47 protein-coding genes (2 of these 47 cut by a window edge) are annotated in these 57,671 nt (G+C 72.4%); 25 read left to right on the forward strand and 22 right to left on the reverse strand.

Going from position 1 to position 57,671, the window contains the following annotated elements; translation table 11 throughout:
* A protein-coding gene (locus tag ACSHXN_RS23260) for an O-antigen ligase family protein (protein ID WP_355131920.1) crosses the window boundary here: on the reverse strand, nt 1-802 show its 5' portion. It extends 596 nt beyond the left edge of the window; 802 of the gene's 1,398 nt are visible here — the first part of the coding sequence; it begins with the start codon at nt 800-802; its stop codon lies beyond the left edge, outside the window.
* A 213-nt stretch (nt 803-1,015) separates the two neighbouring features.
* On the opposite strand from ACSHXN_RS23260, the gene ACSHXN_RS23265 reads away from it, so the two are divergent.
* Entirely contained in the window at nt 1,016-1,258 is a 243-nt protein-coding gene (locus ACSHXN_RS23265) for a type II toxin-antitoxin system Phd/YefM family antitoxin (protein WP_356108416.1), read from the forward strand.
* A complete protein-coding gene (locus ACSHXN_RS23270; RefSeq protein ID WP_355131918.1) occupies nt 1,258-1,632 on the forward strand; it encodes a type II toxin-antitoxin system VapC family toxin in 375 nt (124 codons plus the stop codon). The genes ACSHXN_RS23265 and ACSHXN_RS23270 overlap by 1 nt, the downstream gene beginning before the upstream one ends.
* 312 nt (nt 1,633-1,944) lie before the next feature.
* Here ACSHXN_RS23270 and ACSHXN_RS23275 read toward each other — a convergent pair whose 3' ends face one another.
* On the reverse strand, nt 1,945-2,145 hold the full coding sequence (locus ACSHXN_RS23275; RefSeq protein WP_355131917.1) for a hypothetical protein: 201 nt from the start codon (nt 2,143-2,145) through the stop codon (nt 1,945-1,947).
* 218 nt (nt 2,146-2,363) lie between these two features.
* The gene (locus ACSHXN_RS23280; protein ID WP_438303635.1) at nt 2,364-5,309 is read right to left on the reverse strand and encodes a BTAD domain-containing putative transcriptional regulator; all 2,946 of its coding nucleotides are present in this window, start codon (nt 5,307-5,309) and stop codon (nt 2,364-2,366) included.
* A gap of 208 nt (nt 5,310-5,517) precedes the next feature.
* Here ACSHXN_RS23280 and ACSHXN_RS23285 point away from each other — a divergent pair, with 208 nt between their 5' ends.
* The 6 genes from ACSHXN_RS23285 to ACSHXN_RS23310 all read left to right on the forward strand — a co-directional run bounded on the left by ACSHXN_RS23285 (nt 5,518) and on the right by ACSHXN_RS23310 (nt 13,481).
* A complete protein-coding gene (locus ACSHXN_RS23285) occupies nt 5,518-6,783 on the forward strand; it encodes an amidohydrolase family protein (protein ID WP_438303636.1) in 1,266 nt (421 codons plus the stop codon).
* A gap of 559 nt (nt 6,784-7,342) precedes the next feature.
* A complete protein-coding gene (locus ACSHXN_RS23290) occupies nt 7,343-8,284 on the forward strand; it encodes an LLM class F420-dependent oxidoreductase (protein WP_355131914.1) in 942 nt (313 codons plus the stop codon).
* A 9-nt stretch (nt 8,285-8,293) separates the two neighbouring features.
* Nucleotides 8,294-9,070: an SDR family NAD(P)-dependent oxidoreductase gene (locus ACSHXN_RS23295; protein WP_356108401.1), complete on the forward strand. Its 777-nt coding sequence runs from the start codon at nt 8,294-8,296 to the stop codon at nt 9,068-9,070.
* A gap of 101 nt (nt 9,071-9,171) precedes the next feature.
* A complete protein-coding gene (locus ACSHXN_RS23300; protein WP_355797508.1) occupies nt 9,172-10,290 on the forward strand; it encodes an LLM class flavin-dependent oxidoreductase in 1,119 nt (372 codons plus the stop codon).
* Between the two features lie 12 nt (nt 10,291-10,302).
* On the forward strand, nt 10,303-12,033 hold the full coding sequence (locus ACSHXN_RS23305; RefSeq protein WP_355131911.1) for an N-acyl-D-amino-acid deacylase family protein: 1,731 nt from the start codon (nt 10,303-10,305) through the stop codon (nt 12,031-12,033).
* Nucleotides 12,030-13,481 (forward strand): aldehyde dehydrogenase family protein, encoded by a 1,452-nt coding sequence (locus ACSHXN_RS23310; RefSeq protein ID WP_356291343.1) that lies wholly within the window; start codon nt 12,030-12,032, stop codon nt 13,479-13,481. The genes ACSHXN_RS23305 and ACSHXN_RS23310 overlap by 4 nt, the downstream gene beginning before the upstream one ends.
* Nucleotides 13,482-13,488: 7 nt before the next feature.
* Here ACSHXN_RS23310 and ACSHXN_RS23315 read toward each other — a convergent pair whose 3' ends face one another.
* Nucleotides 13,489-13,884, reverse strand: a complete 396-nt coding sequence (locus ACSHXN_RS23315) for a nitroreductase family deazaflavin-dependent oxidoreductase (protein ID WP_355131909.1) — start codon at nt 13,882-13,884, stop codon at nt 13,489-13,491.
* 101 nt (nt 13,885-13,985) lie between these two features.
* The gene (locus tag ACSHXN_RS23320; protein ID WP_355131908.1) at nt 13,986-15,506 is read right to left on the reverse strand and encodes a CehA/McbA family metallohydrolase; all 1,521 of its coding nucleotides are present in this window, start codon (nt 15,504-15,506) and stop codon (nt 13,986-13,988) included.
* 215 nt (nt 15,507-15,721) lie between these two features.
* On the opposite strand from ACSHXN_RS23320, the gene ACSHXN_RS23325 reads away from it, so the two are divergent.
* Complete coding sequence (locus tag ACSHXN_RS23325) at nt 15,722-18,307, forward strand: bifunctional FO biosynthesis protein CofGH (RefSeq protein WP_438303640.1); 2,586 nt, start codon at nt 15,722-15,724, stop codon at nt 18,305-18,307.
* A 584-nt stretch (nt 18,308-18,891) separates the two neighbouring features.
* Nucleotides 18,892-20,007: an ADP-ribosylglycohydrolase family protein gene (locus ACSHXN_RS23330; protein WP_438303641.1), complete on the forward strand. Its 1,116-nt coding sequence runs from the start codon at nt 18,892-18,894 to the stop codon at nt 20,005-20,007.
* 13 nt (nt 20,008-20,020) lie between these two features.
* Here the strand turns inward: ACSHXN_RS23330 and ACSHXN_RS23335 are convergent, their stop codons facing one another.
* A complete protein-coding gene (locus tag ACSHXN_RS23335; RefSeq protein ID WP_356291349.1) occupies nt 20,021-21,592 on the reverse strand; it encodes a sodium:solute symporter family protein in 1,572 nt (523 codons plus the stop codon).
* Between the two features lie 388 nt (nt 21,593-21,980).
* Entirely contained in the window at nt 21,981-22,766 is a 786-nt protein-coding gene (locus ACSHXN_RS23340) for an SDR family oxidoreductase (RefSeq protein ID WP_438303643.1), read from the reverse strand.
* A gap of 100 nt (nt 22,767-22,866) precedes the next feature.
* Here ACSHXN_RS23340 and ACSHXN_RS23345 point away from each other — a divergent pair, with 100 nt between their 5' ends.
* Nucleotides 22,867-23,706, forward strand: coding sequence for a hypothetical protein (locus tag ACSHXN_RS23345; RefSeq protein ID WP_438303644.1), 840 nt, complete (start codon nt 22,867-22,869; stop codon nt 23,704-23,706).
* Nucleotides 23,707-23,861: 155 nt separating this feature from the next.
* Here the strand turns inward: ACSHXN_RS23345 and ACSHXN_RS23350 are convergent, their stop codons facing one another.
* The 3 genes from ACSHXN_RS23350 to ACSHXN_RS23360 all read right to left on the reverse strand — a co-directional run bounded on the left by ACSHXN_RS23350 (nt 23,862) and on the right by ACSHXN_RS23360 (nt 26,293).
* Nucleotides 23,862-24,050 carry a DUF397 domain-containing protein gene (locus ACSHXN_RS23350; protein ID WP_355140452.1) on the reverse strand — a complete coding sequence of 63 codons (189 nt, stop codon included), beginning with the start codon at nt 24,048-24,050 and terminating at the stop codon, nt 23,862-23,864.
* 228 nt (nt 24,051-24,278) lie between these two features.
* Nucleotides 24,279-25,136 (reverse strand): helix-turn-helix domain-containing protein, encoded by an 858-nt coding sequence (locus ACSHXN_RS23355; RefSeq protein WP_355140453.1) that lies wholly within the window; start codon nt 25,134-25,136, stop codon nt 24,279-24,281.
* Between the two features lie 416 nt (nt 25,137-25,552).
* Nucleotides 25,553-26,293 carry a GOLPH3/VPS74 family protein gene (locus ACSHXN_RS23360; RefSeq protein ID WP_355140454.1) on the reverse strand — a complete coding sequence of 247 codons (741 nt, stop codon included), beginning with the start codon at nt 26,291-26,293 and terminating at the stop codon, nt 25,553-25,555.
* Nucleotides 26,294-26,521: 228 nt separating this feature from the next.
* Between ACSHXN_RS23360 and ACSHXN_RS23365 the strand changes: the two genes are divergently transcribed.
* Nucleotides 26,522-29,278 (forward strand): serine hydrolase, encoded by a 2,757-nt coding sequence (locus ACSHXN_RS23365; RefSeq protein WP_438303646.1) that lies wholly within the window; start codon nt 26,522-26,524, stop codon nt 29,276-29,278.
* A 252-nt stretch (nt 29,279-29,530) separates the two neighbouring features.
* Nucleotides 29,531-31,480 carry an MFS transporter gene (locus tag ACSHXN_RS23370; protein ID WP_355140456.1) on the forward strand — a complete coding sequence of 650 codons (1,950 nt, stop codon included), beginning with the start codon at nt 29,531-29,533 and terminating at the stop codon, nt 31,478-31,480.
* A gap of 44 nt (nt 31,481-31,524) precedes the next feature.
* Here the strand turns inward: ACSHXN_RS23370 and ACSHXN_RS23375 are convergent, their stop codons facing one another.
* The 3 genes from ACSHXN_RS23375 to ACSHXN_RS23385 form a co-directional block, all read right to left on the reverse strand.
* The gene (locus tag ACSHXN_RS23375) at nt 31,525-32,397 is read right to left on the reverse strand and encodes a MerR family transcriptional regulator (protein WP_403841397.1); all 873 of its coding nucleotides are present in this window, start codon (nt 32,395-32,397) and stop codon (nt 31,525-31,527) included.
* 92 nt (nt 32,398-32,489) lie between these two features.
* Nucleotides 32,490-33,005 (reverse strand): glutathione peroxidase, encoded by a 516-nt coding sequence (locus ACSHXN_RS23380; protein WP_355140458.1) that lies wholly within the window; start codon nt 33,003-33,005, stop codon nt 32,490-32,492.
* Between the two features lie 35 nt (nt 33,006-33,040).
* Entirely contained in the window at nt 33,041-34,006 is a 966-nt protein-coding gene (locus ACSHXN_RS23385) for an ArsR/SmtB family transcription factor (RefSeq protein WP_355140459.1), read from the reverse strand.
* Between the two features lie 78 nt (nt 34,007-34,084).
* Between ACSHXN_RS23385 and ACSHXN_RS23390 the strand changes: the two genes are divergently transcribed.
* Nucleotides 34,085-35,290, forward strand: a complete 1,206-nt coding sequence (locus ACSHXN_RS23390) for an MFS transporter (RefSeq protein ID WP_355140460.1) — start codon at nt 34,085-34,087, stop codon at nt 35,288-35,290.
* 93 nt (nt 35,291-35,383) lie between these two features.
* On the opposite strand, the gene ACSHXN_RS23395 is transcribed toward ACSHXN_RS23390, so the two are convergent.
* Entirely contained in the window at nt 35,384-36,286 is a 903-nt protein-coding gene (locus tag ACSHXN_RS23395) for a slipin family protein (RefSeq protein ID WP_355140461.1), read from the reverse strand.
* A gap of 233 nt (nt 36,287-36,519) precedes the next feature.
* On the opposite strand from ACSHXN_RS23395, the gene ACSHXN_RS23400 reads away from it, so the two are divergent.
* From ACSHXN_RS23400 to ACSHXN_RS23410, 3 genes are all read left to right on the forward strand, one after another.
* The gene (locus ACSHXN_RS23400; RefSeq protein WP_355140462.1) at nt 36,520-36,891 is read left to right on the forward strand and encodes a hypothetical protein; all 372 of its coding nucleotides are present in this window, start codon (nt 36,520-36,522) and stop codon (nt 36,889-36,891) included.
* 275 nt (nt 36,892-37,166) lie between these two features.
* Nucleotides 37,167-38,084 carry a LysR family transcriptional regulator gene (locus tag ACSHXN_RS23405; protein WP_355140463.1) on the forward strand — a complete coding sequence of 306 codons (918 nt, stop codon included), beginning with the start codon at nt 37,167-37,169 and terminating at the stop codon, nt 38,082-38,084.
* A gap of 229 nt (nt 38,085-38,313) precedes the next feature.
* Nucleotides 38,314-39,945 carry a DUF1416 domain-containing protein gene (locus ACSHXN_RS23410; RefSeq protein WP_356108373.1) on the forward strand — a complete coding sequence of 544 codons (1,632 nt, stop codon included), beginning with the start codon at nt 38,314-38,316 and terminating at the stop codon, nt 39,943-39,945.
* 53 nt (nt 39,946-39,998) lie between these two features.
* On the opposite strand, the gene ACSHXN_RS23415 is transcribed toward ACSHXN_RS23410, so the two are convergent.
* Together ACSHXN_RS23415 and ACSHXN_RS23420 are read right to left on the reverse strand one after the other, a co-directional pair.
* Entirely contained in the window at nt 39,999-40,151 is a 153-nt protein-coding gene (locus ACSHXN_RS23415; RefSeq protein WP_356108370.1) for a hypothetical protein, read from the reverse strand.
* A 130-nt stretch (nt 40,152-40,281) separates the two neighbouring features.
* Nucleotides 40,282-41,388, reverse strand: coding sequence for a Gfo/Idh/MocA family protein (locus tag ACSHXN_RS23420; protein ID WP_356108368.1), 1,107 nt, complete (start codon nt 41,386-41,388; stop codon nt 40,282-40,284).
* Between the two features lie 184 nt (nt 41,389-41,572).
* Here ACSHXN_RS23420 and ACSHXN_RS23425 point away from each other — a divergent pair, with 184 nt between their 5' ends.
* Nucleotides 41,573-41,980 (forward strand): winged helix-turn-helix transcriptional regulator, encoded by a 408-nt coding sequence (locus ACSHXN_RS23425; protein WP_355797472.1) that lies wholly within the window; start codon nt 41,573-41,575, stop codon nt 41,978-41,980.
* Nucleotides 41,981-42,088: 108 nt separating this feature from the next.
* Here the strand turns inward: ACSHXN_RS23425 and ACSHXN_RS23430 are convergent, their stop codons facing one another.
* The 3 genes from ACSHXN_RS23430 to ACSHXN_RS23440 all read right to left on the reverse strand — a co-directional run bounded on the left by ACSHXN_RS23430 (nt 42,089) and on the right by ACSHXN_RS23440 (nt 44,060).
* Nucleotides 42,089-42,613 carry a hypothetical protein gene (locus ACSHXN_RS23430; RefSeq protein ID WP_355140468.1) on the reverse strand — a complete coding sequence of 175 codons (525 nt, stop codon included), beginning with the start codon at nt 42,611-42,613 and terminating at the stop codon, nt 42,089-42,091.
* Nucleotides 42,614-42,701: 88 nt separating this feature from the next.
* Complete coding sequence (locus tag ACSHXN_RS23435) at nt 42,702-43,520, reverse strand: DUF1028 domain-containing protein (RefSeq protein ID WP_356108362.1); 819 nt, start codon at nt 43,518-43,520, stop codon at nt 42,702-42,704.
* 189 nt (nt 43,521-43,709) lie between these two features.
* Nucleotides 43,710-44,060 (reverse strand): winged helix-turn-helix transcriptional regulator, encoded by a 351-nt coding sequence (locus tag ACSHXN_RS23440; RefSeq protein ID WP_355140470.1) that lies wholly within the window; start codon nt 44,058-44,060, stop codon nt 43,710-43,712.
* 82 nt (nt 44,061-44,142) lie between these two features.
* On the opposite strand from ACSHXN_RS23440, the gene ACSHXN_RS23445 reads away from it, so the two are divergent.
* Entirely contained in the window at nt 44,143-44,580 is a 438-nt protein-coding gene (locus ACSHXN_RS23445; protein WP_356108359.1) for a TIGR03618 family F420-dependent PPOX class oxidoreductase, read from the forward strand.
* A 165-nt stretch (nt 44,581-44,745) separates the two neighbouring features.
* Here the strand turns inward: ACSHXN_RS23445 and ACSHXN_RS23450 are convergent, their stop codons facing one another.
* On the reverse strand, nt 44,746-45,282 hold the full coding sequence (locus tag ACSHXN_RS23450) for an SDR family NAD(P)-dependent oxidoreductase (RefSeq protein WP_438303649.1): 537 nt from the start codon (nt 45,280-45,282) through the stop codon (nt 44,746-44,748).
* A 130-nt stretch (nt 45,283-45,412) separates the two neighbouring features.
* Nucleotides 45,413-46,153, reverse strand: coding sequence for an ABC transporter ATP-binding protein (locus ACSHXN_RS23455; RefSeq protein WP_438303650.1), 741 nt, complete (start codon nt 46,151-46,153; stop codon nt 45,413-45,415).
* Between the two features lie 174 nt (nt 46,154-46,327).
* On the opposite strand from ACSHXN_RS23455, the gene ACSHXN_RS23460 reads away from it, so the two are divergent.
* The 4 genes from ACSHXN_RS23460 (at nt 46,328) to ACSHXN_RS23475 (ending at nt 54,321) form a co-directional block, all read left to right on the forward strand.
* Nucleotides 46,328-49,639 (forward strand): FtsX-like permease family protein, encoded by a 3,312-nt coding sequence (locus ACSHXN_RS23460; protein WP_438303651.1) that lies wholly within the window; start codon nt 46,328-46,330, stop codon nt 49,637-49,639.
* Between the two features lies 1 nt (nt 49,640).
* Nucleotides 49,641-52,445, forward strand: a complete 2,805-nt coding sequence (locus tag ACSHXN_RS23465; protein WP_355140474.1) for an ABC transporter permease — start codon at nt 49,641-49,643, stop codon at nt 52,443-52,445.
* Nucleotides 52,442-53,410 carry an ATP-binding cassette domain-containing protein gene (locus ACSHXN_RS23470; protein WP_355140475.1) on the forward strand — a complete coding sequence of 323 codons (969 nt, stop codon included), beginning with the start codon at nt 52,442-52,444 and terminating at the stop codon, nt 53,408-53,410. The genes ACSHXN_RS23465 and ACSHXN_RS23470 overlap by 4 nt, the downstream gene beginning before the upstream one ends.
* 212 nt (nt 53,411-53,622) lie before the next feature.
* Nucleotides 53,623-54,321, forward strand: coding sequence for a GNAT family N-acetyltransferase (locus tag ACSHXN_RS23475; protein WP_383351498.1), 699 nt, complete (start codon nt 53,623-53,625; stop codon nt 54,319-54,321).
* A 69-nt stretch (nt 54,322-54,390) separates the two neighbouring features.
* Here the strand turns inward: ACSHXN_RS23475 and ACSHXN_RS23480 are convergent, their stop codons facing one another.
* Nucleotides 54,391-54,768: a VOC family protein gene (locus ACSHXN_RS23480; RefSeq protein WP_366776526.1), complete on the reverse strand. Its 378-nt coding sequence runs from the start codon at nt 54,766-54,768 to the stop codon at nt 54,391-54,393.
* Nucleotides 54,769-55,145: 377 nt separating this feature from the next.
* Between ACSHXN_RS23480 and ACSHXN_RS23485 the strand changes: the two genes are divergently transcribed.
* Both ACSHXN_RS23485 and ACSHXN_RS23490 read left to right on the forward strand, forming a co-directional pair.
* The gene (locus ACSHXN_RS23485; RefSeq protein ID WP_355140478.1) at nt 55,146-55,718 is read left to right on the forward strand and encodes a hypothetical protein; all 573 of its coding nucleotides are present in this window, start codon (nt 55,146-55,148) and stop codon (nt 55,716-55,718) included.
* Nucleotides 55,719-55,991: 273 nt separating this feature from the next.
* Nucleotides 55,992-57,671, forward strand: partial view of a PA14 domain-containing protein gene (locus tag ACSHXN_RS23490; protein ID WP_438306491.1) — the 5' portion only. It continues 375 nt past the right edge of the window; 1,680 of the gene's 2,055 nt are visible here — the first part of the coding sequence; the start codon lies at nt 55,992-55,994; its stop codon lies beyond the right edge, outside the window.

A 57,671-nucleotide genomic window follows, 5' to 3' on the forward strand; every position in this document is an offset into this window, starting at 1 on the left:
CGAACAGCCGCCGCCGCGCCCGCTCGGCGAGCCGGGGCGCCGGCCGGCAGGCCCCGCCGAGCACCAGGAGCCCGGCGGCACCGGCGACGTATCCGGCACGGGAGAACGTGGTCAGCAGCGCCCCGTATCCGACGAGTACCAGGACGACGATCGCGGTGCGTGCCGTGCGGTCGTCGACGGAGACGGCGGCGAGCAGGACGAACGGCAGCAGGAGCACCAGGAAGGCCGCCAGCAGGTTCGGGTTGGAGAAGGTGCCGGTGGCCCGGACGAGCACACCGCTCCCGCCCGCGTCGCAGGCGACGTCGGTGAGCAGGCCGGTGCGGCAGAAGCCGGTCGGGATCCCGTTGGTCACCTGGGAGAAGGCGGTGGTGCTCGCCGCCGAGAGCCCGGCCAACGCGAGCACTGCGATCGCCCGCCACGACGCGGGCTGTGTGCGGCGCAGTGCGACGACCAGGTAGTAGCAGACGACGACGGTCAGCAGTCCGCGCAGCGGCGCGGTGGGGTGTCCGCCGACGTACGTGGTCGCCGCCGCGGTGAGGAGCAGCAGCACGACGGGCAGGTCGAGCCGGGTCCGGAAGTCCCGGAGCCGGGCCCGCCGCCGGCCCGGCACCGGCACGGCCAGGGCGATCAGCCCGACCACCAGGGCGAGCCGCGTCGGCGTCAGGATCCCGACGAGCGGTTCGTCGGGGAAGAAGTCGGTGGCGGCGTCCATCAGCACGACGGCCACCACGGCGAGCGGGAGGAACTCGGCGATCGCCGTCGGCAGCCCAGCCCCTGCCGACACGCTCCGGTCGGATGCCATGGCAACTGAGCGTGGCCCCCGGGTGCGACGGGCGGATGTCCGAGGGGCGAACGGGGCGGAGAGGGCTTGCGGCCGAGGCTGCGCCGCTCTCCGCGCACTGCCCTGGGTCGCCGACGGAGGGCAGCGCCGCCTGGTCCGGCTCACGGGAGTCGACTACACTTAGTCCATCAGTTAGTCCACACACTGGTTCGCTGACCGAATCGTGAGGTCGCCGTGGAACCCGTCCGCCAGTACAACGTGCACGAGGCCAAGACCCACTTCTCCCGCATCCTGGAACAGGTCGCCACAGGGCAGGAAGTCGTGATCAGCAAGGCCGGTGAGCCGGTGGCCAAGGTGGTCCCGCTCCGCCCGAAGGTGAGGCGGACCGGGCGCGGGTCCCTCCGGGGGCGCATCCACATCCACGACGACTTCGACGAGCTGCCGGACGACATCGCGGACGCCTTCGGGATGCGCTGATGCGGCTGCTGCTCGATACCCACGTGGTGCTGTGGTGGCTGGACGACTCCCCGGAGCTGACCGGCGAAGTCAAGGACCTGCTCGACACCGAGCCGGGCGTGTACGTGAGCGCGGTGACCCCGTGGGAGATCGCGATCAAGCAGTCGCTGGGGAAGCTCGAGGGCCCGCAGGACCTGGCTGAGCGGGTCCGTGACAGCCAGTTCGCCGGCTTGCCGATCACGGCGGGGCACGGCGTGAGGGCGGGCCGGCTGCCGGCGCACCACCGTGATCCGTTCGATCGGATACTGATCGCCCAGGCGCAGATCGAGGGCATGACCCTGGTGACCCGGGACAAGTGGATCCCGGAGTACGACGTGCGGGTCATGGCTGTGTGATCGGCGGAGCGAGTGGTGGCCCGATGGCGGTGGGCCGGGAGACCTGGTGGCCCTGCTGAAGGAGAGGCGCGGTCCGCTCCCGGAGGCCGAGGCGGGGCGGCGCGAACCGGACGCTTGTCGCGGGCAGGTTCAGCACGCCGCCCGGGCATGGACTTCTGGACGGCGAGGTTCGCCAGTGGCAGGGGGCAGTCGTTCGATCGCGCGCATGGCCGGAGCCGGGAAGGGGCACCGACTCTGCTCTTGACACACCACGGCCGCGGCGGCTCCCCCTCCGCGCCGCCGCGGCCGATCCCCGTGTGGAGGTAGGTCTGGTCAGGCCTTCTCGTCCGTTGCGTGGACGTTGTCCGGCGTGGCCGTGCCGGTGCCCTCGCCCTTCAGGTCGAGCGGCTCGCTCGTGGCGTGGACGTTCTTCACCGTGACCGGTTCCTCGGTCGCGTGGACGTTGTCCGTGGACGCCTCGTCGACCGGCTCGCCGGTGGCGTGGACGTTGCCCGCTGTGTTCTGGTCGCTCATCTCGCTGACTCCCCTGTGTTGTGCGCTGGTTGGGCAGGATCCGCCCGGCAACTCCCCCGAGGGTTGCCGGACGGATCTGCTGGGCCGGTACACCTTAGAGGGGCCGGCCGGCCGCCGCTCCGTCTGCCCCCCGATGCGACGGTTCGACACAGCCAAGAGTGCTGTGCGGCGATAAACGAACGATGAACGTCTGCTCCCGGACGGCGATCCGCTTGGACTCAGGCGGCCGATGCGACCTTGAGCAGCCCTCTGACCTCGTCCGCTTCCGGTGCGCCCAGCGCCTCCAGGAGTTCGAGGGCCTCGCGCCAGCACACCCGGGCGCGGTCCAACTGGCCGATCCCGTTGAGGGAGCGCCCCAGCACCGTCAGGACATTGGCGTGCCGCCATTCGCCGCCGATGCCGCGCAGCAGCGTCAGGGCCATCTCGGCGTTCGCCGCCGCCTGGGCGGGGCGCCGGGCCGCGAGATCGAGCTCCGCGAGGCGGAACAGGGTCATGCCCTCCCACAGCCGCTGCCGGCTGTCCCGGAAGACCCACAGCGCCTGGTGCAGGCATTCCGTCGCCTCGGCGAACTTCCCGCTCTGCGTGAGCGCGAGGCCCAGGGCGTACCGCCCGTTGGCGCCCTTCAGGGCGTGCCCCATGTCGTCGTACATCGCCGTGCCCTGCCGTGCCAGTTCCACGGCGGTCTCCGTGCGTCCGGTGGCGAGGTGGACGCGTGAGAGGTTGCACAGGGCACTCGCCTCGCCCGGCCGGTCCCCGAGCACGCGGAAGTTCTCGATGGCACCCGTGAGGTGCACCTCGCCGGCGTCGTTCCGGTTCTGGTACAGGGCGATCACGCCGCTGATGTTGGACGACCAGCAGGCCGTGAGCGGGTCGTCGGCGGACCGGGCCAGCTCGTTCGCCGACTGGGCCTCCTCGACGGCCACATCGAACCGGCTGCCGTTGTGCTGGTGCACAAAGGCCAGCGCCGTCAGCGCCCGTGCCTCGGTCCGGGGGTCTCCCGCCTCCCGGGCGACGTCCCGCAGGAGCGCGGCCACGGCCTCGTACTCCTTGGAGTTGGCCCCGGACTCGGCCAGGTCGACCGCTGCCCACAGGACGTCGACGGCACGGCGCATCATCCCCGTGCGCATGGCCTGGCGTACGCACGCCAGCAGGCAGACCGCCTCCGAATACAGCCAGTCCTGGGCGGGGTGCCGGTCCGAGAAGGTCAGCCCCGGGTACGCGGCGTGCTCCAGGTGGTCCACCAGCCGGTCCCCCGGCCGCTCGATCAGGTAGACCCCCGAGACCGTCGCCAGATAGAAGTCCAGCAACCGCGACAGCGCCGCATCCCGCTCGCTCGGCGGATGTTCGTCCCGCTCGGCGCAGGCACGCGCGTAGAGGCGGACCAGGTCGTGGTAGCGGTAGCGGCCCGGGGCCGCCGACTCCAGCAGGGAGGTGTCGACGAGCGACTCCAGCAGGTCCTCGGTGTCGTCCACCGGCAGGTCCAGCACCGCCGCGGCCGCCGCGAGGGAGATGTCAGGGCCGTCCGCCAGGCCCAGCAGGCGGAACGCGCGGGCCTGGGCCGGCTCCAGCTGGCCGTAGCCCAGTTCGAAGGTCGCCTTCACCGCCAGGTCGCCGGCCTGGAGTTCGTCCAGGCGGCGCCGCTCGTCCGCCAGCTTCGCCGCGAGGACCGAGACCGTCCAGGTGCGCCGGGCCGCGAGGCGGGACGCCGCGATGCGAATGGCGAGGGGCAGGAAGCCGCACGCCGCCACCACGTCGAGCGCCGCCTTGCGCTCCGCGGCCACCCGTTCCTCGCCCACGATCTTCGTGAACAGGGACAGCGCCTCGTCCGGGGACATCACGTCCAGGTCCACGAGATGCGCGCCGGCCAGGTCCACCATGCGTACCCGGGAGGTGACCAGGGCGGCGCAGCCCTCCGTGCCCGGCAGCAGCGGGCGTACCTGGGCGGCGTCCTTCGCGTTGTCCAGCAGGACCAGGACCCGTCGGCCGTCCAGAACCGAGCGGTACAGCGCCGCCCGTTCCTCCAGCGAGTCGGGTATCGCGGTCTCCGCCGTGCCGAGGGCGCGCAGGAACGCGCCCAGGACCGTCTCCGGTTCGGCCGCCCGGGAGCCTGCGCCCTGCAGGTCGACGTACAACTGCCCGTCCGGGAAGGCCGAACGCGCCTGGTGTGCCACGTGCACCGCCAGCGTCGTCTTGCCCACGCCGCCGATGCCCGCCAGCGCCGAGACGGCCATCACCCTGCCCTCGGCCGACGCCAGGACCTCGCCCAGCTCGGCGACGAACGATGCCCGGCCCGTGAAGTCGGGGACCGTGGCGGGCAGTTGCGCGGGACGGACGGGAGCGGAGGAGACTTCCTGCGCCGGGGCGGACGGTTCCGCGAGGCTCGGATCCGCCTGGAGGATCCGCTGCTGGAGGTCCTTCAGGCCGGGGCGCGGGTCGACTCCCAGCTCGTCGGCCAGCAGACGTCGTGTGTCGGCGTACACCGCCAGCGCCTCCGCCTGGCGGCCCGAGCGGTACAGCGCCACCATCAGCAGCTCGCGCAGCCGTTCGCGCAGCGGGTGCACGGCCGTCAGGGCGGTGAGTTCGGAGACAGCTTCCGCGTGGCAGCCCTGCTCGAGGTCCATGTACAGGCGGGACTCGAGGAGCTGGAGACGCCACTCCTCCAGTCGGGTGCGCTGGGTGTCCGCGTACGGTCCGGGCACTCTCGCCAGCGACTCCCCGTCCCACAGCGCCAGCGCCTCGTTCAGCACCTGCCGTGCATGGCACAGGTCCCCGGTGTTCTTCGCCTTCTCCGCCTCCGCGGCCAGCTCCTGGGCGGCCGCGACGTCCAGGGAGCGGGCCTCGCTCAGCCGCAGCGCGTACCCGCCCGACTCGCTGACCAGCACTCCGGGGGAAAGGACCTTGCGCAGCCGTGAGGCGTAGGTCCGCACGGCGGCCAGCGCGCGCGGCGGCGGCTCCTCGCCCCACAGCGCGTCGATCAGTTCGGACGCGGTCGCCGTACGGCCCTCGCGCAGCAGCAGCGCGGCCAGCAGGGCGCGCTGCTGCGGCGAGCCCGTCGCCAGCAGCTCCTCTCCGCGCCACGCGCGCACCGGCCCGAGCACGCCGAAGCGCAGCGTCGCCGATTCCTCGGGACCCCGCTGCTGCGGCACTCGCGGTACACCCTCCATCGCTGCCCCCAGGCCCCCTGCCGAACCGTCCACAACCAGGAGGCCAGTTTGCCTTGTTCATGGCGGATACGTCAGCCATGGGAGACAGCGATCACAGCCCGGTGGGTGGGGCATCACAGTGCCCACACAAGTTCTCTCCACGCATCGCCGGGCCGGAGTGGTTCCACACAGAGCTGACGGTTCGTCAGATCAGCGCTACCGTGACCGCATGGAGACCTCACAGTCCAACGGAACCGGCACCTTCCCGAAGATCATCTCCGTCGACGACCACACGGTGGAGCCCCCGGGCGTCTGGCGGGACCGGCTCCCGCGGAAGTACCGCGACGCGGGACCGCGCATCGTCCGGGCGCCCCTGAAGGAGATGTCCTTCCTGGGCGGCAGGTTCGCCCCCGTCATGGGCGCACCGGGCGACGACGGACCGGTCGGCGACTGGTGGGTCTACGAGGATCTGCACCGCCCCCTCACCCGCCTGGACACGGCCGTCGGATACAGCAGGGACGAGATCAAGCTCGAGGTCATCACGTACGAGCAGATGCGGCCCGGCTCGTACGACGTTTCCCGGCGCCTCGCCGACATGGACGTGAACCACGTCCAGTCCGCGCTCTGCTTCCCGACCTTCCCGCGCTTTTGCGGGCAGACCTTCACCGAGGGCAAGGACCGCGAGCTGGGGCTGCTCGGGGTGCGCGCCTACAACGACTGGATGGTGGAGGAGTGGTGCGGACCCGAGGCGCAGGGCCGTCTGATACCCCTCACCCTGGTCCCGTTGTGGGACGCCGGACTCGCCGCGGCCGAAGTGCGCCGCAACGCCGAGCGCGGCGTGCGGGCCGTCGCCTTCTCGGAGATCCCGCCGCGTCTCGGGCTGCCGTCCGTCCACAGCGACGAATGGGATCCCTTCCTCGCCGCCTGCGACGAGACCGGCACCGTCATCGCGATGCATATCGGCTCCAGCAGCAGCATGCCGTCCACCTCCGCCGACGCCCCGCCCGCCGTCGGCTCCACCATCACCTTCGCCAACTGCTGCTTCTCCATGGTCGACTGGCTGCTGAGCGGCAAGTTCGAGCGTTTTCCGCACCTCAAGGTGATGTACGCGGAAGGGCAGATCGGGTGGATCCCGTACATCCTCGAGCGCGCCGACGTCGTGTGGGAGGAGAACCGCGCCTGGGGAGGGGTCGCCGACAAGGTGCACCGGCCGCCCTCCGAACTCTTCGCGGAGCACGTCCACGGCTGCTTCTTCGACGACGCCTTCGGGCTGCGCAACCTCGACGCCATCGGTGTCGGGAACGTGCTCTACGAGACCGACTACCCGCACTCCGACTCCACATGGCCGAAGTCGCGGGAGGTGGGCGAGGCCCAGATGGGCCATCTCGCCCCGGACGTCGTGGAGCGTGTCGTCCGGGGCAACGCCATCGAGTTGCTCGGGCTGACCTGGGACGGCCTGTGGCCGGGGCAGGCCCCCGCGGCGACGGGGACGTGAGGAGCGTCCGCGCCGGGTCCGGGGCGCGCAGATGAACGATCGCGCACCGCGCTGAACATTCGCCGACGGTGGCCGCACCGGGGCCGACCGGTCCTCAGTACGGGGGCACCCGCACCTTCCCGCTCCCCCCGCCGGAGGACCGCCGTGCCCCGTCCCGACCGACGGCAACGACCGCGGCGCGTGCTACGGACTCGCCGATCTCACCACCGCCGACAGCCTCCGGGGCGGCGCCACAACACCGAGACCTACGGCCGGGTGGGGCGCCTTCCGTGGTGACAACGGCCAGGACAACGCGGCGCACGCCCCCTGGGCCTGGGACGACTCCCGCAACGGCAGCGACCTCCGGGCCGGCGTGATCGCGACGGATCCCGCGTACCTCGTCTCCTGCTGCTTGGGGAACACGGGCGACCTGAGCCCGACCTGCCTGAGCAACCCGTACCGCTCCTGAGCGCGACCGCCCGGAACGCCGGCGGGCGGTACCCCTTGTCTGACGGACCGTCAGTCACCACTATGGACTGGCTCGGTCAACTGACGGTCCGTCAGCGAGGTGGGATGACGTATGCAGGTGCGGCCGGACGGGCGACTGGTCTACGGGATGCAGCTCCCGATCCAGTCCCAGAGCACGCTCTACGCCGAGGCCTGGGAGGAGGGTGCGGGTCCCGAGGACCTCGTCGCCGTCGCCCGGGCGGCGGAGGACGCCGGGTTCGACTACGTGGCGAGCTGCGACCACGTCGCCGTCCCGCGCCGCCTCGCCCCCGCGATGAGCACGGTCTGGTACGACCCCGTCGCCACCCTCGCCCATCTCGCGGCCGTCACCGAGCGCGTGCGCCTGCTGAGCCATGTGGCGATCGTCGGGCTGCGGCATCCGCTCGTGAGCGCCAAGCAGTACGCGACCCTCGACCACCTCTCGGGCGGACGGCTGGTGCTCGGTGTGGGGGCCGGCCATGTGCCGGAGGAGTTCGAGGCGCTGGGCGTGGACTTCGGCCGGCGGGGTGCGCTGCTCGACGAGGCGATCGACGCGCTGAGGGCGGCGCTGGGTCCGCAGGAGTACCCGGAGCACCACGGGAAGGCGTACGACTTCGCGGATCTCGGGCAGCGGCCCCGGCCGGTCCGGGCGAGTGTTCCGCTGTGGGTCGGCGGTTCCTCGCCCGCCGCCGTGCGCCGGGCCGCGCTCAAGGGTGACGGCTGGCTCCCCCAGGGTGATCCCCGGGACCGGCTGCCCGCGCAGATCGACCGTCTGCTCCGGCTCCGGGCGGAGGCGGGCCTCGAGGGGCCCTTCACCGTGGGAGCCATCACCGAGCCGCTGTACGTGGGTGGGCCGGGGTGGGACGTGGGCCGGCGCACGCTCGCCGGGCCGCCCGGGGTCCTCGCCGAGTCGCTGCGCGCGTACGGCGCCATGGGTGTGCACCAGATCCAGGTGCGGTTCCGCAGCCGCAGCCGCGCGGAGCTGACCGACCAGATGGCGGCGTTCGGGGCCGAGGTGGCCCCCCACCTTCACTGAGGAGACCCCATGGGCAAGCTGGACGGACGCGTCGTCATCGTCACCGGTGCGGCGCGCGGACAGGGTGAGCAGGAGGCGCGGCTGTTCACCGAGGAGGGGGCGCGGGTCGTCCTCGCGGACGTGCTCGACGACCGGGGGGAGGAGCTCGCCAAGGAGCTGGGGCAGTCGTACGTCCATCTCGACGTGGCGCGCGAGGCGGACTGGGCCGCCGCCGTGGCCGCCGCGAGGGACGCCCACGGGCGCATCGACGGGCTGGTCAACAACGCCGGGATCCTGCGCTTCAACGCCCTGGTCGACACGCCCCTGGACGAGTTCATGAACGTCGTCCAGGTCAACCAGGTCGGCTGTTTCCTCGGCATCCGGGCCGTGGCGCCGGAGATCGCGGCCGCCGGAGGCGGCACCGTCGTCAACACCGCCTCGTACACCGCGGTGACCGGTATGGCGGCCGTGGGCACCTATGCGGCGACCAAGCACGCCGTCCTCGGTCTCACCCGGGTCGCCGCGATCGAGCTGGCGCCACGGCGGATCCGGGTCAACGCGATGTGCCCGGGTGCGATCGACACCCCGATGTCCAATCCCGCCCTGCTCGATCCCGGGACGGACGCACAGGAGATGACCAGGGCGCTCGACGAGCTCTATCGCAGGCTCGTGCCGCTCGGCCGGATCGGCAGGCCGGAGGAGGTCGCGCGGCTCGCCCTCTTCCTGACCTGCGACGACTCCTCCTACATCACGGGACAGCCGTTCGTGATCGACGGCGGATGGCTGGCCGGCGTCTCGGTTGTCTGACGAGTCGTCAGCTATTGACGGTCTCTGCGGGCGGTGCCACAGTCGGCGGCAAGCGAGATCTGACGAAGTGTCAGATCTAGACTCGGGGACGGTGAACCTCCTTGGAATTCGGGCTCTTTGTACAGGGATACGTGGGCAAGCGGGCCGAGACCGATCCGCTCGCGGAGCACAAGGCGCTGATGGAGGAGACCGAGTACGTCATCCAGGCGGACAAGTCCGGCTTCAAGTACGCCTGGGCGTCGGAACACCACTTCCTGGAGGAGTACTCCCACCTCTCCGCCAACGACGTCTTCCTCGGCTACCTCGCCCACGCGACCGAGCGGATCCACCTGGGCTCCGGGATCTTCAACCCGCTGGCCCAGGTCAACCACCCGGTGAAGGTCGCCGAGAAGGTGGCCATGCTCGACCACCTCACGGGCAACCGGTTCGAGTTCGGCAGCGGACGCGGCGCGGGCTCCCACGAGATCCTCGGCTTCCTCCCCGGGATCACCGACATGAACCACACCAAGGAGATCTGGGAGGAGACCATCGCCGAGTTCCCCAGGATGTGGCTCCAGGACGAGTACCCCGGCTTCCGGGGCAAGCACTGGCAGCTCCCCCCGCGCAAGGTTCTCCCCAAGCCGTACGGGAAGTCGCACCCCGCGATGTGGTACGCGGCCGGATCACCGCCCTCGTACGCCATGGCCGCCAGGAAGGGCCTCGGAGTGCTCGGCTTCAGCATCCAGAAGGTCTCCGACATGGAGTGGGTGCTCGAGCAGTACAAGACGGCGATCGTCGACGCCGAGCCCGTCGGGGACTTCGTCAACGACAACGTGATGGTGACGACCACCGCCATCTGCGCGCCCACCCACGAGGAGGCGATCCGGGTCGCCATGAACGGCGGACTGCACTACCTGCCGTCCCTCGTCTTCCGCTACCACGACACCTTCCCACGCCCCGAGGGCTTCCCCGTCTGGCCCGAGACGCTTCCCCGGTACACCGAGGAATTCCTCGAACTCCTCATCGAGGAGGAGCTGCTCGTCTGCGGCGATCCCGACGAGGTGCTCACCCAGTGCAAGAGGTGGGAGCAGGCGGGCGCCGACCAGCTCAGCTTCGGGCTGCCCGTCGGGGTTCCGAAGGAGGAGACGCTCCAGACCGTACGGCTGATCGGCGAGCACGTGATTCCGAAGATCGACACGGACCCGGTGCACCGCACGACCCGGTTCCGTCAGGCCGCCTGAGGGGGTGCCCGCATGCTCGACCACGTCATCAGGGGCGCGACCGTCGTCGACGGCACGGGAGCGCCCGGGTTCATCGCGGACGTGGGGATACGGGACGGCCGCATCGCCGCCGTCGGCACGGTGACCGGGCAGTCGCGCACGTCCGAGGACGCGACCGGCCTCGTTCTCGCCCCCGGCTTCGTCGACCCGCACACCCACTACGACGCCCAGCTGTTCTGGGACCCGTACGCGACTCCATCGCTGAACCACGGCGTCACCACGGTCGCCGCCGGCAACTGCGGCTTCACCCTCGCCCCGCTGAATCCCGCGCGCCCGGGGGACGCCGACTACACCCGCCGGATGATGTCCAAGGTCGAGGGCATGTCCCTGGTCGCCCTGGAGGACGGGGCGCCCTGGAACTGGCACACCTTCGGGGAGTACCTGGACGCCCTCGAAGGGCGGATCGCCGTCAACGCGGGCTTCATGGTGGGGCACTGCGCACTGCGGCGGTACGTGATGGGACCGGACGCGGTCGGCGGACAGCCGACCGGGGAGCAGCTGACCGCCATGCTCCGGCTCTTCCACGAGGCCATGGACGCGGGTGCCTGGGGTCTGTCCACCACGCAGTCCTCCACGCACTCCGACGGCGACGGCAGGCCGGTCGCCTCCCGGCACGCCGGGCCGGCGGAGCTGCTGGCCCTCGCCAAGGCGGTGGGCGAGCACGAGGGCACACAGATCGAGGCCATCGTCGCGGGCTGCCTCGACCAGTTCAGCGACGCCGAGATCGACCTGCTCGTGGAGATGAGCGCGACCGCCGGACGGCCCCTGAACTGGAACGTCCTCACGATCGACGCGTCCGTCCCGGAACGCGTGCCGCGTCAGCTGACGGCGAGCGAGCGGGCCCGGAAGGCGGGCGGCCGGGTGGTGGCCCTCACCATGCCGATCCTCACCCCGATGAACATGTCCCTCGGCACGTTCTGCGCGCTCAACCTGATCCCCGGGTGGGGACCGGTCCTCGGTCTGCCCGTGCCCGAGCGGATCGAGAGGCTGCGCGACCCGGACGTCCGCGACGAGATGCTGCGCCGCGCCGAATCCAAGGAGGCGGGCGTCTTCCGGCGGCTCGCGAGCTTCGGACGGTACGTGATCGGGGACACCTACAGCCCCGGCAACGAGGGCCTGACCGGGCGGGTGGTGAACGACATCGCCGCCGAACGGGGCCAGGACCCCTTCGAGTGTCTCGTCGAGATCTGCGCGAGCGACGGTCTGCGGACCGTTCTGTGGCCCATGCCCACGGACAACGACCCCGACTCCTGGGCGCTGCGGGCCGAGACCTGGCGGCACGAGGACGTCCTGCTCGGGGGCTCGGACGCGGGCGCCCATCTGGACCGTATGTGCGGCGCCCCGTACACGACCCGGTTCCTCGGGGACTGTCTGCGCGGCCGGAAGCTGGTGCCGCTGGAGCAGGCCGTGAAGATGCTGACGGACGACCCCGCGCGGCTGTTCGGGCTGCGGGAGCGCGGCCGGGTGCGGGAGGGCTTCCACGCGGACCTGGTCCTCCTCGACCCGGAGCGCGTCGACGCCGGGCAGGCCACCCTGGTGCACGACCTGCCGGGAGAGAGCCCACGGCTCGACTCCGAGGCGATCGGGGTGCGGGCGGTCTGGGTCAACGGCGTGGTGGCGATCCGGGACGACGAGGTGACCGGGGCCGTGCCGGGCAGGGTGCTGCGCTCCGGGCGGGACACCGGGACGGTGGGCACGACGTGACGCAGCGGCAGCGGCTGTTCGTCGGCGGTGTCTGGGCGGAGCCCGACGACGGCCACTACGAGGTCGTCGACCCGGCCACCGAGAACACCGTCGGATGGGCGCCGGAGGCGTCCCGTGAGCAGGTGCGCGCGGCGGCCGCGGCGGCTCGAGAGGCCTTCGGGCCGTGGTCGCGGAAGCCCCCGGAGGAGCGGGCGGCCGTCCTCGCCCGCGCGGCCGACGTGATGCAGCGCAACCTCGTGCCCTATGCCGACCTGGCCCGGGCGGAGAGCGGCGCCACGACCGGTACGGCGCGCGGGATGCAGGTCGGGGTGGCGGTGGCCCGGTTCCGCCGGTACGCGCGGGTGGAACCGGTGGAGCGGCCGCTGCCTCCGCAGATCAACGAGGCGGGGCCGTTCGGCGGGGCCGCCGTCCTGGGCGCGCTCGCGGTGCGCCAGCCGGTCGGCGTGGTCACCTGCATCACCTCGTACAACAACCCCTGGGCCAACCCGGCGGGCAAGGTCGCGCCCGCCCTGGCCATGGGCAACACGGTCGTGGTGAAGCCGGCGCCGCAGGACCCGCTGTCGGTGTACCGCATGGCCGAGGCCCTCCAGGAGGCGGGCGCGCCACCCGGCGTGGTGAACGTGGTCGGCGGCACGCGCCCGGAAGTCGGCGAGGCGGCCGTGGACTGCCCGGACGTCGACATGGTGAGCTTCACCGGCTCCACGGCCGTCGGGCAGCGTATCGCCGAGGTCTGCGGCCGTTCCATGAAACGGCAGTTGATGGAGCTGGGCGGCAAGGGCGCGGCACTCGTCTTCGACGACGCGGACCTGGACGCGGCGGTGGCGGGGATCGGGACGACGTTCTCCTTCTACAGCGGCCAGATCTGTACGGCGCCCACCCGGGTGATCGCCCAGCGGGGCGTGTACGACCGCCTGGTGTCCCGGCTTTCCGGGTACGCCCGCCACCTGAGAGTCGGGGATCCGCGCGAGCCGGCCACGGTGGTGGGTCCGGTGATCTCGGCCGCGCACCGGGATCGGGTGGAGTCGTACGTCGAACTGGGGCGCAAGGAGGGTGCGCGGCTGGTCGCCGGGGGCGAACGGCCGCCCTGCGAGCGCGGTTTCTACGTCGCTCCGACGCTTCTCGCGGACTGCACCCCCGAGATGCGGGTCGTCCGCGAGGAGATCTTCGGGCCCGTGGTCGTGGTCGTCCCCTTCGACGACGAGGAGGAGGGGGTGACGCTGGCCAACGACAGCGACTACGGCCTGATCGACTACGTCTGGTCCGGGGATACGGCCCGCGCCTTCCGCGTCGCCCGGCGTCTGCGGGCGGGCGGAGTCGGCGTGAACACCGTCGGCCGCAACATGGAGGCGCCGTTCGGCGGTTTCAAGAAGAGCGGCGTCGGCCGTGACGTCGGCTCCTACGCCCTGCACGCCTACAGCGAGGTGCAGGCGATCGTCTGGCAGGGCTGAGTGCCCCTCAATCGTCCAGGTCCACCCGCACGGTGAGCAGCCCGGTCCCGAACGCCCGCACCGCCGCGCTGTTCAGACGGGGCAGCGCCTTCAGCCGGACCAGGGGGTCGTCGTCGGTGAGCACATGGGCGGTGCCCGGGTGCCAGCGTCCGCCGATGCGCACACGGACCCGGGGATCGGCGCGGAGGTTGCGGATGTACTGGGACCGCTCGCCGTGCTCGGAGACCAGCCAGAAGGAGTCGCCGATGCGGCGCCCGCCCAGGGGGGTCCGGCGCGGCAGGCCGGAGACTCGCCCCGTGGTCTCCAGGAGCGTCTGGAGCGGCATGCGGCGCTGCACCGGATTGACGACGTGCCGCTGGAGTGCCGTGATCGCACGGTATTTGAGGTCGGTGAAGCCCGGCATGGTCCCGTGTCCCCCTGACGACGTGAAGGGCGAGCCGCTCCACGCAGTCTCGCAGACCCCTTCCGGGGGCGCGCGGTAACCGGCCACGCGCCCCGGTGGGTCTACGCCCGGCCCAGGAAGATCGGGTTCGTGAACGCGGCCAGGACACCCGGCAGCGGGCCCACCGCCGCCTCGTGCCGCAGCTCCGCCCGCACGTACGCCGCGTACTGCGGTGTCGTGTGCCACTCGACGGTGCCCGAGCCGGTCACCGGCAGCGGGTCGCTGGTGAACAGCACGCCCTGGTCGGTGACGAAACGGACCGAGCAGCGGGGCACACCCCGCGCCTCCAGGCGGACCGTGACCGGGGTGTCGCGGTCCACCCGCAGCCGTTCACCGATGCCCGCGTGTTCGCCGCGGCCGCCCACCGCGGTGAACGTCAGCGAGACGTTCTTCGACTCGGCGACGTAGGAGCGGCCCGCGCGGATGCCCTCCTGGACGGCCTCCCGGGTGAGATCGTCGGCGAGGACGACCGTCTGCGGGGCGCCGATCGCGTCGGGATCGCGGTGGGCGTCGCTGTTGCCCATCGCCGGCAACCACCTGCCGTGTCCCTCCCGGACCGCCGCCACCAGGGTGTTGTCCCACTCCGCCAGCGTCACCTCGTCGTCCGGTGTGAAGGGGCCGTTCCACACCTCCAGCGCGTCCGCCTCGCCGAAGCCGAACTTCCAGCCGCAGCCGATGCAGGTGGCGTGCGGATGGGCCGGGACGACCAGGCCGCCCGCCCGGCGGATGTCCCGGGCGAACCGCGCCCAGCGGTTGTCGCCCGCCCGGTAGCGCCAGTCGACGAACGTGCCCGGGTCGGTACCCAGCGCCAGCACATGGCCGTTCCGCGTGGTGACCTCCTCGCCGAGCATGATGAGCAGGTCGTCGCCCGCCTGGTCGGCCCAGTGCGCGTGGGAGGAGTGGGTGTTGTGGTCCGAGGTGTTGATGAAGTCGAGGCCGGCGGCCCGGGCCAGCGCGGCGATCTCCTCGGGTGTGCGGCGGCCGTCCGAGTACCAGGAGTGCATGTGGCAGTCGCCCCGGTACCAGGCGCGGCCGCGGCCCTTGGCCCGGTTCGGCGGGTACACGGGCGCCGGGGTCCGGCCCTGCGCACCGTAGGTGAGCGTGATCGTCACCTCGTACGTCAGGCCCTGCGGTGCCACCGTGTACGGGCCGAGCGCGATGTGCCAGGTGCCGGCGCGGACCGGGCCCGGGATGTACCCCGGGGTGGCGTCGTCCGCGCGGACGAAGAACTCCGTGCGCGCGCCGCCGGACCAGCCGCGGAAGCCCTTGCCGCCGAGTTCCGTGCCGCGCTCGTCGAAGACGCCGATGTCCAGGGCGTTGCCCTGGGTGCCGGCCGGGACGGACGGCCTGTCGTAGGTGTAGGAGACCTTGATCTCGCGGACGCCTTCGGGGACGTCGACCGGGAGGTAGACGAAGTCGGGGGAGCCGGTGGGCAGCGTGCCGCGCACCGTCTTCGTCTCCTGGTTGTCGGCCGCCTCCGCGGCGGGCCCGTTGGAGAAGCTCACGGTTCCCAACGTAAGCGCGGTGGCCGCACCCGTCACGAACAGTGCGCGTCTTCCGATGCCGTGGTCGTCCTCGCACATGCTGCTGCTCCCGGGGTGTCGGATGACGGTGTGGTGCAGAGATGGTGCGTCCCACTCTGGTGTTCACCCGTGAACTCCATTCCACGGGCAGCCGATCTGCAGCCGCGCGTCGGCGTAACGGGGGGTTGCCGGGGCATTCCGGTAACGGTCGGCACCGTCCCACCCGGACGCGAGCGCTCTGTATGACCTGATCACCGCAAACGTATGCTCGGAGGATGACGACTTCCGCGACCTCCGGAACCGGACCCACCGAGAACTCCATGCGTCGCGCCCTGAAACGTGCTCGTGACGGGGTCGCTCTGGACGCCGCCGAGGCGACGGTGCTGCTCCAGGCCCGTGGCGGCGATCTGGAGGACCTGGCCGCCTCGGCCGCCCGGGTGCGGGACGCAGGCCTGCGGGCCGCGGGCCGACCGGGTGTCATCACCTACTCCAAAAGTGTCTTCATCCCGCTGACCCGTCTGTGCCGGGACAAGTGCCACTACTGCACCTTCGTCACGGTGCCGGGGAAGCTGCGCCGGGCCGGGCACGGGATGTTCATGTCCCCGGACGAGGTCCTGGACATCGCCCGCAAGGGGGCGGCGCTGGGCTGCAAGGAGGCGCTGATCACCCTCGGGGACAAGCCCGAGGACCGCTGGCCCGAAGCGCGCGAGTGGCTGGACGCGCACGGCTACGACGACACCATCGCCTACGTGCGGGCCGTCTCCGTCCGGATCCTGGAGGAGACGGGTCTGCTGCCCCATCTCAACCCCGGGGTGATGTCGTGGACGGACTTCCAGCGGCTGAAGCCGGTCGCCCCGTCGATGGGGATGATGCTGGAGACCACGGCGACCCGGCTGTGGTCGGAGCCGGGCGGACCGCACCACGGCTCCCCGGACAAGGAACCGGCCGTGCGGCTGCGGGTGCTGGAGGACGCGGGCCGTTCGTCGGTGCCCTTCACCTCGGGGATCCTGATCGGGATCGGGGAGACGTACGAGGAGCGCGCGGAGTCGCTGTTCGCGCTGCGCAAGGTGGCCCGCAGCCATCACGGCATCCAGGAACTGATCATCCAGAACTTCCGTGCCAAGCCGGACACGGCGATGCGGGGCATGCCGGACGCGGAACTGGACCAACTGGTGGCCACGGTGGCCGTCGCCCGGCACATCATGGGTCCGGCGGCCTGCCTCCAGGCGCCGCCGAACCTGGTGGACGGTGAGTACGAGCGGCTCATCGGCGCCGGCATCGACGACTGGGGCGGGGTCTCGCCGCTGACCATCGACCATGTGAACCCGGAGCGGCCCTGGCCGCAGATCGAGCGGCTGGCCGAGCGCTCCCGGGCGGCGGGCTTCGAGCTGCGCGAACGCCTCTGCGTCTACCCGGAGTTCGTCCGGCGCGGCGAGCCCTGGCTGGACCCGAGGCTGCTGCCCCACGTCCGGGCGCTGGCGGACCCGGAGTCGGGGCTCGCCCGCGCGGACGCGGTCGTCGAGGGGCGTCCGTGGCAGGAGCCGGAAGAGGTGTTCCGGGCGTCGGGGCGTACGGACCTGCATCGCAGTATCGACACCCTGGGGCGCACCGGCGACCGCCGTGAGGACTTCGACGAGGTGTACGGCGACTGGGAGGCGCTGCGGGAGGCGGCCGTGCCCGGCATGGCGCCTCAGCGCATCGACACCGACGTACGGGCCGCGCTGCGCCGGGCGGCGGACGATCCGACGAAGCTGAGCGACGAGGAGGCGCTGGCCCTGCTGCACGCGGACGGTCCCGCGCTCGACGCGCTCTGCCGGGTGGCGGACGACGTCCGCAAGTCGGTGGTCGGCGACGACGTCACGTACATCGTCACCCGCAACATCAACTTCACCAATGTCTGCTACACCGGCTGCCGCTTCTGCGCGTTCGCCCAGCGCCGCACGGACGCCGACGCCTACACCCTCTCCCTCACCCAGGTCGCCGACCGTGCCCAGCAGGCGTGGGACGTGGGCGCGGTCGAGGTGTGCATGCAGGGCGGCATCCATCCCGACCTGCCCGGCACCGCCTACTTCGACATCGCGAAGGCGGTGAAGTCCCGGGTCCCCGGGATGCATGTGCACGCCTTCTCGCCCATGGAGGTGGTGAACGGCGCGACACGCACCGGCATGTCGATCCGCGAATGGCTGACGGCGGCGAAGGAGGCGGGACTCGACACGATCCCCGGCACCGCGGCCGAGATCCTGGACGACGAGGTGCGCTGGGTCCTGACCAAGGGCAAGCTGCCGACGGCCACCTGGATCGAGGTCGTGACGACGGCGCACGAACTCGGCATCCGCTCGTCGTCGACGATGATGTACGGCCATGTGGACCAGCCCCGCCACTGGCTGGGGCATCTGCGCACCCTCGCCGCTGTCCAGCAACGGACCGGGGGGTTCACGGAGTTCGTCACCCTTCCGTTCATCCACACCAACGCGCCCGTCTACCTGGCGGGCATCGCCCGCCCCGGTCCCACGATGCGCGACAACCGCGCCGTCACCGCCATGGCGCGCCTGCTGTTGCATCCGTACATCCCCAACATCCAGACCAGCTGGGTGAAACTCGGCGCCGAGGGCGCGGCGGAGATGCTCCGGTCCGGCGCCAACGACCTGGGCGGCACGCTGATGGAGGAGACCATCTCCCGGATGGCGGGCTCGTCGTACGGGTCGTACAAGTCCGTCAGGGAACTCGTCGCGGTGGCGGAGGCGGCGGGCCGCCCGGCGAAACCGCGCACGACGCTGTACGGCGAGGTCTCGCAGGAACGGCAGCGGGCGGCGGAGGCGTCGGACGGACATCTGCCGGAACTGCTGCCGGTGTTGGACTGACAGGACGAAGGCGTTCGGCTCCTTTCGCCGTGGCCGGCGGCGGGAGGGCCGAAACCCTGTGATGTTGCCCCGACGACGGCCACGGCGCTGGAGGGCCGTCCACCGGCGGTCCCTCGGCGAGCCCCAGCCCCAGCCCCAGCCCCACGGCCTCTGCGGGTGACACGGCCGGTTCCTCCGGCACCGACGGCGGCTCCGGTTCCACCGGCTCGGCGGGTGGCTCCGGCGACGAGGCGACCGGTTCGGGCGGCGGGCTCGCGTTCACCGGTGCCGGTGGCGCGCTGCTCATCGGCGGTGCCGCGCTCCTGGCCCTCGCGCTGGGAGTGGGAGTCGTCCTGGTGGTGCGCCGCAGGGCCGCCGTCTGACGCACGGACGACGGTGTGTGCCGCCCGTGGCCCGGGGCCACGGGCGGCACACACCGTCGTCGACCCCCGCGTCTTCGCCGCGTTCTCGGCCGGGCCGACCGAATGTACGAAAGCTGGCCACTGGTGTGGCGCGCCTGACTCCCGGGTGTCCTGAATCGACCGTTCCCGTTCGATTACAGTGCTGGACTGTCGACGTGCGGACGGTGCCCCGAGGAGGCCTGGGTGGGTGCGACAGCCGGTGCCCCCTGGGGCCGGACCGAGCAGCAGGACTTCCGCAGCCGCGTACGCGGAACCCTGCTCGGCGTGGCCGTGGGCGATGCCTTGGGCGCCCCCCTCGACGGGCTCTCCCTGGAGGAGATCCGTACGGCCTACGGCCACGAGGGGCTGAGCGACCTCGCGGTCGAGTACGGCCGGCGCGGCGCCATCACCCATCTCACCCAGCTCAGCCTGTTCACCGTCGACGGGCTCATCCGCGCCCAGGTCCGCCGTGACACCGGCGCCTGGCACCCGCCGACCGATCTCCACCGCGCGTATCTGCGCTGGGCGGCCACCCAGCGGGACTGGGGCCCCGACGAGCGCCGCGAGGACGACGGCTGGCTGGCCCGCGAGGAGTGGCTGTACGACCGCCGTTCCCCGGTCCGGGCCTGTCTGACCGGCTTCGGCGACGAGACCATGGGCACGCTGGACGCGCCCAAGAACCCCGGCGAGCAGGGGCCCGAGGCGGCCGCCCGTTCGGCGGCCTTCGGACTGCTCGTCGGCTGGGATCCGCAGCTCGTGCTTCAACTCGCGGTCGAGTGCGCCGCACAGACGCACGGGCATCCCACCGCCTGTCTCGCCGCGGGTGCCTACGCCGTGATCGTGCACACCCTGGCGCGTGGCGAGAACCCGGACGCGGCCGTGCAGCGGGCCCTCGCCCTGCTCGCCCCGCGGCCGGGGCAGCAACCCGTCGCCGACGCGTTGCAGCACGCGCTGGGCGCGGTGCGCCAGGGCATGCCCACCCCGGCGCGTGTCGAGGAACTCGCCGGGGGCGGTGGGGCGGACGGGACGCTGGCCGTCGCCGTGTACTGCGCGCTGGTGGGGGAGGACGTGCGGCACGGGCTGTGTCTCGCGGTGAACCACGGCGGCCCGTCGGGGGCCGCGGGTGCGCTGACCGGCGGACTGCTCGGGGCACTGTACGGCGAGACGGCCCTCCCGCCGGCCTGGCTGGCCGAGCTGGAGGGCCGTCCCACGATGCTGGTGCTGGCGGACGACTTCGCCATGGAGATGACGCAGGGTGCCGCCCTGCACGGCCCTACCGGGTCGTCGCAGGGGTGGCTCGTGCGGTACCCCCGGGCGTAGGGCCTGTCGTCCCTCAGGTGCCGGACGGCGTGGTGGTGCCCGAGCCGGGCTGTACGGCGTCCGCCGCCGGTACCGCGGCCGCCGTCCCGTCGTCGTCCGTGTTCAGCTGCTCGATGATCGCGTCCCGCTCCGGGGTGTCCTCCGGACGCACCAGGCCGATCACGATGTACAGCACCAGCGAGATCACCATCGGCAGCGACACCTGGTACTCCAGCTTCACGTCCGTGCGCTGGGAGAAGTCCAGGTTGTAGTTGACGAAGAAGAACGCCAGCAGGCCGGCCGCCCAGCTGATGAGCGCGGCCGCGGGGCCGGACTTACGGAACGGCCGCAGCAGGCCCAGGATGAACGGGATCGCGATCGGGCCCATCAGGCCGGCCACCCACTTGATGACCACCGTGATGATGTCCTTGAAGGTGGGGGAGTTGACCTGGGTCGCCACCGCCATGGACAGGCCGAGGAAGGCGACGGTCGTGACCCGGCCCGCGATCAGGCCCGTCCGGGAGGTCCACGTCCGCGCCGCCTTCGAGAACACCGGCACCACGTCCCGGGTGAACACGGCGGCGATCGCGTTGGCGTCGGAGGAGCACATGGCCATCGTGTGCGAGAAGAAGCCCACGACCACCAGGCCCAGCAGGCCGTGCGGCAGCAACTGCTCGCTCATCAGACCGTAGGCGTCCGAACCGTCCGGCTTCTGCGCCGTCACCAGGAGCGGCGCCAGCCACATCGGGATGAAGAGGACGACCGGCCACACGAACCACAGGCCCGCCGACAGCAGCGCCGACCGCGTCGCCTCCTTCGCGCTGCCCGTCGCCATGTAGCGCTGGGCCTGGTTCCACATGCCGCCGTTGTACTCGAAGAGCTTGATGAAGAGATAGGAGATGAAGAAGACCGTCAGATAGGGGCCGGCGAAGCCGTCCCCGTGACCGTGGAGCTTCGGCGAGTCCAGGGCCTTCGACAGACCGCCCTGGTCGGAGATCTTGTTCAGCGCGATGACCAGCATGGCCAGACCGGCCAGCAGCTGGATGACGAACTGGCCCAGCTCGGTCAGCGCGTCCGCCCACAGGCCGCCGATCGTGCAGTACACGGCGGTGATGCCGCCGGTGATGATGATGCCCTGGGTGAGCGTGACCCCGGTGAAGACGCTGAGCAGGGTCGCGATCGCGGCCCACTTGGCACCGACGTCCACGATCTTCAGCAGGATGCCGGACCAGGCAAGCGCCTGCTGGGTGGGCACGTTGTAGCGGTCCTTGAGGTACTCCAGCGGCGAGGCCACGTGCAGCCGTGAGCGCAGCCGGTTCAGACGCGGCGCGAACAGCTTCGCGCCGATCAGTACGCCGATGGCGATGGGAAGCGCCCAGGTGACGTAGGACGTGATGCCGTAGGTGTAGGCGATGCCGGCGTACCCCGTGAACATCACGGCGCTGTAGCCCGACATGTGGTGGGAGATGCCGGACAGCCACCACGGCATCTTGCCGCCGGCGGTGAAGAAGTCGCTGACGTTGTCGACGCGCTTGTGGGACCAGAAGCCGATCGCGGTCATCACACCGAAGTACGCGATCAGGACGGTCCAGTCGAGACCGTTCATGTGCCCCCTCCAGGGGTCCGCCTTGTGAACCTGCAGATACCGGACGGCACTTCGCCAGTAGGCACACACGGGCGGCGCCCCCGTGCGGGAGCGGGGGACTTCGGGGATTGAACCGCTGGTCAGGTGGTCGGTCAAGACCTTTCCCGGTCACGGATATGAACCCAGATCAGAAAGCAGAACGATTTTACCTTCTCTTGACCTGTATGGCGGTTGTCGTGCTCGTGACGAGGAACACACCATGAGCGGGCACTTCGCCAGTGGGAAACATCCGATGGATCGGGAACGGGCTTACGGGATGCGGGTCCCGGGCGGCCCGGAGGGGAGCAGCCGTTGCACGGAAGATCCACCCGCCCGGTCGTCCTTGGAGTCGCTCCGGGGACCGGCCGGACTACCGCATGAGTTCTCCCGCGTTCACGAGCAGGGACTGGCCCGTGATCGCCCGCGCCCGGTCCGAGGCGAGGAACACCGCGGCGTCCGCCACATCGCCGTCCGTGGCCAGTTCGGGCAGTGCCATCCGCTCCGTCAGGCGGTGCTTCACGTCCGCCTCCGGTACGCCCTCGGTGTGCGCGGTGAACTGCACGTAGGCCTGGACGGGTGGGCCCCACATCCACCCGGGCAGCACCGCGTTGACCCGGATCCGGTACGGGCCGAGCTCCCGGGCCAGTGAGTACATCGCGCTGGTCAGCGCGCCCTTCGAGGCCGCGTAGGCCGCCTGCCGCACCTGGGACGGCGCGGCCACCGACGACTGCGTGCCGATGAACACGACGGAGCCGCCGCACCTCTTGAGGGCCGGCAGGCAGGCCCGTGTCATCCGCAGGGTGCCGAGCAGATTCACGTCGAGGACCGAGCGCCAAGTGGTGAAATCCGCGTCCTGAAGGCCGCCGAAGTGGCTGTCCCGGGCCGCGACGTGCACCACTGCGTCGATCGCTCCGAACCGGTCCACCGCCAGTGCCGCGAGGGCCTCGCACTGCCCCTCGTCGGTGACGTCCGTCGCGCGGAACGCCGTGTGGGCGCCGTCCGGGTCGAGTTCGGCGGCCGACTTGGCGAGGTTCGCCTCCGTGCGCGCCCCGAGCACGGCGTTGCCGCCGTCGCGCACCACGGCGGCGGCGACCTGGTGTCCGAGTCCGGCGCCGACCCCCGACACGACGACGGTCTTGCCCTGGAGCAGTGACATCGAACCGCCCGCCCTTCCTCTCGGCGCGCCGCGCCCCTGGCGCCTTACCTGACGGACCGTCAGAGTATGGGCGGGCGCCGGAGGAAGGAAGGGGAGCGGCATGGGCGAGGGCACGCGCAGCGAGGTGTACGGGGAACTGGCGGCCGTGGGCCCCTACGGAGTCCACCCGGGCCACGCCCTGATCACCATGGTGGAGCCGCATCCGGGTCACGAGTACGCGTACAACCGCTGGTACGAGGACGACCACTACTACGCGGGCGCCATGGCGATGCCGTGGATGTTCGCGGGCCGCCGCTGGGTCGCCACCCGGGATCTCCAACTCCTGCGCGCCCCCGAGAAGTCGGCCGTCGCGCAGCCGGTGACGGCGGGGTGCTACCTCTCCACGTACTGGGTCACGGACGGCCGCTACGACGACCACATGCGCTGGACGGTGGCCGTGAACAGGCGGCTCAACCGCGATGCTCGCGTGTACCGGGACCGCACCCATGTCTTCACGGCCTTCCAGGACCACGAGGCGACGGTCTACCGGGACGGTGCGGCGGGCCCCCGGGACTTCCACGCGCTGGACCACCCGTACGCGGGCCTGGTCCTGGAGGTCGTCGACGCGGAAGGGCCCGAGGAGCGGGCCGCGCTGCTGGAGTGGCTGTGCACCCGCCATCTGCCCGGGCGTCTCGCCGGCACCCCCTCGGCCATGGTCACCGTCTTCCGTCCGACCCCGCTGCCGGGCGACCGCATGACCTATGTGAAGCAGGTGGAGGGAGTGGACACCCGGCTGACTTTGCTGTGGTTCCTGGAGGAGGACCCGAGGGAGTGCTGGGACGGGCACTTCGCGGGACTCGACCGGGTGGTGGCCGAAGGGGGTCTTGGGAAGGTCGAGTTGGTGGCGCCGTTCGTCCCCACGGTGCCGGGTACGGACCGGTACGTGCACCGGCTCCGCTGAACCGTGTGGCGCGGGCACCGCCCCGGGCGCCGCGGAGCCGACCGAGCCCCCTGAGAAGGAGTGGGCCCCCTGAGAAGGAGTGGGCCCCCTCGGCCGGGACGGCGGGCCAGTCGAGAGGGCTTTCGGAGAGCTTTGTGCAGTTGTACTGCTTATTGCTACTTGATCCCCTCCACGAAGGCGTTCCAGGCGTCGGCGGGGAAGGCCAGGACGGGGCCGTCCGGGACCTTGGAGTCGCGTACGGCGAGTGCCGCCTCGGTGGGCGACTTGACCTCGACGCACGCGCCGTTGCCCGCCGAGTACGACGACTTGGTCCACGTTGCCGTGGCCCCCTGAAGTACTGCCATGTTCACTCCGGTAGCGAGTTGCTGAGTTGCTGTCGTCGCCTTGCGGGAACCTGGATGGTGCCCGCGATGCGATTCGCGCCAACTTGTTTGTCTGATGGCGTGATCGAAGCTACTCGTCGACATCCCTGCTCGGAGGAGTCGTTCACTCGACCGGATGGCATATTCCAGTGGACCCTTACGCGTGAAGGTTGCGCTGGTGTAAGATCCGCCGCTCCTTGGCGCAAGGGCTCAGCGTGCGTACTCCTTCGCGGTATCCGTGATGAACTGACGCGACTGGTCGACGTTCAGGGCCTGCGCCCGCAGATGCTCGTACATCACGGCGTACTTCTGGACGTCGTGCGCCTTCTCCAGGTACAGGTCGCTGGTGACGCCCTCCAGGTACACCACGCTGGAGTCGGCCGCGTCCGCGAACTCGAGGATCGCGTACTGGCCGTTGAGCCCGGGATGCGCCCCCACGCCGAAGGGCAGCACCTGCACGGTGACGTGCGGGAGCTGTGACATCTCCGCGAGGTGCTCCAACTGCTCGCGCATCACCAGGTTGTTCCCCACGACGCGGCGCAGAGCCGCTTCGTCCAGGACGACCCACAGGCGCAGGGGGTTGTTCTCGGCGGCGATACGTTCCTGGCGGCGCATGCGCACCTGGACGCGCTTGTCGATGTCCGCCGCCGACGTCTCCGGCAACGCCCCCTGGATCAGCGCCTCGGCGTAGGAGCGCGTCTGCAGCAGACCGGTGATGATCTGGGGTTCGTACACCCGCAGCGACTCCGCGTCGGTCTCGAGTCCGATGTAGACGCTGTAGGGGATGTCCCCGAAGGCGTGCCACCAGCCCTGCTGGCGCGAGTCCCGCGCCATCTCCATCAGGGACTCGACGACGCGCTGGTCCTCGACCTCGTAGACCCCGCACAGGTCGCGGACGTCGCGCTGGCTGATGCTGCGGCGGCCGTTCTCCAGACGGCTGATCTTCGACTGCGAGACCAGCAGGCGCTCCGCGACCTCTTCCGCCGTCATGCCCTTGACTTCACGGAGCCGGCGCAGCTCCTGGCCCAGCCGGCGCCGCCGGACGGTGGGATTGACATTCGACGCCACGGGACGTGCACCTCCGGCTGCGTGCCTCTGCTGCTTTGCGTATCTGCCGTTGAGCAGATTGCCACCAAGGTGCTTTCTACCGCTGGGAAACAGCGGATATGCGGAGCCCGCGCAGCACTTGGACGGCCGTCGGCCGGATGCCGCGGCGACGGCGTTGCCGGACGCCGCCCGCCCCGTGCCGGCCCGCGGGGCGTCGCGCGGCGGAATCCTACGGCGCCCCGCATGCGGCCGCGCGGGGCGGTGGGACCGTGTCGTCGTCCGGACGTACGGTCTCATCGCCCCGCGCGGACCAGCGGCTCCCGAACCGGATCTCGGGCACGGATCGCGCCTGCCGGGTCGTGCGGTGCCGGCTGTACCGGTCCCGCCGGTACAGCCGTCGGTGGTGCCCTGGTCCCGGCGTGCCGTGGGACTGCGGCTCAGTGGGCCACGACGCGCGCCATGGAACCGTGGCGCGGCTGCATCGGAACACCGCGGGCGGGTTCCGGTGCGGGCCTTGGTCCGGCGCCCGGGGCCGGGCTCCGGCGCGGCTGTGCGACCGCGCCGTTCTGGACGTCCATCACGGCGTGCGCCACGAGACCGCCCATGGGGTCGTGCCTGATCAGGTCCCGCAGCCGGGAGCGGGACGAGCGTCCCTCGTTGCCCGGATACAGGTGCTTGCCCAGGCCGACCGCGTGGGCCAGTGCGGCGAGCGCCGCGGTCCGCGGGTCCGGCGGCACACCGGTGCGGATCGCGGAATCCAGCCGCGACCTGATCTCCCGGCTGATGGCGGTGTCCGTCGCCTGGTACCGGGTCGTCGGCAGCACCCCGCACATCTGGCCCGGCACGGCGTGGACCATGCCGCACCGCTCCAGATGCGAGAGATAGGTCTGGCGCAGCCCTAGACGCGGCCCGCCGATCCAATGGACGGCCCGTACCGGAGCGCCGCGCCTGCGCAGCAACTCCAACGCGCTGTCCAGAGTTGGATCTCCAGTCGGCCGTGGTGCCACCACGGCGATACGATCCCCGTCTGGGGCTATCCGTCCGGCCAGCGCCAGCTCCACTAGCTGTGCTCCGGCCAGACCCAGGTCGAGCGACTGCGGCTGCGCAGTGGTACCCGTGGTCGGGTCCAATGCCAGCAGCAGAAGCTCCTCCGGAATTGTTCTGCGGCTCCTGCCCATCCATGCCTCCCCGCGTGGATGAATGACAGGGTGACCCCTCTCACATTGGTCTGTCGAGGGTGCGTGACCGGAATGTAGTGGAACCAGTAGGTATGTCGTTCTCGTCTAGCGCATGGGTCAATCCCTCACACAGGACACTGGTACATGGTTCGGACAGCCGTGCTCGGGCGGCGGTTCACGGTTCGGCAAGGCGCGCGAGTGGGTGCGTGGCGCAACGAGGAGGCATCGGTGGCGGGCGAGTCCCCCGACAGGTCGAAGCAGCACGAGTCGTCGCAGGAACCGACGTCGGGGAGCGGGGCGACGGTTCCGGGGCCGGCGGGGGCCGGAGGCGACCCCCGGCTCGCGCGGTCCGGTGACACGTCGCGGGTCGACCAGGCGACGGCGGTTTTCTCCACGCGGGGGCTGCGCGGCTCCGCCGGAACGGCCCTGGAAGAGGCCGCTACGGCGCCCGCGGCCGCCGAGGAGGACGTGGAGGCCCCCGATTCCGGGGACGAGGCCGGGAACGGCTCCTCCGGCCGCGGGACCGTCCTTCGTGGGGACGGCGGGGCGAGCGACACGCGGCGGCGTGCTTCCCTGGCCTCCTGGGTGCGGACGGCTGACGACCACGGGACCGGGACCGGGGACGCGGCGGACGAGGCCGGTCCCGAAGCCGGGACGGAGACGTCCGAGGACCGTTCGGGCGATGCGGAGGAGCGGGCCGCGAAGAAGCCGGCGGCGGCCGGGGCGGTGAAGGACGGGCCGTCCGCCGACGTCGTGGAGACGCCCGCGGAACCCGAGGAGCCCGGGAAGCCGGAAGCCGACGGCGCCGCCGAGGCGGAGCCGGAGGACGCGTCGGAGGACGAGCGCGAGGACGCGTCCGCGGCTGACGCGGCGCCCGAGGCCGACGCCGGGACCGAGGAAGCCCCCGAGACCGAGGCCGGGACCGAGGGCGACGATGACGCCGACGGGGACGCCTCCGAACCGGCCGGGACCGAGGACGCCTTCGAACCGGACGATGACGCCGACGAGGACGCCGTGGACCAGCCCACCGCCGTCTTCAAGACCACGCGCCGGCCCGCGGTGGACCAGCCGACGACGATGCTCAAGCTGGGTGACGTGAAGCCGTCGGGCAAGGCCGCGGGCAGGTCCGCGGACGGGCCGTCGGGGGAGCCCGAGGACGAGCCCGCGGACAAGGCGCCCGAGAAGTCCGGGGAGTCCTCCGGTGCGCAGGAGAAGTCCGCGGGGGAGTCGGGCGGTGCGGGGGCCGGGAAGCCCGCGGTGGACCAGCCGACGACGATGCTCAAGCTGGGTGACGTGAAGCCGTCGGGCAGGGCGGCGGGCAGGTCCGCGGACGGGCCGTCGGGGGAGCCCGAGGACGAGCCCGCGGACAAGGCGCCCGAGAAGTCCGGGGAGTCCTCCGGTGCGCAGGAGAAGTCCGCGGGGGAGTCGGGTGGTGCGGGGGCCGGGAAGCCCGCGGTGGACCAGCCGACGACGATGCTCAAGCTGAGTGACGCGAAGCCGTCGGGCAGGGCGGCGGGCAGGTCCGCGGACAAGCCTGCCGCCAAGGCCCCGGCGCCGTCCGACGCCGAACGCACCAGCAGGTTCGTCCCGCTCAGGTCGCCGGACGACGTCGCGTCCCCCATGAGCCCGGCGGAGGCGACCACCGCCCTGCCCCAGGTCGGACCCGAGCGCACCGCGCAGCAGCCGCTTCCGCCGAAGCCGCCGCTGGACCTGCTCGCCGAGCTGACGAACACTCCGCCGCCGCCGGAGACCCCGGTGCGCACGGTCCTGCGGCGGATCAAGATCTGGACGCCGCTCGTCGTGCTGCTGGTGATCATCTTTGCGGTCGTGCAGGCGGTCCGCCCGCTGCCCGCGGCCTCTCTCGCGCTGACCGCCGACGACACCTACACCTTCGGCGGCGGCACGCTCGACCTGCCCTGGCCGGGCCAGGGCCAGTCGGCGATCGCGGTCGACGGCGTCGGCACGATCGGCACGGAGGGCACGCAGAGCCCGAAGCCGATCGCGAGCGTCGCGAAGATCATGACGGCGTACGTCACCCTCCAGGAGCACCCGCTCAAGGGGAACGACGGCGGCCCCACGATCACCGCCGACCAGCAGGCCGAGGACGAGTCGAAGAACGAGGACGAGTCGACGGCCGCCATGAAGAAGGGCCAGAAGTTCAGCGAGCGGCAGATGCTGCAGATGCTGATGATCCCCTCCGGGAACAACGCGGCACGGCTGCTGGCCCGTTGGGACTCCGACAACAAGACCTTCGTCGGGAAGATGAACGCCGCCGCCGAGAAGCTCGGCATGACGAAGACGACGTACACCGACCCGAGCGGCCTGGAGAAGACGACCGTCAGCACCGCCGTCGACCAGCTGAAGCTGGCCCGGGCGGTCATGCAGAACGAGGTGTTCCGCTCCGTCGTCGGCATGGCCAAGGCGGACATCCCCGGCCTCGACCAGCCGATCTACAACAACAACGACCTGCTGGTGAAGCAGGTCGGTGTGATCGGCCTGAAGACCGGTTCGTCGACCCCGGCCGGTGGAAACCTCGTGTGGGCGGCGACCAAGGTCGTCGACGGGGAGACGCAGACGATCTACGGAGCCGTCCTCAACCAGGACGCCCACACGGGCCGGGTCTGGGACAGCCTCCAGTTGGCGCTCGACAACAGCCAGAAGCTGATCGACAAGGTCCAGCAGAGCCTGGCCACCGCGACGGTGGTCAAGAAGGGCGAGGCCGTCGGCTATGTGGACGACCAGCTCGGCGGGCGGACCCCGGTGGTCGCCACGAAGAACATGAAGGCCATCGGCTGGCCGGGGCTGAAGACCGGCATCTCCATCGCGGGCAACGGCAAGCCGGTCCCGCACGAGGCGAAGGCCGGCACGGTCGTCGGCGAGCTGAAGGTCGGCGACGGATCCAACCGCGCGGTGACGATCCCGGTCGCCCTGCAGAAGGACCTCGCGGAACCGGGCTACGGCGCGAAGTTCACCCGAATGGGCTGAGCCGCCGTACCGGCCGCCGGAACGACGCCGCGCACCCCGCCGAGGGAGCCCCCACCCGGGATCCTCTCGGCGGGGTGCGTGCTAGCGTCGCGAGATCGGGGCAGACCGTGAGCCGCACGACCTGACCCGGCACGGACACCGGAGAGAACCCCGACGGAACGGTGACGTAACTCTTGCGGACGCCCGGACGCGGGGGGAGAACGGAACCGGGGCGGACGAGAACGGAAAACGGGACACGGGGAGTACCTTCAGGTGGCCACAGCGGAGCCGAAGCACGCCGACGACGCCGATCCGGGTCGTCATGCGGGTGGGTCAGCGAGCCCGCGAATACCGCTGAGCGCGTCCACCGCCGGCGGGACGCCGCCCCGGGCCGTCCCACCGCCTCCGGGCGGTGCCCGGCCCCCGGCCGCGGAGTCGGCGCCCGAAGCCGCGGGCGCGGGCCCCGAGTCGGCGTCGGGCCTGCGCCCCCTGCTCACCCGGGTGAGGTCGTCGCGCGCGGCGGACCTGGCCCGCCGGCACGCGGTCCTCACGATCACCGCCCTCGCGGGAGTGCTCCACCTCGCCTGGTTCTTCACGTTCGCGAACAGCGGCGGCGACCTCGCCGCACAGGACGCCTGGGCGGAGTTCGTGGGCCGCCACCCCGACTCGGCGTACAACCTCGCCTGGTACGGGGGCATGCACCCGGTGTCGTACAGCGTGGTGTCGCCGTATCTGATGTCGGTCCTCGGCGTGCGGACGACGATGATGGTCGCGGGGACGATCTCGGCGGGGCTGCTGACCCTGATCCTCATCCGCAGCCGTGCGGTCCGGGAGCCGTGGGGCCCGGCCCTGGCCGGGGTGTTCGCCCTGCTGTGCAACGCCATCTCGGGACGGGTGACCTTCGGCCTGGGCACGATGTTCGCGCTGGGCGCCACGGCGTGCGTCTTCTGCTGGCCGCACCGCTGGCGTCACAAGCGCTGGGCGAAGGCGCTGTGCGCGGCGCCGCTGGCCGCGCTGGCCACGGCCTCCTCACCGGTGGCGGGCCTGTTCGTCGGTCTGGTGGCGGTGGCGCTGTTCCTGCAGAGACGCCGCCCGGGGGCATGGGCCCTCGGCCTGGCGCCGACCGTTGTGGTGGCCCTCTCCGCCTGGCTGTTCCCCTTCTCCGGCACGCAGCCGATGACGTGGGCCTCGGCGCTCCTGCCGTTCGTGTACGCGGTCCTGGTCGCCCTCCTGGTCCCGAGGGAGTGGAGGACGGTTCGGATCACGGCGGCGGTGTACGCGCTGTCCGTGCTCCTCGTCTGGCTGATCAGCTCCCAGATCGGCTCGAACATCACCCGGCTGGCGATGCTGTTCGCGGGTGTGGCGCTGGTGGCGGCCCTGCCGTTCGCCGTTCCGCGCAGCCGGAAGTGGTACGCCCTCGTGATCGCGTCCGCCGGCTTCGTCGTCTGGATCGGGGCCAAGACGGTCGACGACATCGTCCACACGACCCCGGCGGCGTCCTGGGCACGCGAGCTCGCGCCACTGGTGAACCAGCTCCAGGTGGCGGGCGCCGAGCGGGGCCGGGTGGAGGTGGTCCCCGCGCGCTCGCACCGCGAGGCGTCGGCGCTCGCCCCGTACGTGAACCTGGCGCGCGGCTGGAACCGGCAGGCCGACATGGAGCGCAACCCGCTCTTCTACGACGACACGCTCAACTCCGCCAACTACCACGCATGGCTCCAGCGCTGGGCGGTGCACTACGTCGTGCTGCCGAAGGGGGAGCCCGACGGGGACGGCGGCGAACGCGAACGGGAGCTCGTCCAGCGGGGCATGCCGTATCTGAAACAGGTCTGGGGCGACGCCAACTGGCAGCTGTTCGCGGTGACCGACCCCACTCCGCTGGCGGACCCGCCGGCGGTCGTCGACCGCGCGGAGCAGGGTGAGCTGACGATCGAGGTGAAGACGGCGGGCCGGGTGCTCATCCGCATTCCGTACTCGCCCTGGCTGGGCCTGGTCGACGCGGACGGCAAGAGCGTCAAGCCGCCGCAGGAGACGGAGGAGTCCAAGCACCGGGCTCCGGGCATGCCGAAGACGTACGACAACGTCCACGGCTGTCTGATGGAGACCGCCGAGGACGCGGCGGGCGACAAGTGGACGGAACTCGTCGCCCCCGGCTCCGGCGTCTACCGCCTGGCCGCGCCGTACCAGCTGCCGCGGGGCACCCCGTGTCCGGAGGAGCTGCGGTAGCGGCCGTCCGTCGCGACCGCGGGCCCTCGTGCCGCCGCGACGGCCTACCGCGCGGCGGCGCCCCTGACCGGGAACGCGACGTCACACACCGGGTCCTGCGGCCCCGCCGCGTCCCAGTCCGCGAAATACACCTCGCGGCAGGGCCCTGCGTACTCCAGTCCCTGCTCCGCGACCCAGGCCTCGACCGCCTCGAACGCCGCGAGGATCTGCGGGTGCGCGACCTGCGCCTTGGTGATGCGGGTGCTTGCGAGCCGCCGGGCGGGCTCGACCCGCACCGCGGTCTCCCATGTCCGGCCCCGCTCCTCCGCCCACGCACGGGCCGCCGCCTCGTCGGCCACCGGTACGCACGCCTCGGCGGGTCCGTCGCTCTCCTGGGAGACCTCCGCGTGGTAGACGACGAACGGTGCACCGGCCACCCCGCCGCACGCCCGTGCTGCCTCCTCCAGCCGCCCCAACGAGGCGCCGATCCAGGCCGGCAGCTCGTCCGCCAGCGTGTGCCGCTTCTCGGTGATCACCACCTGCGCCGGCACGTCCACCGTCTCGACCACGAACTTCCCGTACATCTCGGAGCTCCTCCCCGACAGTCGTCCACGGAGGAAATCGGCGAGGGTGCGCTGTCCGGCGATCCGCTCCTCGACACCGGCCCAGTAGCCGGCGAGCAGCTCGGACGCCCGGCCGCCGTCCGACTCGCGCGCCGCCACCACATCGGCGACCTGCGCGAGGGGCATGTCGAGCCGGCGCAGCAGCGCCACCGTCCGGGCGCGTTCGACCTGGTCGGCCCGGTAGTAGCGGTAGCCGCTGGCCTCGTCGACGTACGTGGGCGTCAGCAGTCCCAGCCGGTCGTAGAGCCGCAGCGCCTTCGCCGACAGCCGTGACCGCGCGGCGAAGGCGCCGATCGTGAGCAGTTCGTCCTTCACCCTGTCATCCTCCGTCACCGGACGCCTGCCGCCCGGTGACGAGGACGCTCCACCCTGTCCCTGGGGCAGGGTCAACCGCGCGGGGAACGCGGTCAGACGATCGCCTTCTCCACCGCCGCCACGACCTCGACGGACTCCGGCTCCGTCTTCGGCGCGAAGCGGGCCGCGATCCGGCCGTCCTTGCCGATCAGGAACTTCTCGAAGTTCCAGCGGATGTCGCCGGTGTGGCCCTCGGCGTCCGCGTGGCCGACCAGGCGCTCGTACAGCGCGTGCCGCCCGTCGCCGTTCACCTCGACCTTCTCGGTCATCGGGAAGGTCACGCCGTACGTCGCCGAGCAGAACTCCGCGATCTCCTCGGCGCTTCCGGGCTCCTGCCCGAGGAACTGGTTGCACGGCACCCCGAGCACGGTGAAGCCCATCGGCGCGAACCGCTCCTGCAGCCGCTCCAGGCCCGCGTACTGCGGGGTCAGCCCGCACTTGGAGGCCACGTTCACCACGAGGACGGCCTTGCCCGCGTACTGGGAGAGGTTCGCGGAGCCGCCCTGGAGGGCATCGATCTCCACGTCGAGGACGGAGCCGCCGGAACCGCTGAAGTTGTCTGTAGTCATGAAGCGGATGCTAACTCCGCGTCGTGACGAGCCCGTCAGCCCCGCTGTGCTGTGACGAGCACCTCACCCGCGGCCGTACGGGAGTAGAGCACCGACCGGCCGGCCCGTCGCCGATCCACCAGACGTGCGTCGAGCAGCACCTTGAGGTGGCGCCCGACCGTGCCGAGCCCCTGTCCGGTCACGGCGACCAGCTGGCTGGTGCTCATCGGCGAGTCGAGCAGGACGAGGACCCCGGCCCTGGCGGGCCCGAGCAGGGTGCCGAGGCTCTCCGGCACCTCCGTACGCGCTCCCTGCGCCAGCACGCCCGCACACGGGTAGACGACGGCATAGCGGTCGGTCCCCTCCCAGGACACCCAGCCGGTCTGCGGGGTGACGGGTACGAAGAGCAGCTCGGCACCGGAGATCTCGCGCGGCGGGTACTCGTGCAGATTGACCTGGAGCCGGTTGCCGCCGAGCCAGCGCGTCCGTCCGGGCCGCAGGGTGTCCACCGCGGCCGCCCAGCCGCCCCGGCCGAACTGCGCGGTGCGGGCGACCACGTCGGCCTCCAGGATGCGCCGCCGCCGGTCCCAGTAGGGGCGTACGGTCCGCGTCCACACATGGGTCAGGAGTTCCGCGGCGCGTTCCGGCAGGTCGTCGCGGTCCAGCCGGGCGGGGAGCGGGCCGCGCAGGGAGATGGTGAGATGGGCGCGGGCCGCGGCGGGGGAGGCCGCGCGCACCCGGGCGACGCCCTCCTCGAAGCTCTCCTGCTGCCTCGGGGTGGGGGTGAGGAAGTCCGCGATCCATTCCCGGCCCAGGCCGCTGTGCACCAGCAGCGCCGTGACGGGGTCGTCGGCCAGCAGCCGCCGGTAGGCGGGCAGATGGGCGTCCAGCCAGGCTCTCTCGCCGGGGTGGGAGGCCGCGCCTGCGTGCAGCAGCTTCAGGCTCGCGAAGGTCTCGGCGAGCGGCGACACCACGAACCGGCTGCCGGCGAGGGTGTCGGCGTTGAGGTACCAGAGGCTCATGGGGCCCGTGCCCTCCCGATGTTTCGCGTGTACGCGAAACATTAACGACCGTGCACGGGCGCTGCCCAGACTCCGCGCATGCGCAGCTACTCCGACCTCTTCCGCGCCCGGGAGTTCACCCCGCTCTTCCTGTCCACCTCACTTCTGACGGCCGCCTCGACCGTCGGCGGTCTGGCCCTCGGCACCCTGGTGTACCGCGCCACCGCTTCTCCCCTGCTGTCGGCCGTGAGCATGTTCGGCCCACAGCTGGCCCAGGTCGTGGGCGCGACGACCCTGCTGTCGGCGGCGGACCGGCTGCCCCCGCGGGCCACCCTGGCCGGCATCGCGTGTGTGTTCGCGGTGGGTACGGCGGCGATGGCGGCGCCCGGTCTGCCCGTCGGCGCGGTGTTCGCGCTGGTCCTGCTTCTCGGCCTGGTCCAGTCGCTCGGCGGCGGGGTCCGCTGGGGGCTGCTGAACGAGATCCTGTCCAAGGACGGCTATCTGCTGGGCCGTTCGCTCTTCAACATGATGAGCGGGCTCATGCAGATCGCCGGATATGCGACCGGCGGCGTCCTGGTGGCCGTCCTGTCCCCCCGCACGACCCTGCTGACCGCGGCGGCGCTGTACCTGGCGGCGGCCGCGGGAATCCGCCTGGGCCTGAGCCGCCGCGTCCCGCGGACCGCCGGCCGTCCCTCGGTCGCCCGGACCTGGCGCACCAACGCACTGCTGTGGTCGTCGCCGCCGCGCCGGAGGATCTATCTGCTGCTGTGGATCCCCAACGGCCTGGTCGTCGGCTGCGAGTCGCTGTACGTCGCCTACGCACCCGAGCGCGCCGGTGTGCTGTTCGCGTGCGCGGCGTTCGGGATGTTCGTGGGGGACGTGACCATGGGCCGTCTCCTGCCGCCCGCCGTGCGGCGCCGCCTCGGCGTTCCGTTGCTGCTGCTTCTGGCGACGCCCTACCTGCTGTTCGTGCTCCACCCCGCGCTGCCGGTCGCGGCGGTCTGTGTGACGGTGGCCTCCGCCGGCTTCGGCGCGAGCCTCGTCCAGCAGGAGCGGCTGATGGAGCTGACGCCGGACGCGCTCGCCGGGCACGCCCTCGGTCTGCACTCGGCGGGCATGCTCACGATGCAGGGCGTCAGCGCGGCGCTGGCCGGAGCGGTGGCCCAACTCGGTTCGCCGGGACCCGCGATGACCGTGATGGCGGCGGCGTCGGTCCTGGTGACGCTGGCGGTCTCGTCCCGGGGCCGGCAGTCGCGCGACGGCCTTCTCGTGCCCGCCGCCGCGGGTGCGAAGAGCGGGCAGTGAGGCCGCACTGCGGGATGCCGGGCTCGCTCCCGCTCCCCGGCGAGGGGCTCCGGTCCCGGACCACGAAGGTCCGGGACCGGGCCGTCCGTGGTGTCACGCCTCGTTGCCGTGCGCCTCGTCCGCGGGCGACGGGAAGACCGCGGTCGACAGCCGCGGGTCCGCGGGCGGCTGCACCTGCGGGGCCTGCGGAGTCTTGGCGGTGTCTGCCCGGGGCGCCGGCGCCTCCTCGGACCCGAACGCGCGCGCCGCCCGGTCGAAGTACCGCAGCAGCTCCACCGGGAAGGGCATCACCAGCGTCGAGTTCTTCTCCGCGGCGACCTCCACGACCGTCTGCAGGAGCCGGAGCTGCATGGCCTCCGGAGTGTCCGACATGATGCGCGAGGCGTTGGCCAGCTGCTGGGCCGCCTGGAACTCGCCGTCGGCGGTGATGACCCGGGCCCGCCGCTCGCGCTCGGCCTCGGCCTGCCGCGACATGGAGCGCTTCAGGGACTCGGGCAGCTGGACGTCCTTGATCTCGACGCGGTCGATGTGGATGCCCCACCCGGCGGCCGGGCTGTCGATCATCAGAGCGAGGCCTTCGTGCAGCCGCTCACGGTCGGACAGCAGATCGTCGAGGTCGCTCTTGCCGATGATGGACCGGAGCGAGGACTGGGCGACCTGGCCGACCGCGAAGACGTAGTCCTGGACCTCGATCGCGGCCTTCACGGGTTCGATCACCCGGAAGTAGACGACCGCGTCGACCTTGACCGAGACGTTGTCCTTGGTGATGCCCTCCTGAGTGGGTACCGGCATGGTCACCACCTGCACGTTCACCTTGCGCATCCGGTCGGCGAACGGGATCAGGAACGTGATGCCCGGCTGCCTGTGGTGCGACTGTGCCTTCCCCCAGCGGAACACGACCCCGCGCTCGACCTGGTTGACCACCCGCATTCCGCTGCGCAGCACGAGCAGAACCAGCACGACCACCAGGACGACCGCCACGACGGTGCCTTCCATGGCACTTCACTTCCCTTACAGGGTTTCGAAGAGTGACACCCAAGTGGACATCGCGGACCGGAGGGCCGGATGCGGCCGAAGCGTCACGAGTTCGTCAAGAAACGGGGCCCGGCGCGCCACCCACCTGGAGCCTCCGTGCCCCCGCGTCATTCGGAATTTCATCAACACCGCGGTGTCCCCGAGCAGGGTGACGGCATGACATCGCGCAACCCGCAGTACCGAAGGGGGTCCCCATGACCGAAGTGGAGCCGGTGGCCGACGAGTTGGCCACAGGTGCGGCGGCCGGCCTCACGGACAGGGGCCATGGAGCGGTCTGCGGCCTCTGCACCGCGCTGAAGGAGGCGGTCCGCCGACGGCTGGGCGGAAGCCATGAAAACGGCTGCGGGGTACGGGTGCTGGACGCGTACAAGACGGATCCCGATGTGTGGCGGACCCGGCTCGTCCAGGTCCTGACGGCGTCCGGCGCGAAGGTGGACGAGGAGATCCTCGCGGCTGCCCGCGCGGTGCCGCGCGCGGAGCGTCGCAGCGGCCCCGTCGACGTGGTCGCCCGTGACGCCGGGGGAGCGCTGATCGAGGTCGGCACACAACGCAGCGGCGCCGGCTGACGACAGGAGCCGGGAGCGGCCGTCCGCCACGACCCGGCGGCGCCCGGGGACACATGCCCCCGGCTGTATCGCCCGGGGGCACCTCTCCCCGATCCACGCGGTGGCCTCGGCCTCCGGCGGGACGGCGCGGCATGCCGCCGACCGACTTGTCGACTCCCCCGAATGTCGACGAGTCGGCCGGCCGCAACCAGACGATCGCAGCGGGGGGTTGGTCGATCAAGGCCGAAGTAGTACACAATCCATGAGCCGGGCTCATCGATGCGAGGAGCAAGGTAGTGGATCTGACGGAGATCGAGACCTTCCTGGCACTGGCGCAGGAGCTGCACTTCGGCCGCACCGCGGAACGCATGGGACTGTCCCAGTCCCGCGTCAGCCAGCTGATCCGGTCCCTGGAACGGCACATCGGCGCACCGCTGTTCACCCGCACCAGCCGCCGGGTCGAGCTGACCCCGCTGGGCGAGCACACCCGGCGGACACTCGGCGCGGCGTACACGGACCTCCGCAGGAGCTACGACGAGGCCTGTGCCATCGCGCAGGGCATGGTCGGCACCCTGCGGGTGGGCTTCCTCGGCTGCCTCAACGGGCCGCCCCTGACGGACACGGTCGTCGTCTTCGGCCGCCGCCACCCGGCCTGCGACGTCGTGGTGACCGAGGTGGCCTGGCGTGACCCCTACTCACCGCTGCGCAATGGCGAGGTCGACGTGCTGCTGACCCTGCTTCCGACGGACGAGCCGGACCTCCAGGTGGGACCCGTCCTGGTGTCCCACGGGCGTGTGCTGGCCGTCGGCCTCGACCATCCGCTGGGGGAGCGGGAGTCCGTCGACATCGAGGACCTCGCGGGCTGGGTCCTGCTCGACGGCCCCGCCGAACTGCCGGAGGCCCTGCGGCACGGCTTCTGCCCGCCGTTCACCCCGACCGGCAGGCCCCTGCGCCGCGGGAGGGGCGGCAGCACCTACCAGGAGGCGCTGCACCACGTCGCCACCGGAGAGACGGTGTGGACGACCCATGAGGGACTGTTCCGCGCATACCGGCACCCCGGCGTCGTACACCGCCCGCTCAGTGGTCTGCCCCGGGCCAACGGCGCCCTCGTCTGGCGCGCGGACACCGAGAACGCGAAGGTCCGCGCGTTCACGTCCCTGGCAGCCCGGACGGTCTGCGACCGGGTGCCCTCCCCGGCACGACGGCCCGCATGACACGGCGGGCGCCCCGGTGGCCACGAGGGCGCACCCCGCGCCCCGGTCCGCTGCGGCCGTCGCGATCACGGGTCTCGTGGGTTTGACGGCGCCGAAGGGATGGGGTGTGGTGGAGGTATCCCGTCCGAGGGACATGCCGTCCGGGGCCGCGGCCGGCGTTCCCGGCGTGGGGTGACCTGGTCGCACCCACCGGTCCGCGGACGGCACGCCACAGATGATGGGAACGCCCGTGGATCCCGCTACCACCACCCGGAGCGTCGTGGCCGGGCGGGTCCAGGCCGCCGACGGGTCGGCCTCGAGCGCCTGGGTCCGCCTGCTCGACCCGGCGGGCGAGTTCGTCGGCGAGGTGGCCACCTCACCGTCCGGCGAGTTCCGCTTCGACGTGCTCCCGGGGCACTGGGTGCTGCGGGCGCTCTCCCCGCTCGGAGTCACCGAGACACCGGTCGAGGCGGAGCCGGGCCGGACCGTCGAGACCGAGTTGCGTCTGTGCGAACTGCTCCCCGAACACCTGGAGATCATCCAGATCTCCACACTCAGCCTCGGCAACCGGAGCTACCTCGTCACGGACGGTACGGTCGCGGTCGCCGTCGACCCGCAGCGCGACGTGGAGCGGATCGTCGACATGCTGGACTCCCGCGGCCTGCGGCTCGGCATGGTCGTGGAGACCCATCTGCACAACGACTACGTGACCGGCGGCCTCGAACTGAGCCGCCGCTTCCGGGCCGGGTACGCGGTGCCCATCGGGCCGAGGCTGGGCTTCGACGCCGTCCGCGTCACCGACGGGGACCTGCTGGACGCCGGTGAGCTGCGGATCCGGGTGATCGCCACGCCCGGGCACACCGACCACCACGTCGCCTACGCGTTCGCGTCCGCCGACGGGGTGCCCCGGCTCGTGTGCACGGGAGGCTCCCTGCTGTACGGCACCACCGGACGCACCGACCTCATGGGCGGTGAGCGGACCGGGCCGCTGGTCCACCAGCAGTACCGCTCGGTGCGCCGCCTGGCCGAGCTGCTGCCGGACGACACGGTGGTGCTCCCGACCCACGGCTTCGGCAGCTTCTGCGCCGCGACCACGACGGGCGCGGTGCAGCGGTCCACCATCGGCCGGGAACGGCAGGTGAACCCCGTCTTCGACCAGGCCGAAGACGCCTTCGCCACGGCGACGCTGGCCGCCCTGGAGCCCTATCCCGCGTACTACCACCGCATGGCGGCGATCAACGCCGCCGGGCCGGTGCCGCCGGCCTCGCTCGCCCCGCCCCGGCCGGCGGAACCCGCCGAACTGGCCGACCGGATCGCGGCGGGCGAGTGGGTGGTGGACGTGCGCGCACGGGCCGACTTCGCCTCGGCCCACCTGCCGGGCACCGTCAACTTCGACGCCTCCGGGTCGCTCGCCACCTATATCGGCTGGCTGGTGCCGTTCGACTCGCCCCTCTCCCTGCTGGCCACCGACCGCAACCAACTGGAGGCCGTCCGGATCGAACTGCTGCGGATCGGCTTCGACCGCATCGCGGCCGCCGCCGTCGGAAGCCCCCTCGAATGGGCGGGGGCCCAATGGCTCGCCTCGTATCCGCGTGCCGACTTCGCGACCCTCGCCCGTGTCCGGACGGCACGACCCGTGGAGGTACTGGACGTCCGGGGCGGCCGTGAGTGGCGCTCCGGCCACCTCCCCGGCGCCCGCCACGTCCCGCTGCCCCAACTGCCCCACGCGCTCGCGTCCCTGCCGGACGCGGAGTACTGGGTGCACTGCCACAGCGGCTTCCGAGCCGCCGTCGCCGCCTCGCTGCTCGCCGCCGCAGGCCACCGGGTGGTACTCGTCGACGACAGCGCGGAGCACGCGGTGCCCGAGGCCCCGGAGCGGTAGCGGATCGAGCCCGGGCAGGCCGGCGGTCCCCACTCCGCCCGCGGAAGCCCGGTTCAGCCGGCCTCGGGCAGCAGGTGCGGTGCGTACCCTCCCACCGCTTCCAGCAGCTCCTTCTTCGACGGGTTCACCATCGGCCGCCCGGCCACGGTCACCGTGGGCACCGTCTCGTTCCCGTCCGCGACCGACCGGACGAACGCCGCGGCCACGGGGCCGCGCCGGAGCGGTACCGCATCATCACGCGGCAACCGGGCTCGGCGGGTGTGGCGATGCTCGGGTCGGAGGCCGGCTCGTCGGCGGGGGCGCCGGAGTCCGGCCGGTGCGTGCCTCGCCCGGACCTCAGGCGGCGGGCTCGTGGGCACTCCGGTTCCGGGAGGTGGCCTCGATGAGGCCGAGCAGCCGGTGCCGCTCCAAGGCGTGGTCGAAGCCCGGGACGGTACGGGTGCCGTCGCGGAGGTCGGCGGCGAACGCGGCGTAGACCTGCGCCACGTTGTGCGCCGGTCCCGTCAGCCCGCGGGGAACCGCGGCGAAGTAGCGGTCGGGGATCTCGATGGGCGCGACCGTCTCGTCGGATCCGCGACCGCCCTCCAGGCGCAGGTCCGCCACCTGCAGGTTGCCGTTGACGCCCGGGGCGGTCAGGACCAGATCGCCCTCGGTGCCGTTGATCTCCCAGCGCAGGTTGTCACCGCGGGAGTGGGCGCCGCGGTAGTAGACGGAGGCGGCGGCCCCTCCCCGCAGGGTGCCGGTCACGGACACCTGGTCGGGTGCGGTCACCGGGACGGTGATCCCCTCGTCGGTGATCCGGACCTCCGTACGTCCCCTGACGAGGTGGGCGAATACCTCGTCGAAGTCTCCGAGCGCGAAGTTCAGCGCCTCCAGAGCGTGCATGGCGGGGACCGTGAGGGTCGTCGTGCCGCTCGCCCGGTCGAAGATGTAGGCGTGGGCGCGGTCGGTCTCGCCGACCCAGGCGAGCCCCGAGCCGACCAGGGTGGTGCCGAGCACCTTGCCGACGTAGCCGTCCGCGACCAGGTCGCGGACATGGCGCACGGCGGGGGCGAACCGCGCCTGCAGACCGATCACCGTGCGGGCCCGTGCGGCCCGGGCGCGCTCCGCCAGGTCGGCGGCCTGCTCGAGGTCGACGCCGAGCGGCCACTCGCTGTAGACGGCCTTGCCCGCCGCCAGCGCCTCGGAGACCAGCATGTGGTGGTGGGCCACCTTCACCGACACGACCACCAGGTCCACCTCCGGGTGGGCGATCAGGTCGCGGTGGTTGTCGAAGCCCGACGGGACGCCGAACTCCTGGGCGGCCGCGTCCGCGGACGCGCGCCGGGTGGTGCTGATCGCCCGCAGGTCGTAGTCGGGCAGGGCCCTGAGGGCCGGTATGTGTCCCAGTGCGGCCCAGCCGCCGCGGCCGGCTCCGATGATGCCGACGCCGATCGTTGCCATGTGGTTCTCCTCGTGCGCTGTGGCAGTCCGCCTCTGGCCTCCGGTCCCCGCCCTGTGGCTTCTACAGTGGTAGGACGCGTGTGATGCGCTCCGGCACCGCCGACTGCTCTCGGTCGAGCCTCGTGCCGGCGGCGGATCCGGACAAGAGAGCACTTCGAAGTGCCCAGGTATCCCGGAGGGAACCGTGGCCGCGGCAACTGCAGAAGAACTCCGTACGGAAGCGGGACCCGACTCCCCGGGCTGCCGCGAGGAGGCCCGTCCGCTGATCCGCAGCGTGCTGGAGCGGATCGGCGACAAGTGGAGCGTGGTCGTCGTCTGCCAGTTGGGCGAGTCGACCTACCGGTTCAACGAGCTGCGGCGGCTGACCAGGCCCATCACACAGCGGATGCTGAGCGTGACGCTGCGCGGTCTCGAGCGGGACGGCCTGGTCAGTCGCACCGTGCACCCGACGGTTCCGCCCCAGGTCGACTACGCGCTGACCGAACGCGGCCGCTCGCTGCTCGGCGTCGTCCGTGACCTGGCCGGCTGGGCCGACGCCCATGCGCAGGAGATCGACGAGTCCCGGGCCGAGTACGACGGCCGGGAGGAGTGACCTCCCGGCCCTCGAACCCGGTGGACGGCGCGGGTCCGGTGCGGGCCTGCGCTGCCGAACAGGCCCCGGCGGCTCAGGAGTTCGCGCCGCCCGTGCTCGGTGCCGGTCCTATCGGTAGTCCTCCGGGTGGCCCTGCATCCAGTCGTTGATCCTGTCCCGGGTGACGATGAGCTGCTCCTGGTGCTTCTTGAGGTTCTCGAAGGAGCGGTCGCCGCCGAGTTCGGACCGCAGTGTCGCGATCCAGGCCAGGGGCTCCTTGAAGTGCGCGGGTCCCTGGGGGTCCGCCTTCATCGACGCGTCGAGGCTGTTGAGCTCGTCGAGCACCCGGCCGAGGAAGTACTCGCAGTTCCCCTGGGTCGTGCACCCGTCGTTGTAGGTGGCCTGGAGCCGGGCGAACACGTCGCGGACCTTCTCGACCCCCGGTGCCGGCTCCGTCGCGTCGGCGGCGGCCGGCTCGCCCGCGGCCGGCTCCTCGGCGGCGGGTGCCGACGCCGTCGTGCGGACGTCGTGGGAGGGCGACGTCCCGCCGCCGGATGCCGCGTCCGGGCTGCCGGAGCAGGCGAGCAACAGGGACGCCAGGGCCACGACGAGCGTGGCGGCGCCGAGGGTGTGCCGTGCGCGTGTGTCGATCATGCCGCTTAGGACTCCTCGGAGGGCGCGCCGGTTGCGGCGCCCGGCGCCGGACGCGCATCGGCGCCGATCCGCCCGGGGCCGGACCGCGCTACTTCCCGTCGGAGGAGGCGGCGTCCCGCAGCCGGGCCAGCACCACCGGATCGATCTTGCCGGAGACCAGGCGGTTCTCGAGGTTCTCCACCCCGGCCCACATGTCCAGCGAGGCGTAACCGCGCGCGGTGACCAGGCTCTGGACCTCCTCCTTCACCTCACCCGACAGGTCGAGCAGGGTGCCCGGGTCGGGCGTTCCGAACAGCAGCTCATGGACGTCCCGCAGGCGCCGCAGCTCCCCGACCGGGTCGGGGTGGTCGTCCACCCGGAGGTCGCAGGCGACATCGCTGCCACCGCCGTATCCGGCGCCCGGTGACACCACGTACAGGGCCGCGCTCTGGCGGCCCCGGCGGTCACCGCCCGCGGCGTCGCCCGCCGCCAGCACCGCGAGGAGCCGCCGGTCGAGCGCCTCCTGCGGCGACGACAGCCAGGCCGACTCCATGGCCTCGACCACCTCGGGGCCGGTGAGGATGTTGCCCTGGATCGCGTAGCCGTCTCCCGCCGTCCCGCCGGCCCAGTCCAGGCACTCCTCCCCGGTGTACGTCGCTCCTGGCCCCTCGGGTCCGACGATCCCCACCTGACGGTGGGCGCGTTCCCGGTCGGCGGCGACAAGGCCCGCCACCACGTCCGCGGGCTGCACGCCCGTACGCAGCAGGGCCAGTCCCTGGGGGAGATAGCGGAGGTTGGCCGCCGCCTGGGTGGCCATGGCCCCCGCCCCGGCCTCCGCGGCCGGAACCACGGCGCCGACCGCCAGGAACTTGCTCGCCACTGCGATGCCGAGGGCCCGGCCGGACCGGGCCACGATCGAGAACGTCATGGAGGAGGACCCTAGAGGGGCCGGGACACCGGCACCAGAAGCCGGGACGGACACGCACGCCGGCGGTGTGCGCGAGGGATGTGGCCGCCGTCGCCCTGGGGAGGGGGGTCGGCCGAGCGGCCCGAGTCGTGCGCGCCGTTGCGCCGGGGTGGCCGGTGGACGAAGCGGCGGGGTGCGGGCCGGGCGCGTTCAGGAGGTGCGGCGCAGCGGGGTGGCGTAGCGCTCGCCCCACTCCCGAAGGCCGCGGAGGACGGGCTCGAGGTCCTTGCCCGCGGTGGTGAGCAGGTACTCGTCGCGGGGCGGGCGCTCCGAGTACCGGCGGCGCTCTATGAGCCCGGCCTCCTCGAGCTTGCGCAGACGCAGCGTGAGGGTCTCGCGGGGTGCGCCGGTGTTGGTCCGGATGTCCTTGAACCGGTGCACGCCGAAACCCAGTTCGCGGAGCACGAGCAGGGTCCAGCGCTCGCCCACGACGTCGAGCGCGTCGGCGATGGAGCAGACCCGGGGCGCGCCCGGCTTTGTTGGTTCGCTGTCCCGACTCACCCTGCTACGGTAGCGCGGCGGTGAGTCCGAAAATCGAATCCACAGGGGTCCGTGCCGGGCGCGGACGAGGGACAGGGTGCGTATGACAACGCTGGACAGGTTTGCCGCGCTGGCCGCGAAGGAAAGCGGTCTGGTCGTCGTCTCGACGCTGCGGGCGGACGGTGCGATCCATGCGTCGGTGGTGAACGCGGGGCTGCTGCCGCACCCGCTCACCGGCGAGCAGGTGCTCGGGTTCGTCACCTACGGCAAGGTCAAACTGGCCAATCTGCGGGAGCGCCCCCGGACGACCGTGTCGGTCCGCTCCGGCTGGGACTGGGTCACCGTCGAGGGCACGGTCGCTCTTGTGGGGCCGGACGACCAGGTCTCCGGCGTCGACGGCGAGCGGCTGCGGCTGCTGCTGCGCGAGGTGTTCACGGCGGCCGGCGGCAGCCACGAGGACTGGGACGAGTACGACCGGGTCATGGCGGAGCAGCGGCGCACGGTCGTCCTGGTCACCCCGACCCGGATCTACGGCCGCTGACCGCCCGCGGTCCGCGCGCAGCCGGCCGGGCTCGCCCTGCGCCCTCCCGCCGGAGGTCCGAGCGCGAAGGGCGGCTGCCCGTGGGGCCGCGTCGGCCCCGCGGGGCCGGGGGATCGTCGGTCGTGCCGTCCCGGCGGTGCGGCCGACGCCGTTCCGGCCGGCGCCTCAGCTCGCGAAGATCGAACGGGCGGTGCTTCCCCGGTCGCCGTCGACACCGATGACCTGGCCGGTGACATAGCTGCCCGCCGGGGACGCGAGGAAGTGGATCAGGTTCGCGACCTCCTCCGCCTCGCCGATCCGGCCCAGCGGAACCGAGGTCACATACGTCCTGACGATGTCCTCGTTGCCGGTGATCGGCGCCGACATGTCCGAGCGGGTGACGGCGGGCCGCACCGCGTTCACCCGGACCGCGTGAGGCCCCCACTCGGCGGCCAGGGCCCGGGTGGCGTCCTCGATCGCGCCCTTGGAAGCGGCATGGACCATGGTCTGCGGTGTGCCGCGCTCGGCCGGCGCCGAGGAGACGTCGACGATCGCCCCGCCGCCCCGCTCGGCCATCACCCGTGCGAACCGCCCGGCCGGCGACAGCGGGGCCCGGACGTTCACCGTGTGCACACGGTCGGGAAGAGGTGTGCCGACGGGCGCGGACGACGGTGCGGTCGTGCCCCGGAACGCGGGCGCGGCGGCTTCGGTGCCACCGTTCATCGGCGGCATCGGCCGCCCGCCGGGCCGGAGCCTCAGTTGCTCGGCACATCTCCCTGGACGCGGGCCGCACGTCGGTCGGCCGCCGAAGGCCGCGTTGTCCCGGCGTGATCGGCGTGCGCCGCGCCCGTGCTCATTCCGCCGGGACGATACGGCCGTCCCGCAGCTCCAGGACGCGGTCGGCGACGGCCAGGAGCTGGGGGTCGTGGGTGGCCACGAGGGCGGTGACGGACTGGCTGTGGACGACCGCGCGCAGCAGTTCCATGACGGAGCGGCCGGTCTCCGCGTCGAGCTGCCCGGTCGGTTCGTCGGCGAGGAGGAGGGAGGGGCGGTTGGCGAGGGCGCGGGCGATGGCGACACGCTGCTGCTGGCCGCCGGACAACTCGCCGGGGCGCTGGGCGGCGTGGTCCTCGAGGCCGACCAGGCTGAGCAGCAGGGCGACGCGGTCCTCGCGTTCGCGGCGCTCGGTCTTGCGCAGGCGCAGCGGGACGCCGACGTTCTCCGCCGCGGTGAGGACGGGCAGCAGGCCGAAGGACTGGAAGACGAAGCCGATGTGGTCGCGGCGCAGGTCGAGCAGTTCCTTCTCGCCGAGGCCCACCAGTTCGGTCCCGGCGACGAGGACACTGCCGGAGTCCGGGCGGTCGAGCCCGCCGACCACGTTGAGCAGGGTGGTCTTGCCGGAACCGGAGCGGCCCTTGAGCGCGACGAGCTCTCCGCGCGGCACACCGAACGACACCTCGCGCAGGGCATGCACCGCGGTCTCCCCGCGGCCGTAGGTCCGCGTGACCTGGCGGACCGTCACCATGTCGCCGCCCGCTGGTGCCGGTTCGCCCCCCGCCGGGCCGTCGGCCTTGTCCAGCACCCGTTCGCTCATGGCGGTCAGCATAATCGCGCCCGTGGATCACCTGACAGACCCCTGGTGTCCAGGTACGTTGTGGCCCGTGTTCTCATGACCACAGGGACAAGGGGAGAACGGAACAGGCTTCGCCGGGGGCGGGGCCGGCTGCGTACCTCTGTGCAGGTGCGCGGGACGGTGGCGGGGTGAGTCTTGACGGGGTTCGTGTTGCTGCGCGTACGCGCGCACTGGCTGCTGCTGGGTGCTGCGCTGCTCTGCGTGGTGCTCACCACGTGCGTGATCGCCTCGCTCGCGGCGTTCAGCGGAGCGGTCGGGGATGTCGGACTGCGGCGTGCCCTGCAGGACCAGGGGGCGGCGCGCACCCTGGTCGAGGCCGACGCGGATGTCACCCCCGCCGACCGCGCCGAGCTGGACGCGGCCGTGCGCAGGACCGTTCCTGCCGCCTTCGACGGCATGCCGGTACGGGTGGCCGCGAGCATCCAGTCCGCTTCCTACGGTCTGCCGCGCGCCGTCGGCACCTCCCGTGACGCCGACCCCGATCTGACGCTGCTGGCCACCCTCGACCCCGCGCAGGTGACGATGACCGGCGGGGCCCGGCCCGGCCCGCCCGGGGCCGGGGGCCCGGTGCCCGTTGCCCTGCCCGAGCAGGCCGCCCATGAGCTGGGTCTGCACGCCGGGGACCGCGTCACGCTCAGCGACCGACGCGGCGGCCGGCCCCTGCACGTGCTGGTGACGGGCCTGTACCGGCCGGTCGACCGCACCGCCCTGTACTGGCGGCTCGACCCGCTGGGCGGCCGGGGTGTGCGGACGCTGTCGTTCACCACCTACGGCCCGATGCTCGCGGACCCCCGCGCCTTCACCTCCGGGAGCGTTCCGCCGGACCGCATGTACTGGCAGGCCCGCGCCGACTTCTCCACCATGAGCACGGCGCGCTTGGACCGTCTGCGGCACAGCGTGCAGCAGACGCTGCACGACCTGGACCGGGCGACCGGCGGATCCGTGAGAGCCCGCAGCGAGTTGCCGGATCTGCTGACGGACCTGCGCCGCACGCTCCTGGTGAGCCGGTCCACGGTGCTGATCAGCACGCTGCAGGTGGTGCTCCTGGCGGCCTTCGCGCTGCTCCTGGTGGCCGGACTGCTCGCCGGGGAACGGGCCGGCGAGACCGCGCAGCTGCGGGCCCGCGGCGCCTCCCGTCCACGGGTGGCGGGGCTCGCGGCAATAGAGGCCCTGCTGCTCGCGCTGCCCGCGGTCGTGGTGGCCCCCCTGCTCGCGGGACCGCTGCTGCGGTTGCTGGCCGGCCACGGCCCGCTGGCCCGTGCGCAGGTGCGGCTCGACGCCTCACCGGCCGGAACGTGGTCCGTGGCCGCGGTCACCGCGCTGGTCTGCGCGCTCGCCGTCGTGGGCCCGGCGCTGCGCCGCTCCGGCACGTACGTCGACGAGCGGAACACCGGCAGGCGCCGGGACGCGGTGCCCGGGATCGTGAAGGCCGGGGCCGACGTGGCGCTCGTCGTCGTCGCGGTACTGGCCTACTGGCAGCTGTCCCGCCGTGCTTCGGGCTCGGGGGTCCTGACGGTCGACACGGGTGGCGCCCTCGGTGTCGATCCGGTGCTGGTGGCCGCCCCGGCGCTCTGCCTCTGCGCGGGCGCGGTACTGGCCCTGCGGTTGCTGCCGTTCGCGGCCCGGCTCGGTGAGCGGCGGGCCGCCGGCACCCGCGGACTGACGGCCGCGCTCACCGGCTGGCAGCTCTCACGCCGGCCCGGGCGGGGAGCGGGCCCCGTGCTGCTGGTCGTGCTCTCCGTGGCGATGGGGGTGTTCGCGACCGGCGAGTACTCCAGTTGGGCGCGTTCCCAGCGCGACCAGGCCGACTTCGCGGTCGGCGCGGACCTCAGGGTCGTCGGTTCGTCCACCCCGCCCTTCGCCCAGGGCGGGGTCTACGACGGCATCCCCGGCATCGCGGCCGCCGCACCCGCCGTCCGCGCCGAGGTCTCGCTGCCCCGCGACCGCAACGCCACCGTGCTGGCCATGGACACCGAGGCCGCGGCCTCCGTGCTCGACTGGCGCGACGACCTGACGGACCGCTCACCGAGCCGGCTGCTCGGGCCCCTCCACTCCGGTGCGCAGGCGCAGGGCAGGACCGCGGGCTTCGTGCTGCCGGAGAACACCGGCCGGCTGAGGATCACCGCGCGCCTGGAGGTGCTCGGTCCGGCGGCCGGGTCGTCCCGGAGCAGCGTCGCCCCCGATTTCGTCGCCTTCGTCACGGACCGGTACGGCGTCCCGTACGCCTTCCCCCTGGGCACACTGCCCGCCGACGGCCGTCCGCACGTGCTGACGGCGGACCTCGCCGCCGAGTCGGGCCGGGCCGAGGGCGCGGCACCCGCCGGGCCGCTCCGGCTGACCGGCATCAACGCCGGCTACCGTCTGCCGCAACGCGGCGAGGAGCACCGGCTGACGGTCACCGGGCTCAGCGCCGTCCTGGCCGACGGGCGCGCACACGCCGTCCCGGTGCCCGCCGGTGCAACCTGGGGTGCCCGGGTGCTGACCTCCGCCTCGGGCGACTCCGACGGCGCCGCCCGGCAGCCCCGGGCCACGGCGGCGCCCTCCACCGCCGCGGCCCCGCTGTCCATCAGATACGGCACCGGGCAGGCGTCGCCGCAGGACCCCGTCGAACTCTCGAAAGGAGAGCTCGACCTGCGGGCCGACACGGCGGACGTCCCCCTGCCGGCCGCCCTCGCCACCGATGCCTTCCTGCGCGCCACCGGGACGCATGTGGGTCAGACGGCCGACATCAGCCTGGGCAACGCGACGTTGAGGGTCCGTGTCACCGCGGTCGTCAGGGCCCTGCCCACCGTCGTGCCGCCCGCCACCGACGACGGCGGTGCCCTGCTGCTCGACCTGCGCGCCGTGAACCGGGCCCTGGCGGACCACGGCGGGGTGGCACTGCAGCCCGGCGAGTGGTGGCTGGCCGCGGACCACGGCGCCGCTCCCCGTGCCGCGACGGCGCTGCGAAGCCGTGCCGATGCGGCCTCCGTGCTGGTCCGGGACGAGGAGCGGGACCGGCTCAAGGCCGACCCACTCGGTGCGGGCCCGCAGGCCGGACTCCCGGCGGCGGTGGTCGCCGCGGCCGTGCTGGCCGCGGTGGGCTGCGCGGTCGCGGCGGTCGGCGCGTACCGCGAACGTGCGGACGAACACGCGGTGCTGAGGGCTCTGGGCGCCTCCCGGCGCTCGCTGGCCCGTGGGGCCGCCGCCGAGCAGGGGCTCCTGCTGGCCGTCGCGGTCGCCGTCGGTGCGGGCCTCGGCGTACTGCTCACGCGGCTCGTCGTGCCGTTGATCGTCCTCACGGCGCAGGCGGAGCGCCCGCTTCCGGCCCTCCGCGTCGAACTGCCCGCGGGCCCCGTGGTGCAGATGCTGATCGCGGTGACGGCGGTACCGCTGCTCGTGGTCGTACTGACGGCGCTGCGATCCGGCGAACCGGCCCAGGCCCTGCGCCGCCAGGGAGGTGAATGACATGACCGCTCTCCCGAGCCCCCTGCCCACCTCCGCCGAGGACGGCACCGCCCCCTCGGCCGACACGCCCTGGATACGCACCCGTCTGCGCGCGGCACCCGGCGCCGCGCTGGCCCTGTCGCTGCTGGTTCTGGTCACGGCGTTCCTCGCGGCGGCGCTGCCCCGCGCGATCGACGTCCAGGAGGACACGGCTCTGCGCGACACGGTGGCGCGGGCGAGTGTCGCCGATCGCAGCGTCACGGCGACGCTGGACGTGTCGTGGCTGTCCTTCCCCTACAACGCCGAGTCCCTCGTGACCCCCCGTTCCCTCGCCTCGACGGAATCGGTCTTCCAGAGCTTCGTCCGCCCGCCCCTCGCTCTGGACCGGCGGCAGACCGTCTACGGCGTTCGGACCGCTCAGGCCGCGCCCGCCATGGACGCGTACCTGCCCCGGCCGACCGCGCACACCCCTCCGGAGGCCACCGTCGTCGCCCAGCCGGACCTCGACCGCTTCACCCACGTCGTGGACGGACGACTGCCCCGGCCCGGCTCGGGCACCGGCACCGTCGAGGCGGCCGTCACCGAGCGCACGGCGCACATCATGCATCTGCGCACGGGTTCCGTGGTCCATCTGGCCGGGGGCGGCGAAGCCGGGCTGGCGATGCGGATCACCGGTGTCGTCCGGCCGCTCCACGGCGAGGCCGCCTACTGGAACGAAGAGCCGGACCTGAAGGCGCCGACGCTGTCCACGGTCCCCGGACAGGACCCCTCGGACCCCAAGTACTACTGGCACTTCACCGCCCTGATCGACGACAGGGCGGCGGGCGCCCTGCTCGGCCTGCGCGACGGTGTCACCGCGTACTGGCGCCACCCCGCCGACACCGGCGCACTGACCGCGCGCTCCGCCTCGGGCCTGGTGGACAGCATCGCCGCGCTCACCAGCGGCCCGCAGGCCGCACAGCTCCAGCAGCGGACCGGGCTGCGCGGACTCACCGTCGAGGAGGAGGGGCTGGCCACGCTCGTCGATCCGTTCGGAAGGGAACGGGCCGCCACCGCGCCGCTGGTCATGGTCGCGGCGGTCGGCGTCGGCACGGTCGCCGTCATCGTGCTGCTCATGGCCGGCGAACTGGCCGCCGCACGACGGCGCACCGAGCTGGTGCTGCTGCGCGCCCGGGGAGCGGGTCTGCGCGGCCTGGCGGTGCGTCTGCTCGGTGAGAGCGCCCTGACGGCGGTGCCGTCCGCGGCCGTCGGACTGGTGCTCGCCCTGCTGCTGGTCCCCACGCAGCGCTTCGCCGCCGCCGTGGCCGCGGCGGGTGCGGTCGCGGCCGTCGCGTCGCTGGCGCCGCCCGTACGCGCCCTGCTCTCCGTCCGCACGGTGCGCCCGGGCGAGCCGGAGGACCTCGTGCGCGCCCGCCCCTCGCGGCGCCGCACCGTGGCCGAGCTGACCGTCGTCCTCGTCGTGACCGGCGCCGTGCTGGCGCTGCGCCGCCGCGGTACGGCGGACGGCGGCCTCGACCTGCTCACCGCGGCCGCCCCCGTCCTCGTGGCGGTGGTCGCGGCCGTGGTGCTGCTCCGGCTGTATCCGCTGCCGCTCCGGCTGCTCGCCCGGCCCGCGGCCCGCCTGCGGGGTGCGGTCCTCCCCCTGGGCGTGGCGCGCGCAGGCCGTGCCCCCGCCACGGCCACGCTGCCGCTGCTCGCCGTCCTGGTGGCGCTCACCGTCACCTCGTTCGGCGGTGCGGTCCTGTCCGGCGTGAGCGCCGGGCGGGACCGGGCGGCCCTCGCGGCCGTCGGCGCGGACGCCGGCATCGAGGCGCCGGCCGCCCTGCCGGCCGGACTCGCGGACCGCGTCCGCCACCTCGACGGCGTGCGCGACGTGGCGCCGGTCCGTATCGAATCCGGTCTTCGCACGGAGCCCGGCGGGATCGTCTACGACCTGTTCATGGTGGACCCCGCAACCTATGCACGGCTCGCCGCGGCGACGGGCGTGGACGACGGCTTCCCCGCGGGGGCGCTCGACGGCGGCCGTGCGGGCGCGTTCGCCGCTGTCGTGTCCCCGCGACTGGCGGGCGAGTTCGGGAGCAGCCCGACCGTCGTGCGGGCGTCCGCGGGCTCCTTCGACGTGCGGACCGTGGCGACGAGGAAGGCGGCCGCGGGGGCGACGGCCGGCCGGAACTTCGTCATCGTGTCGTCGAAGGCCCTGGCGAAGGCCCGTCCCGACTGGCTGGACGCGGGCTCCCTGAACCCCACGGCGCTCTACATGACCGGTGACCACATCGACGGCGATTCCCTGCGCGCCACCGCTCACCAGGCGTCGGCCCGGCTGACCGTGCTGGTGCGTTCGGAGGAGCGGGCGGCGCTGAAGAGCACCGCTCTGCAGTCCGGTACCCAGCACGTCTACTTGGCGGTGGTCGCGGCAGGCGGCGGCTACTGCGCCCTGGCTCTGCTGCTCTCCCTGCTGCAGGGCTCACCACAGCGCCGCATCACGCTCGCCCGGCTGCGCACCATGGGCATGCAGGGCCGCCAGCGGCAGTGGCTCGCCGTGCTCGACATGCTGCCGCAGGTCCTGCTGGGCGCGCTCGGCGGCATGCTCACCGGGCTCGCCGTGGTCCCGCTGCTCCGGCCCGGGGTGGACCTGACGGCGCTGGCCTTCACCAGCAGGCCGCAGACGGCCGCCGTACCGACGGTGGTGCTGGACACCGACCCGCTCGCGCTCGTCCTGCCCTCGGCGGGGCTGCTGGCCGTGGCGTGCGCCGTACTGGTGGCCCAGGCATGGCTGACCGGACGGCGCGGCGAAGGCACGAACCTGAGGATGGGTGACCAGGCATGACGGAACAGACCTCCGCGGCGCCGGACGCGCTCACGCTCGCCGATCTGGAGCGGCGCGTCGAGCAGCAGCGTCAGCGACCCGCCCACGGCCACGACGCGCTGATCGTGTGCGACCGCCTCGTGCGCATCTTCGCCGGCCAGGGTGGGGAGGTGCAGGCCCTGCAGGGCCTGGACCTGCTGGTGGCGAAGGGCGAACTCATGGCCCTGGTGGGCGCTTCGGGCAGCGGCAAGTCCACGCTCCTGAACATCCTGGCGGGCCTGGACGTCCCCACCGCGGGCGGCGCCTCGGTCGCGGGCTTCGACCTGCTGGCCATGGACAGCCGGTCCCGGCTGCGCTACCGGCGCGAAGTGGTGGGCTTCGTCTGGCAGCAGACGGCGCGCAACCTGCTGCCCTACCTCACGGCGGCGCAGAACGTGGCCCTGCCCATGCGCCTCAGCGGCATCGTCAAGGGCAAGCGGCAGCGCGCCGCTCGCACCGCCGAACTCCTGGAGATGACCGGCGTCGCCCACTGCCGCGACCGGCGTCCGCACCAGATGTCGGGCGGCGAGCAGCAGCGCACCGCCATCGCCGTGGCGCTGGCCAACCACCCGGCCCTGGTGCTGGCCGACGAGCCCACGGGCCAGCTCGACTCCGCCACCGCCGAGCAGGTCTTCGCCACCTTCCACACCGTCAACGAGGAACTGGGCACCACGGTCGTCCTGGTCACCCACGACACCGCCGTCGCCTCCGCGGTCCACCGCACCGTCGCCATCCGCGACGGACGCACCGCCTCGGAGGTCCTGCGCCGCACCACCACCGACGACCAGGGGCGCACCCTGACCACGGCCCGCGAGTACGCCACCGTGGACCGCGCCGGACGTCTCCAGCTCCCGGGCGACTTCACCCAGGCCCTGGAGATCCGCGACCGCGTCCTGCTGGAACTGGAGCCCGATCACATCACGGTACGGCCCGACCAGGCGCAGTAGCGGGCCCGGCGGGCGTCGTGGAGCGGCCGCTCGGCGGGCCGACCGCAGGGGGTTGCCGGACGCGGCCACGGTCGGACTTCGCCGAGGGACGTGAGACAACTCGCCGACGCCGGCCGGTCACCACCTCTTCCACGGGCCGAGCGCCGGCGCGGCTAAACTCCGGCCGACATCGAGCCCGGCCGGAGCGGCCACGGGGTTCTCCAGGGGGTCACATGGTCTGGTCACGGCTTCGTCGCAGGCGGGCGGCGCCCGGACTCCCGCTGCCCGGCGTATGCGGACATCGGCGGCACACCCTGCGCACGGGGCGTCTCCTGCTCTACAGCCTGGAGACATGGCTGGACCTCGCCGCTGCCCTGGCCGCCGCCTCGGACCCCGAGGCCCAGCGATGGCTCGGGTGGGACGAGCACATCATGACCGACCCGAAGCTCCGCGAGGTCTATGTGCACCTGCGCCCCGGCGACATCGACTCCCGCAGTTCGTACCCGGCCGTCCGACGCCTGCTGAGCCATCCCGTCGAACCGCGTCCCGACAAGGCGGTGGCGCTGATCGGCGTGCGCGTGGACGACGGCAGATACGCCGGGTTCACCGAGCTGGACCCCGACACCGGGCAGATCGGCGGATGGCTGGCACCTCACGCGCGTGGCCAGGGGCTCGGGGTGGAGCTGTTCGGGGCGGCCGCGTCCCTCGGCCACACCCATCTGGGGCTTCGGACGGTGCGGGCGGGCCACGAGCCGGCCAACACCGCGAGCGCGCGTGCGCTGGCGGGCGCAGGCTTCGTCGCGGACGACGGGCCACCGCGCCACACCCTGCCGAACGGCCGCGAGATCGACGCCTGCTGGCTCCGGCACACGGCGCCGGGGCCGACCTCCCGCTGCCGCGCCGCCGGACGGCAGGACCGAACGAAGTCCTGAACCGGTCGGCCGGGGAGGGGCATCAGGAAGTCGCGGAACACCGGGGAAGCGGGCGGGCCCCGACGGGCATCACCCCTTCATCCGCTCCGCCGCGCTGCGTTCGACGCAGAACTCGTTGCCCTCCGGGTCGTACAGGGTCACCCATCCGGTTCCGTCGGGCCGACGGTGGTCCCCCTGAAGCGTGGCACCGAGCGAGAGCAGTCGCTCGACCTCCTCGTCCCGGCTGCGGTCCTGGGGCTGGAGATCCAGATGCACCCGGTTCTTCACGGTCCTGCGGTCGTCGACCCGTACGAACAGCAAGGTGGCCGCCGCAGCCGTGACCGAGGCTTCCGGATCACCCGGAAAGTCGTCGTCGGCGAGCGAGCCGTCCAGGGCCTGGGCCCAGAAGCCCGCAAGGGCATAGGGATCGGTGCAGTCGACGGTGATGTGGCGGATCGAGGAAGTCATGCGCGCAACCCGATCACGAATGCCTCATGCGGTCCACAGCCAGCCGCCCCCGATGCCGACCGCCGCACCGCTCTTTAGGCCTTTCGGCTTGAGCACCGCGGGAGTTGAGGCGTGCGGAGGTGCACCGCGCCTCGGGTCCCTTCGCTGTGAACACGGGGGACGGTTGTCGAGGTCGGCCCGCCCGGCTGCTCCGGCGTTCAGGCACGTCATCCGGATCGAGGCCCAACGCGCACCGTGGCCGGCAACGCCGGTCGGTCACGAGGTGCTCGGTGAGCCGGTCATGGTGCCACTGTGCCGGTGTGTTGCCATCAGAAGCCGATGCTCCGACCGTGGGCCGCACGGTCTGCTTCGCCGGCCGTCGGCGTAGCCTCATCGGCGTGTGTGACGACTGGTTCGAAGAGGACGAGCTGAACGGGGACCTGAGGGCTTTCGTGGACGCCGTGAGGCAGTCAGCCCGCTCGTGGCCCGCATGCCCGCCTCGTGCCACCGCCGTGCTCGTCTTCGAGCCGGACGAAGACGCCGAGGAGGACGTACGTCCCACCACCCAGGAGTCCCCGTGGGAGCCCCCGGCCGAGCACAGGGCCTATCACACGGCGTTGGACGCGGCGCCGGAAGAAGTGATCGTCACGCTCATCGCGGAGTTGATCGACCATCGTGCGGGGGAGCGGGGCCTGATCTTCATGACGCTGGGGGCTACTGTCATCGGTGACCGGCTCTTCTGCAGCGAACGGCACAGTCAGAACTACCAGACTCCGGAACCGACCCGGGACGTGGCACCGCTTTCCGCCACCGGATCTCCGGAACATCTCGGCCGGGTCGCCGCCGCCTGGTTCGAGGAGATCATGAGCCGCCCCGTCATCTCCCCGCTGTCGTTGAACGGATACCGGTTCGTCCCTGCGGGGACTGCGCTTCCCCCGGGACATCGCTGGGTGCGCAACGGACCCCGGTGACGGCGGTGTCAACCGGCGTAAGCGGCCCGCCAATGCGCGGTGACGCACCCCTCCTCCTTGTCGTCCCGGCCGCCGACTTCGCCGCTGAACGGCCATGGGGTGCTGTGCCGGCATCGGCCGATCCCTGGAAGGCCACGCGCTGTTCACCGGCACGGCCGACGAGTGCAAAACATCCGTAAAAGAAGGGGCAACCCTGTCCCCGCCTCGTGGGTCACACAGGAGCCACCCGTTCACAGGTTTTTCAAAGGTCCGAAAGGGGCCCCACTCTCTGTGATGACTCGTACCCGGCTGACCGCGCTGGCCGCGACGGCCACCGTCGCCGCCGTCAGCGGCCTGATCAGCGCCGCCCCCGCCTCCGCGGCCGTCAGCTGCACCTCCCCCGTCTGGAAGGTGCAGTACTTCGCCAACTCCACCTTCAGCGGCACGCCGAAGTCGACCGCCTGCGACTCCGTCATCGCCGAGAACTACGGTTACGGCGACCCGCCCGGCGTCACGCTGCCCAAAGACAACTTCTCCGTCCGCTGGTCCCTCACCCGGGACTTCGGCTCCGGCGGACCCTTCCGGCTCTCCGCCGCCACGCAGGACGGCATGCGCGTCTACGTCGACGGCGTGCGGAAGATCGACCTGTGGAAGAACGTCTCCACCACCGCCCGCAAGACCGTCGACCTGACCGTCCCGGCCGGCAAGCACACCCTCCGCGTGGACTACGTCGCCTGGACCGGCACCGCCAACGCCGGGTTCACGTACGCCCCGCGCACCGAGGCCGCCGTCGACACGGTCAAGCCGCTTGCGCCGACCGGCCTCACCGCCGCGTACAACCGGGACACGAGCAAGACCACCCTGCGCTGGGCCGCGAACAAGGAGATGGACCTCGCCGGTTACCGCGTGTACCGCCGGCTGAGCACCACCCAGTGGGCGAAGGTCAGTGGTTCGTCGCTGCTCACCTCGCCCTCCTTCGTGGACGCGGCGCCCGCCACGGGCCAGACCTTCCTGTACGAGGTCCGTGCCGTCGACAAGGCGGGTCGCGAGTCCGCCGGCAGCCTTGACGCCACCGCTGTGACCGTGGACCGCACGGGGCCGGCGGCGCCGACCGGTCTCACGGTCGCCGTCGGCGATGCGTGGTGGGCCACCCTGGCCTGGCAGGGGGCCGCCGACGCCGCGAAGTACGAGGTGTACGCCGCCTCCGCGGCCACCGGCCCGTTCACGCTGCTGGGCACGACGACCACGACGTCGTACCGCACCGGCGCACCCGCGAACACCGTCCAGTACTACCGGGTCCGCGCCCTCGATGCGCTCGGCAACCCGTCGGCGTACGCCGCCGTCACCAGCGACGGCGTCGACCGGATGCCGCCGAAGTCCCCGACCTCCCTCGGCTCCGTCGTCGGCGTCGGCTACACCGACGTGTACTGGAAGCAGCCCGACAGCTTCTACGAGGACTTCGACAACGGCGGGACCTACCGCGTCTACCGCTCGCCCGGCAAGACCCTCGACCCGGCCGCGCTCACCCGCGTGACCTGCGCCGAGGGGAGCGACACGACCAGCGCCGGCGGCAAATGCCACGACCTGGACATGCCCGCGGGCACATACGTGACGTACGCGGTCGCGGCGGTGGACCCGGGCGGCAACGAGTCGGCGCTGTCCGCCCCGCTCGTCGTCCGTACCGGCGACCGCGTCGCGCCCGGTCCGGTGGGGGGCGTGAAGGCCACCCCCCGTGCCGACGGCGTGCTGGTGAGCTGGGCGCCCTCGACCGAGGACGACATCGAACGCTACGTGGTCCGGAACGGCACCAGGCAGGCCGACGGCACCGTCAAGTGGCTCGGCACCGCCTCCTGCGCCGAGGGCACGAGCGACCCGCTCGCGGTCATCTGCGGCGACCTGCCGGACGGCGAGACGTATCTGTACGCGGTCGTGGCCAGGGACCGCTGGGGCAATGAGCTGTCCCCGAGCGACCCG

It is taken from the genome of Streptomyces sp. HUAS TT11, from assembly GCF_051553595.1.
Classification (GTDB): domain Bacteria; phylum Actinomycetota; class Actinomycetes; order Streptomycetales; family Streptomycetaceae; genus Streptomyces.

Bases quoted from the DNA above. Each gene is read 5' to 3' on its own strand.
- ACSHXN_RS23270 (WP_355131918.1), top strand. From the start codon at position 1,258: ATGCGGCTGCTGCTCGATACCCACGTGGTGCTGTGGTGGCTGGACGAC.
- ACSHXN_RS23465 (WP_355140474.1), top strand. From the start codon at position 49,641: ATGACCGCTCTCCCGAGCCCCCTGCCCACCTCCGCCGAGGACGGCACC.
- ACSHXN_RS23335 (WP_356291349.1), bottom strand. From the start codon at position 21,592: ATGAACGGTCTCGACTGGACCGTCCTGATCGCGTACTTCGGTGTGATG.
- ACSHXN_RS23345 (WP_438303644.1), top strand. From the start codon at position 22,867: ATGGGCGAGGGCACGCGCAGCGAGGTGTACGGGGAACTGGCGGCCGTG.
- ACSHXN_RS23325 (WP_438303640.1), top strand. From the start codon at position 15,722: ATGACGACTTCCGCGACCTCCGGAACCGGACCCACCGAGAACTCCATG.
- ACSHXN_RS23395 (WP_355140461.1), bottom strand. From the start codon at position 36,286: ATGGAAGGCACCGTCGTGGCGGTCGTCCTGGTGGTCGTGCTGGTTCTG.
- ACSHXN_RS23435 (WP_356108362.1), bottom strand. From the start codon at position 43,520: ATGACGTTCTCGATCGTGGCCCGGTCCGGCCGGGCCCTCGGCATCGCA.
- ACSHXN_RS23285 (WP_438303636.1), top strand. From the start codon at position 5,518: ATGGAGACCTCACAGTCCAACGGAACCGGCACCTTCCCGAAGATCATC.
- ACSHXN_RS23450 (WP_438303649.1), bottom strand. From the start codon at position 45,282: ATGAACGGTGGCACCGAAGCCGCCGCGCCCGCGTTCCGGGGCACGACC.
- ACSHXN_RS23290 (WP_355131914.1), top strand. From the start codon at position 7,343: ATGCAGGTGCGGCCGGACGGGCGACTGGTCTACGGGATGCAGCTCCCG.
- ACSHXN_RS23390 (WP_355140460.1), top strand. From the start codon at position 34,085: ATGCGCAGCTACTCCGACCTCTTCCGCGCCCGGGAGTTCACCCCGCTC.
- ACSHXN_RS23350 (WP_355140452.1), bottom strand. From the start codon at position 24,050: ATGGCAGTACTTCAGGGGGCCACGGCAACGTGGACCAAGTCGTCGTAC.
- ACSHXN_RS23470 (WP_355140475.1), top strand. From the start codon at position 52,442: ATGACGGAACAGACCTCCGCGGCGCCGGACGCGCTCACGCTCGCCGAT.
- ACSHXN_RS23420 (WP_356108368.1), bottom strand. From the start codon at position 41,388: ATGGCAACGATCGGCGTCGGCATCATCGGAGCCGGCCGCGGCGGCTGG.
- ACSHXN_RS23385 (WP_355140459.1), bottom strand. From the start codon at position 34,006: ATGAGCCTCTGGTACCTCAACGCCGACACCCTCGCCGGCAGCCGGTTC.
- ACSHXN_RS23320 (WP_355131908.1), bottom strand. From the start codon at position 15,506: ATGTGCGAGGACGACCACGGCATCGGAAGACGCGCACTGTTCGTGACG.
- ACSHXN_RS23305 (WP_355131911.1), top strand. From the start codon at position 10,303: ATGCTCGACCACGTCATCAGGGGCGCGACCGTCGTCGACGGCACGGGA.
- ACSHXN_RS23280 (WP_438303635.1), bottom strand. From the start codon at position 5,309: ATGGAGGGTGTACCGCGAGTGCCGCAGCAGCGGGGTCCCGAGGAATCG.
- ACSHXN_RS23430 (WP_355140468.1), bottom strand. From the start codon at position 42,613: ATGATCGACACACGCGCACGGCACACCCTCGGCGCCGCCACGCTCGTC.
- ACSHXN_RS23275 (WP_355131917.1), bottom strand. From the start codon at position 2,145: ATGAGCGACCAGAACACAGCGGGCAACGTCCACGCCACCGGCGAGCCG.
- ACSHXN_RS23360 (WP_355140454.1), bottom strand. From the start codon at position 26,293: ATGGGCAGGAGCCGCAGAACAATTCCGGAGGAGCTTCTGCTGCTGGCA.
- ACSHXN_RS23475 (WP_383351498.1), top strand. From the start codon at position 53,623: ATGGTCTGGTCACGGCTTCGTCGCAGGCGGGCGGCGCCCGGACTCCCG.
- ACSHXN_RS23340 (WP_438303643.1), bottom strand. From the start codon at position 22,766: ATGTCACTGCTCCAGGGCAAGACCGTCGTCGTGTCGGGGGTCGGCGCC.
- ACSHXN_RS23445 (WP_356108359.1), top strand. From the start codon at position 44,143: ATGACAACGCTGGACAGGTTTGCCGCGCTGGCCGCGAAGGAAAGCGGT.
- ACSHXN_RS23380 (WP_355140458.1), bottom strand. From the start codon at position 33,005: ATGACTACAGACAACTTCAGCGGTTCCGGCGGCTCCGTCCTCGACGTG.
- ACSHXN_RS23400 (WP_355140462.1), top strand. From the start codon at position 36,520: ATGACCGAAGTGGAGCCGGTGGCCGACGAGTTGGCCACAGGTGCGGCG.
- ACSHXN_RS23480 (WP_366776526.1), bottom strand. From the start codon at position 54,768: ATGACTTCCTCGATCCGCCACATCACCGTCGACTGCACCGATCCCTAT.
- ACSHXN_RS23315 (WP_355131909.1), bottom strand. From the start codon at position 13,884: ATGCCGGGCTTCACCGACCTCAAATACCGTGCGATCACGGCACTCCAG.
- ACSHXN_RS23295 (WP_356108401.1), top strand. From the start codon at position 8,294: ATGGGCAAGCTGGACGGACGCGTCGTCATCGTCACCGGTGCGGCGCGC.
- ACSHXN_RS23455 (WP_438303650.1), bottom strand. From the start codon at position 46,153: ATGAGCGAACGGGTGCTGGACAAGGCCGACGGCCCGGCGGGGGGCGAA.